At 71.6% G+C, this 56683-nt stretch carries 49 protein-coding genes and 7 pseudogenes (1 of these 56 cut by a window edge); 24 read left to right on the top strand and 32 right to left on the bottom strand.

The features are described 5' to 3' along the window. Positions 1–1354 carry the final stretch of an RICIN domain-containing protein gene (locus tag AOQ53_RS02475; protein ID WP_059414558.1) on the top strand. Its footprint begins 1808 nt before the window's first position, so the window shows 1354 of its 3162 coding nt (coding positions 1809–3162); its start codon lies beyond the left edge, outside the window; its stop codon occupies positions 1352–1354. 54 nt (positions 1355–1408) lie between these two features. On the opposite strand, the gene AOQ53_RS02470 is transcribed toward AOQ53_RS02475, so the two are convergent. Continuing rightward, positions 1409–2854 (bottom strand): glyceraldehyde-3-phosphate dehydrogenase, encoded by a 1446-nt coding sequence (locus tag AOQ53_RS02470; RefSeq protein WP_059414557.1) that lies wholly within the window; start codon positions 2852–2854, stop codon positions 1409–1411. A 190-nt stretch (positions 2855–3044) separates the two neighbouring features. Here AOQ53_RS02470 and AOQ53_RS02465 point away from each other — a divergent pair, with 190 nt between their 5' ends. Continuing rightward, positions 3045–3932, top strand: coding sequence for a hypothetical protein (locus tag AOQ53_RS02465; RefSeq protein ID WP_059414555.1), 888 nt, complete (start codon positions 3045–3047; stop codon positions 3930–3932). A gap of 51 nt (positions 3933–3983) precedes the next feature. Here the strand turns inward: AOQ53_RS02465 and AOQ53_RS45675 are convergent, their stop codons facing one another. Next, entirely contained in the window at positions 3984–4571 is a 588-nt protein-coding gene (locus tag AOQ53_RS45675) for a D-(-)-3-hydroxybutyrate oligomer hydrolase (RefSeq protein ID WP_236711528.1), read from the bottom strand. Positions 4572–4635: 64 nt separating this feature from the next. Between AOQ53_RS45675 and AOQ53_RS45670 the strand changes: the two genes are divergently transcribed. The 4 genes from AOQ53_RS45670 (at position 4636) to AOQ53_RS02445 (ending at position 8713) form a co-directional block, all read left to right on the top strand. Continuing rightward, on the top strand, positions 4636–4842 hold the full coding sequence (locus AOQ53_RS45670) for a hypothetical protein (RefSeq protein WP_059414554.1): 207 nt from the start codon (positions 4636–4638) through the stop codon (positions 4840–4842). 179 nt (positions 4843–5021) lie between these two features. After that, positions 5022–5459: a Fur family transcriptional regulator gene (locus AOQ53_RS02455; RefSeq protein ID WP_059414552.1), complete on the top strand. Its 438-nt coding sequence runs from the start codon at positions 5022–5024 to the stop codon at positions 5457–5459. A 51-nt stretch (positions 5460–5510) separates the two neighbouring features. After that, positions 5511–7736 carry a catalase/peroxidase HPI gene (gene katG, locus AOQ53_RS02450; protein ID WP_059414549.1) on the top strand — a complete coding sequence of 742 codons (2226 nt, stop codon included), beginning with the start codon at positions 5511–5513 and terminating at the stop codon, positions 7734–7736. A 179-nt stretch (positions 7737–7915) separates the two neighbouring features. Next, positions 7916–8713, top strand: a complete 798-nt coding sequence (locus AOQ53_RS02445) for a carbonic anhydrase (RefSeq protein WP_059414548.1) — start codon at positions 7916–7918, stop codon at positions 8711–8713. A gap of 46 nt (positions 8714–8759) precedes the next feature. On the opposite strand, the gene AOQ53_RS02440 is transcribed toward AOQ53_RS02445, so the two are convergent. Both AOQ53_RS02440 and AOQ53_RS02435 read right to left on the bottom strand, forming a co-directional pair. Further along, positions 8760–10169 (bottom strand): hypothetical protein, encoded by a 1410-nt coding sequence (locus AOQ53_RS02440; RefSeq protein ID WP_059414546.1) that lies wholly within the window; start codon positions 10167–10169, stop codon positions 8760–8762. Positions 10170–10296: 127 nt separating this feature from the next. Next, positions 10297–12015: a VanW family protein gene (locus AOQ53_RS02435; RefSeq protein WP_059414544.1), complete on the bottom strand. Its 1719-nt coding sequence runs from the start codon at positions 12013–12015 to the stop codon at positions 10297–10299. A 219-nt stretch (positions 12016–12234) separates the two neighbouring features. On the opposite strand from AOQ53_RS02435, the gene AOQ53_RS02430 reads away from it, so the two are divergent. From AOQ53_RS02430 to AOQ53_RS02420, 3 genes are all read left to right on the top strand, one after another. Further along, positions 12235–13491, top strand: coding sequence for a glycosyltransferase family 4 protein (locus AOQ53_RS02430; protein WP_059414586.1), 1257 nt, complete (start codon positions 12235–12237; stop codon positions 13489–13491). Further along, a complete protein-coding gene (locus AOQ53_RS02425; protein WP_059414542.1) occupies positions 13488–14324 on the top strand; it encodes a transferase in 837 nt (278 codons plus the stop codon). Before AOQ53_RS02430 ends, AOQ53_RS02425 begins: the two co-directional genes overlap by 4 nt. Positions 14325–14485: 161 nt before the next feature. After that, positions 14486–15148 carry a YceI family protein gene (locus tag AOQ53_RS02420; RefSeq protein ID WP_059414540.1) on the top strand — a complete coding sequence of 221 codons (663 nt, stop codon included), beginning with the start codon at positions 14486–14488 and terminating at the stop codon, positions 15146–15148. 26 nt (positions 15149–15174) lie between these two features. Here AOQ53_RS02420 and AOQ53_RS02415 read toward each other — a convergent pair whose 3' ends face one another. From AOQ53_RS02415 to AOQ53_RS02390, 6 genes are all read right to left on the bottom strand, one after another. Next, complete coding sequence (locus AOQ53_RS02415; RefSeq protein ID WP_059414538.1) at positions 15175–15675, bottom strand: molybdenum cofactor biosysynthesis protein; 501 nt, start codon at positions 15673–15675, stop codon at positions 15175–15177. 56 nt (positions 15676–15731) lie between these two features. Further along, positions 15732–16733, bottom strand: a complete 1002-nt coding sequence (locus AOQ53_RS02410) for an MASE1 domain-containing protein (protein WP_408055128.1) — start codon at positions 16731–16733, stop codon at positions 15732–15734. Positions 16734–16793: 60 nt separating this feature from the next. Beyond that, positions 16794–17624, bottom strand: coding sequence for a PP2C family protein-serine/threonine phosphatase (locus tag AOQ53_RS02405; protein WP_059414534.1), 831 nt, complete (start codon positions 17622–17624; stop codon positions 16794–16796). Between the two features lie 122 nt (positions 17625–17746). Next, positions 17747–18550 carry a DUF817 domain-containing protein gene (locus AOQ53_RS02400; RefSeq protein WP_059414532.1) on the bottom strand — a complete coding sequence of 268 codons (804 nt, stop codon included), beginning with the start codon at positions 18548–18550 and terminating at the stop codon, positions 17747–17749. A gap of 27 nt (positions 18551–18577) precedes the next feature. Continuing rightward, positions 18578–19099 carry a hypothetical protein gene (locus AOQ53_RS02395; RefSeq protein WP_236711527.1) on the bottom strand — a complete coding sequence of 174 codons (522 nt, stop codon included), beginning with the start codon at positions 19097–19099 and terminating at the stop codon, positions 18578–18580. 134 nt (positions 19100–19233) lie between these two features. Further along, on the bottom strand, positions 19234–20232 hold the full coding sequence (locus tag AOQ53_RS02390) for an inorganic phosphate transporter (protein ID WP_059414528.1): 999 nt from the start codon (positions 20230–20232) through the stop codon (positions 19234–19236). A 149-nt stretch (positions 20233–20381) separates the two neighbouring features. Between AOQ53_RS02390 and AOQ53_RS02385 the strand changes: the two genes are divergently transcribed. The 5 genes and pseudogenes from AOQ53_RS02385 to AOQ53_RS02365 all read left to right on the top strand — a co-directional run bounded on the left by AOQ53_RS02385 (position 20382) and on the right by AOQ53_RS02365 (position 25542). Then, entirely contained in the window at positions 20382–20975 is a 594-nt protein-coding gene (locus tag AOQ53_RS02385; protein WP_059414526.1) for a DUF998 domain-containing protein, read from the top strand. Between the two features lie 138 nt (positions 20976–21113). Continuing rightward, positions 21114–21620: pseudogene (locus AOQ53_RS02380) on the top strand (kinase); the annotation flags it as partial. Between the two features lie 182 nt (positions 21621–21802). Next, on the top strand, positions 21803–24034 hold the full coding sequence (tap, locus tag AOQ53_RS02375; RefSeq protein ID WP_059414524.1) for a telomere-associated protein Tap: 2232 nt from the start codon (positions 21803–21805) through the stop codon (positions 24032–24034). A gap of 12 nt (positions 24035–24046) precedes the next feature. Next, positions 24047–24601, top strand: coding sequence for a telomere-protecting terminal protein Tpg (gene tpg, locus AOQ53_RS02370; protein ID WP_059414521.1), 555 nt, complete (start codon positions 24047–24049; stop codon positions 24599–24601). A 77-nt stretch (positions 24602–24678) separates the two neighbouring features. Beyond that, on the top strand, positions 24679–25542 hold the full coding sequence (locus AOQ53_RS02365) for an alpha/beta fold hydrolase (RefSeq protein ID WP_059414519.1): 864 nt from the start codon (positions 24679–24681) through the stop codon (positions 25540–25542). A gap of 222 nt (positions 25543–25764) precedes the next feature. Here the strand turns inward: AOQ53_RS02365 and AOQ53_RS02360 are convergent, their stop codons facing one another. After that, positions 25765–26769, bottom strand: a complete 1005-nt coding sequence (locus AOQ53_RS02360) for a phosphotransferase enzyme family protein (RefSeq protein WP_236711533.1) — start codon at positions 26767–26769, stop codon at positions 25765–25767. Positions 26770–26923: 154 nt separating this feature from the next. Between AOQ53_RS02360 and AOQ53_RS44405 the strand changes: the two genes are divergently transcribed. The 3 genes from AOQ53_RS44405 (at position 26924) to AOQ53_RS02355 (ending at position 28115) form a co-directional block, all read left to right on the top strand. Continuing rightward, positions 26924–27082, top strand: coding sequence for a hypothetical protein (locus AOQ53_RS44405; RefSeq protein ID WP_167745668.1), 159 nt, complete (start codon positions 26924–26926; stop codon positions 27080–27082). A gap of 83 nt (positions 27083–27165) precedes the next feature. Further along, the gene (locus tag AOQ53_RS45665; RefSeq protein WP_167745667.1) at positions 27166–27339 is read left to right on the top strand and encodes a hypothetical protein; all 174 of its coding nucleotides are present in this window, start codon (positions 27166–27168) and stop codon (positions 27337–27339) included. Between the two features lie 422 nt (positions 27340–27761). Continuing rightward, positions 27762–28115 carry a hypothetical protein gene (locus tag AOQ53_RS02355; protein WP_059414515.1) on the top strand — a complete coding sequence of 118 codons (354 nt, stop codon included), beginning with the start codon at positions 27762–27764 and terminating at the stop codon, positions 28113–28115. Positions 28116–28149: 34 nt separating this feature from the next. On the opposite strand, the gene AOQ53_RS02350 is transcribed toward AOQ53_RS02355, so the two are convergent. The 7 genes and pseudogenes from AOQ53_RS02350 to AOQ53_RS02320 all read right to left on the bottom strand — a co-directional run bounded on the left by AOQ53_RS02350 (position 28150) and on the right by AOQ53_RS02320 (position 33545). Further along, on the bottom strand, positions 28150–28980 hold the full coding sequence (locus AOQ53_RS02350; protein WP_059414513.1) for an urease accessory protein UreD: 831 nt from the start codon (positions 28978–28980) through the stop codon (positions 28150–28152). 23 nt (positions 28981–29003) lie between these two features. After that, on the bottom strand, positions 29004–29717 hold the full coding sequence (gene ureG / locus AOQ53_RS02345) for an urease accessory protein UreG (RefSeq protein WP_059414511.1): 714 nt from the start codon (positions 29715–29717) through the stop codon (positions 29004–29006). Between the two features lie 41 nt (positions 29718–29758). Continuing rightward, on the bottom strand, positions 29759–30433 hold the full coding sequence (locus AOQ53_RS02340) for an urease accessory protein UreF (protein ID WP_059414509.1): 675 nt from the start codon (positions 30431–30433) through the stop codon (positions 29759–29761). A 94-nt stretch (positions 30434–30527) separates the two neighbouring features. Continuing rightward, a pseudogene (locus AOQ53_RS02335) lies at positions 30528–31769 on the bottom strand (urease subunit alpha); the annotation flags it as partial. 440 nt (positions 31770–32209) lie between these two features. Beyond that, positions 32210–32752, bottom strand: coding sequence for a nucleotide exchange factor GrpE (gene grpE, locus AOQ53_RS02330; RefSeq protein ID WP_059414505.1), 543 nt, complete (start codon positions 32750–32752; stop codon positions 32210–32212). 153 nt (positions 32753–32905) lie between these two features. Beyond that, positions 32906–33118, bottom strand: a pseudogene (locus AOQ53_RS02325) (Hsp70 family protein); the annotation flags it as partial. 70 nt (positions 33119–33188) lie between these two features. Beyond that, the gene (locus AOQ53_RS02320; RefSeq protein ID WP_059414502.1) at positions 33189–33545 is read right to left on the bottom strand and encodes a J domain-containing protein; all 357 of its coding nucleotides are present in this window, start codon (positions 33543–33545) and stop codon (positions 33189–33191) included. Between the two features lie 207 nt (positions 33546–33752). Between AOQ53_RS02320 and AOQ53_RS44395 the strand changes: the two genes are divergently transcribed. Next, positions 33753–33902 carry a hypothetical protein gene (locus AOQ53_RS44395; RefSeq protein ID WP_167745666.1) on the top strand — a complete coding sequence of 50 codons (150 nt, stop codon included), beginning with the start codon at positions 33753–33755 and terminating at the stop codon, positions 33900–33902. A gap of 110 nt (positions 33903–34012) precedes the next feature. Here AOQ53_RS44395 and AOQ53_RS02315 read toward each other — a convergent pair. After that, positions 34013–34333, bottom strand: a pseudogene (locus AOQ53_RS02315) (Hsp20/alpha crystallin family protein); the annotation flags it as partial. Here AOQ53_RS02315 and AOQ53_RS45660 point away from each other — a divergent pair. Next, positions 34302–34460 (top strand): annotated as a pseudogene (locus AOQ53_RS45660) (restriction endonuclease); the annotation flags it as partial. The pseudogenes AOQ53_RS02315 and AOQ53_RS45660 sit on opposite strands and share 32 nt — an antisense overlap. Before the next feature lie 153 nt (positions 34461–34613). On the opposite strand, the gene AOQ53_RS45415 reads toward AOQ53_RS45660, so the two are convergent. The 4 genes from AOQ53_RS45415 to AOQ53_RS02295 all read right to left on the bottom strand — a co-directional run bounded on the left by AOQ53_RS45415 (position 34614) and on the right by AOQ53_RS02295 (position 42712). Continuing rightward, on the bottom strand, positions 34614–36053 hold the full coding sequence (locus AOQ53_RS45415; protein WP_201785051.1) for a polysaccharide deacetylase family protein: 1440 nt from the start codon (positions 36051–36053) through the stop codon (positions 34614–34616). A 197-nt stretch (positions 36054–36250) separates the two neighbouring features. Beyond that, positions 36251–40000, bottom strand: coding sequence for an nSTAND1 domain-containing NTPase (locus AOQ53_RS02305; RefSeq protein WP_059414500.1), 3750 nt, complete (start codon positions 39998–40000; stop codon positions 36251–36253). Positions 40001–40228: 228 nt separating this feature from the next. Continuing rightward, positions 40229–40492, bottom strand: a complete 264-nt coding sequence (locus AOQ53_RS02300) for a hypothetical protein (protein WP_059414498.1) — start codon at positions 40490–40492, stop codon at positions 40229–40231. Positions 40493–41194: 702 nt separating this feature from the next. Next, positions 41195–42712 (bottom strand): hypothetical protein, encoded by a 1518-nt coding sequence (locus AOQ53_RS02295; RefSeq protein ID WP_059414495.1) that lies wholly within the window; start codon positions 42710–42712, stop codon positions 41195–41197. Positions 42713–42862: 150 nt separating this feature from the next. Here AOQ53_RS02295 and AOQ53_RS02290 point away from each other — a divergent pair. Beyond that, a pseudogene (locus AOQ53_RS02290) lies at positions 42863–43275 on the top strand ((R)-mandelonitrile lyase). Between the two features lie 21 nt (positions 43276–43296). Here the strand turns inward: AOQ53_RS02290 and melC2 are convergent. Together melC2 and melC1 are read right to left on the bottom strand one after the other, a co-directional pair. Continuing rightward, positions 43297–44118, bottom strand: coding sequence for a tyrosinase MelC2 (gene melC2, locus AOQ53_RS02285; RefSeq protein ID WP_059414493.1), 822 nt, complete (start codon positions 44116–44118; stop codon positions 43297–43299). A gap of 20 nt (positions 44119–44138) precedes the next feature. Further along, on the bottom strand, positions 44139–44516 hold the full coding sequence (gene melC1 / locus AOQ53_RS02280; RefSeq protein ID WP_059414491.1) for an apotyrosinase chaperone MelC1: 378 nt from the start codon (positions 44514–44516) through the stop codon (positions 44139–44141). A 347-nt stretch (positions 44517–44863) separates the two neighbouring features. On the opposite strand from melC1, the gene AOQ53_RS02275 reads away from it, so the two are divergent. After that, entirely contained in the window at positions 44864–46066 is a 1203-nt protein-coding gene (locus AOQ53_RS02275; protein WP_408055127.1) for an FAD-dependent monooxygenase, read from the top strand. Between the two features lie 88 nt (positions 46067–46154). On the opposite strand, the pseudogene AOQ53_RS39960 reads toward AOQ53_RS02275, so the two are convergent. Next, positions 46155–47308, bottom strand: a pseudogene (locus AOQ53_RS39960) (cholesterol oxidase substrate-binding domain-containing protein). Between the two features lie 138 nt (positions 47309–47446). On the opposite strand from AOQ53_RS39960, the gene AOQ53_RS02270 reads away from it, so the two are divergent. Further along, positions 47447–48430, top strand: coding sequence for an aldo/keto reductase (locus AOQ53_RS02270; protein WP_059414488.1), 984 nt, complete (start codon positions 47447–47449; stop codon positions 48428–48430). A 12-nt stretch (positions 48431–48442) separates the two neighbouring features. Here AOQ53_RS02270 and AOQ53_RS02265 read toward each other — a convergent pair whose 3' ends face one another. Next, positions 48443–48790, bottom strand: a complete 348-nt coding sequence (locus AOQ53_RS02265; protein WP_059414486.1) for a hypothetical protein — start codon at positions 48788–48790, stop codon at positions 48443–48445. Between the two features lie 145 nt (positions 48791–48935). Between AOQ53_RS02265 and AOQ53_RS02260 the strand changes: the two genes are divergently transcribed. Beyond that, entirely contained in the window at positions 48936–49433 is a 498-nt protein-coding gene (locus tag AOQ53_RS02260) for a DUF6328 family protein (protein WP_059414484.1), read from the top strand. 89 nt (positions 49434–49522) lie between these two features. Here the strand turns inward: AOQ53_RS02260 and AOQ53_RS02255 are convergent, their stop codons facing one another. The 3 genes from AOQ53_RS02255 to AOQ53_RS02245 all read right to left on the bottom strand — a co-directional run bounded on the left by AOQ53_RS02255 (position 49523) and on the right by AOQ53_RS02245 (position 52292). Continuing rightward, complete coding sequence (locus AOQ53_RS02255; RefSeq protein WP_059414482.1) at positions 49523–49948, bottom strand: SsgA family sporulation/cell division regulator; 426 nt, start codon at positions 49946–49948, stop codon at positions 49523–49525. A gap of 66 nt (positions 49949–50014) precedes the next feature. Next, on the bottom strand, positions 50015–51055 hold the full coding sequence (locus tag AOQ53_RS02250; RefSeq protein WP_174523218.1) for a hypothetical protein: 1041 nt from the start codon (positions 51053–51055) through the stop codon (positions 50015–50017). A 265-nt stretch (positions 51056–51320) separates the two neighbouring features. Then, on the bottom strand, positions 51321–52292 hold the full coding sequence (locus AOQ53_RS02245; protein WP_059414480.1) for an LLM class F420-dependent oxidoreductase: 972 nt from the start codon (positions 52290–52292) through the stop codon (positions 51321–51323). A gap of 73 nt (positions 52293–52365) precedes the next feature. Between AOQ53_RS02245 and AOQ53_RS02240 the strand changes: the two genes are divergently transcribed. After that, positions 52366–53799 (top strand): serine hydrolase domain-containing protein, encoded by a 1434-nt coding sequence (locus tag AOQ53_RS02240; protein ID WP_059414478.1) that lies wholly within the window; start codon positions 52366–52368, stop codon positions 53797–53799. Here AOQ53_RS02240 and AOQ53_RS02235 read toward each other — a convergent pair. Both AOQ53_RS02235 and AOQ53_RS02230 read right to left on the bottom strand, forming a co-directional pair. Then, entirely contained in the window at positions 53791–55452 is a 1662-nt protein-coding gene (locus AOQ53_RS02235) for a serine/threonine protein kinase (protein WP_078945103.1), read from the bottom strand. The genes AOQ53_RS02240 and AOQ53_RS02235 overlap by 9 nt on opposite strands. Positions 55453–55802: 350 nt before the next feature. Continuing rightward, positions 55803–56683: polyprenyl synthetase family protein (locus tag AOQ53_RS02230; RefSeq protein ID WP_059414474.1), on the bottom strand; the 881-nt coding region annotated here is incomplete at its 5' end.

Raw genomic sequence — 56683 nt, 5'->3', positions numbered from 1 at the left:
CGCCGTCCTGGAGGACGCCGACACACCGGCCGCGCAGTGGATCATGTCGACCACCGGGGACGGCACCTGGACCTTCGTCAACGCCGCCACGGGCCGGCTGCTCGACGTCGTCGGACAGTCGACGGCGGACGGCGCCCGCGTCTCGGCCTCCCTCCCCACCTCCAACGCGAACCAGCGCTGGGCCGTGACCGACGAGACCGTGCTGCGAACCCAGCCGGCCAAGGCGTTCACCGTCCCAGGCCGCGCGCCCGAACTGCCCGGCACCGTGACGCCCGTCTTCCGGGACGGAGCCCGGGGTACCGTCCCCGTGCAGTGGACGCTGCCCTCCGAGGCACGCTGGAGCAAGCCCGGAACGGTAAGGGTGAAGGGCAGGGCGACGGACGCCCTCGGACGGACCGTCCGCGCCGAGGCGGTCGTCACGGTGGACACCATCGCCTCCACCCTCCCGTCCCGCGCCAAGACCTACACCGGCGGACGACCCGACCTGCCCGGCACCGTCACCGGCGTCGGACGGCAAGGCGGAACCGCCGAACTCCCGGTCACCTGGGACCGGGCACCCGACGGCGCGTTCGACGACGCCGGAGTGGTGACCCTGCGCGGCACCGCCCACGTCCCCGGCGGCACCGGGGCGGCGGCGACCGTACGCGTCCAGGTCACCGCACCCCGGCAGAAGAACGCCGCGCCCGACGAGGGCGTGACGGTCGGCGCGACGTACACCGAGAGCGGGTACTCCGCAGAGGGCCTGCGCAACGGCGACACGTCCGAGAAGGCCTGGTCGAACTGGAGGTCCGGCACGAAGAACCCGTCCGACACCATCACCTTCACCCTGCCCGAGGCACGCGATCTGACCCGGGTCGTGGCCCACTTCCACCGCGACGGCACCAACGTCAGCTTCGCGGAGTCCCTCAAGGTGCAGGTCCGCGGGGACGACGGCACCTGGACCGACGCGAGCGAGACCGTGCCCGTCGGCACCGAGGGCACACCCGTCGCCGACGTCCCGGTGCGCGCGTCCGGCCCGGTGACCGGGGTCCGCGTGGTCATGACCGCCCGGCCGGGCGGCTACATCACCCTCGGGGAGATCGAGCTCTTCGCCAGGACACCTGGCGCCTCCTCGGACGCCGCCGCCGCGTCGATCGAGGTGGACGGCGTGGCGATCGGCGGCTTCGACCCGGACCGGACCGGCTACCGGGTGACCACCGACCGCCCGGACCGGGCGAAGGTCACCGCCACGCCACGCGACCCGTACGCGCGCGTGACCGTCCGCGAGGAGACATCACGGGTGGCCGTCGTGACCGTGAGCAGCGAGGACGGCTCGCAGACACGGCAGTACAGGATCGAGCTGACCCGCTCCTGAGGCATGAGAACGCGGGGCGTGCCAGCCGGACACGCCCCGCGTGGTCCCCAGGGCTCAGACCGCCGGAGCCGGGTAGGTCGGGTACTCCACCCCGGACACGTGCTGCACGACACGGATGACCTGGCAGGAGTAGCCGAACTCGTTGTCGTACCAAAGGTAGAGGATGGCGTTGTCGCCCTCGACCTTGGTGGCGCCGGCGTCGACGATCGAGGCGTGGCGCGAGCCGATGAAGTCGCTGGAGACCGCGTCGGGGGCGCTGATGAAGTCGATCTGGCGCTTCAGCGGCGAGGTCAGGGACACCTCGCGCAGGTAGTCGAGAACCTCCTGGCGGGTGGTCTCCCGCGCGAGCTGGAGGTTGAGGATCGCGATGGAGACGTCCGGCACCGGGACCCGGATGGAGCTGCCGGTGATCTTCGCCTTGAGGTCGGGCAGCGCCTTGGCGACGGCGGAGGCGGCGCCCGTCTCGGTGATGACCATGTTGAGCGGCGCGCTGCGGCCCCGGCGTTCGGACTTGTGGTAATTGTCCAGCAGGTTCTGGTCGTTGGTGAACGAGTGGACGGTCTCCACGTGGCCGCGCTGGACCCCGAACTCGTCGTCCATCGCCTTCAGCGGCGGCACGATCGCGTTCGTGGTGCACGAGGCGCAGGACAGGATCTGCTCGTCCGGCTTGATCGTGTCGTGGTTGACGCCGTGCACGATGTTCGGGACGTCGCCCTTGCCGGGCGCGGTCAGCACGACCTTGTCGATGCCGGGGCGCAGGTGCGTGGACAGGCCCTCGCGGTCGCGCCACTTGCCGGTGTTGTCGATGAGGATGGCGTTCTTGATGCCGTACGCTGTGTAGTCGACCTCGGACGGGTCGTTCGCGTAGATGACCTTGATCGCGTTGCCGTTGGCGACGATCGTGCTGTTCGCCTCGTCGACGGTGATCGTGCCCTGGAACTGGCCGTGGATGGAGTCGCGGCGCAGCAGCGAGGCGCGCTTGACGATGTCCTGCTCCCCACCGCCGCGCACGACGATGGCCCGCAGCCGCAGACCGTTGCCCGAACCGGACTTCTCGATCAGCAGCCGGGCCACGAGCCGGCCGATGCGGCCGAATCCGTAGAGGACGACGTCTCGCCCTTCGCGGCGCTCGATCTTGTTGGCTCCGGTGGCACCGGCGACGGCCTCGGCGGTGAACTCCGCGACCGACAGACCGCGGTCGTCCTCGCGGTACGTCGCGGCGAGCATGCCGATGTCGATCTGGGACGGCCCGAGGTCGAGCTCGGCCAGGGTCTGCAGGAACGGCAGCGTCTCGGTGACGGAGAGCTCCGCACCGGCGATCTGCCGGGCGAACCGGTGGGTCTTGAGGAGGCTGACCACCGACTTGTTCACCAGGGAGCGGCTGTGCAGCAGGACGGTCACGTCCCGCTCCCGGTGCAGCTTCCCGATGATCGGGATCATCGACTCCGCGATCTCCTCGCGGTTCTTCCAGTTGGTGAACGAGTCGTCGTTGACAGTCACAGATCCATCTTTCGAGCTAGGCGGCGCTCATATGTTAAACCGTCGATTTCTCGATCATGAACGGGGTGCCTCCGGAGCGTTCCACCGCCGAAAGGCCCCGCCCCACGAGCCCCTCGCCGCCTCGCCTGGGATGATCGGGGCACAGCCTCCACGCGACTCGGAACAGAGCCCCCACGCGAAAGGGACGCTCATGGACTTCGACGCTGTGGCCGACGAGTTGTACGCCCTGCGGCCGGAGGAGTTCACCGCCGCCCGCGCATCGGCCGTGGCCGCCGCCCGCACCGCCGGCGACCGGGAACTCGCCGAGCGGATCGGCACGTTGCGCAAACCCAGCCTCGCCGCCTGGGCCAGCAACCTCCTGGTCCGCAGCCGGCCCGGCGATGTAGAGCCCCTGCTCCGCCTGGGCGAAGGCCTACGGCACGCCCACCACGCCCTGGACCGCACACAACTGCGCGAACTGAGCCGGCAGCAGCACGCGCTTATCCGCGCCCTGTCCGCTCAGGTCAGGCAGCTCGCCGCGGAGGCCGGCCATCCGATCGGCGAAAGCGTGCAGCGCGAGGTCGAGAACACGCTGCACGCCGTCCTGGCCGACCCCGAGGCCGCCCGGGCATGGGCGAGCGGCCGGCTGGCCAAGCCGCTCAGCGCCGCCGTCGGCTTCCCGGCCGTCACGCAGAGCGCCCTCACGGGGAGCGCCACGACACAGCGTGGCACCTCCGTCACGACGGTCCCCTCCCGCCCGGACCGCAAGGCCGGTGAGCAACAGCGGCGACGGCTGGCACAGGCCCGCCGGGACGTCGAGGCCGCCGAGCGGGAGCTGCGGGCGCTCAAGGACGAGGCTGCGGCCGCAGGCCAGGCCGCGGAGGAGGCGAAACAGCAGGTGGACCGCCTCCAGCGGCGCGTCGACGAACTCGCCGAGGAACTGGCACGCACCAGGGAGGAGCACCAGCAGGCCCGCTTCGCCGAGCGGTCGGCCCGGGAACGGGCACGCACGGCTGACCGCCGCGTCCGCGAAGCCGACCGCAAAGCCGCGACGGCCGCCGCCCAGCTCGAACGCCTGACCTCATCGGACGACCGGTAGGCGGGCCGGTTTTCATAGGACGGGGGGTCTCATGGGCACGTTGGCCGGCTCTCAGCCGGGCACCTGGACCGCACCGGAGTGCACGCGGATGCGCTCCCCGGGTGCGGGCGACACCGGGACGGGCGGCACGTCGGCCCGGGTGAGAGCGGGCGCGTGGCCGGGCTCGCCCCCGCGCGGCACGGTCCGTACGACCTGGCTGGGCGGCAGCGGACGGTCCTCGGTGAGCCCGGCCCACGTCAGGTCGAGTGCTGCTGGGAGTAGAAGCCGAGTGGGACGTAGCGGCTGTCGTAGCCGGGCGCGCCCCGGACTGGCCGGGGTGGTCCTGCCCAAGGTGCACACCGCCGCCGACGTAGCGCTCGGGATCGCCTCATCGGCTGGTGCGAACACGAACGCGGCCTGTCCGCCGGCACGACGGACCTCGTCCCGTTGCTGGAGTCGGCCCGCGCCCACGCCTACGACATCGCCGCGGTCCCCCGTGTCGCATACGCCGGCGCCCTCACCGCACCCGGCCGCGACGTGGAACGCGCCGTCGGTTACCGGTGGAGCCCGCAGGGCCCCGAGACCCTGGCGTTCCCGCGTCCTGCTCGATGTCCGTGCCGCCGGAGCGCCGTGCCCGGTGACCGGACTGTAGGCGGACATCACCGACCTGAACGGCCTGCGTGCCTTCGCCGAGCAGAACCGCGCCCTGGGCTACGAGGGAACGATGGCCATCCACCCGGCCCACGTCCCCGTGCTCAACGAGGTCTTCGCCCCCACCCGCGAAGACCTCGACCGCTGCGCACGCCTCGTCGCAGCCTCGGAGTCGGCCCAGCGCGACAGCATCGGCGCCCTCACCTTCGAGGGCCGGCTGGTCGACGAGGTCATGGCCGAAACGGCACGGGCGGTGCTGGCGCGACACGGACACGGCTGACACCATCCCGCCACCGCACCCAAGCCCGATCATCGATGCTGTGACGGAGCTCACAGTGCGCCGGCAAGGGCGCCCCGCCAAGCCGCGCACGCGTCACGCCCGGCCGCACCCGCGCGACACCAAAATTGAACTGTTCGTTTTCTTGAACTGCTCGTGTTTGTGTGGATAGGTTGTCCGCCATGACCGCATCCCGGACCCCGACCACCGCCGAGGAGCTGCGCGGTGCCGGCCTGAGAGTGACGGCCGCCCGCGTCGCACTGCTCGAAGCCGTGCGGGACGGTGACCACCTCGGCGCCGAGGCGATCGCCACCGAGGTACGCGGCCGCGTCGGCCACATCTCCGTCCAAGCCGTGTACGAGGGGCTCCACGCACTCACCGCGGCCGGACTCATACGCCGCCTCGAACCACCCGGCAGCCCGGCCCTGTACGAGGGGCGGGTCGGCGACAACCACCACCACCTCGTGTGCCGGTCCTGCGGGGCCGTCGCCGACGTCGACTGCGCGGTCGGCCACGCCCCCTGCCTGACCGCGTCCGACGACCGCGGCTTCGCCGTCGACGAGGCCGAGGTCATCTACTGGGGCCTGTGCCCCGCCTGCTCCACCGCCCGCAGTACCTGAGCGATGTGATCCACCCGAGCACCGTGTTCCACCCCGTCCGGAAGGATTTCCATGACTGAGAACCACGACGCGATCGTCACCGACCCGAAGCAGGAGGAGACGAGCGGCGGCTGCCCCGTGGCGCACGGCCGCGCCCTGCACCCGACCCAGGGCGGCGGCAACCGTCAGTGGTGGCCGGAGCGCCTCAACCTGAAGATCCTTGCGAAGAACCCCGAGGTGGCCAACCCCCTCGGTGAGGAGTTCGACTACGCCGAGGCGTTCCAGTCCCTCGACCTCGCGGCCGTGAAACAGGACATCGCCGAGGTGCTGAGCACCTCGCAGGACTGGTGGCCCGCCGACTTCGGCCACTACGGCCCCCTGATGATCCGGATGGCCTGGCACAGCGCGGGCACCTACCGCATCAGCGACGGCCGCGGCGGCGCCGGCGCCGGCCAGCAGCGCTTCGCCCCGCTCAACAGCTGGCCGGACAACGGCAACCTGGACAAGGCCCGCCGTCTGCTGTGGCCGGTCAAGAAGAAGTACGGCCAGAGCATCTCCTGGGCCGACCTCATGATCCTCACCGGCAACGTCGCCCTGGAGCAGATGGGCTTCGAGACCTTCGGCTTCGCCGGCGGCCGCGAGGACGTCTGGGAGCCCGAGGAGGACGTCTACTGGGGCCCCGAGACCACCTGGCTCGACGACAAGCGCTACACCGGCGACCGCGAGCTGGAGAACCCGCTCGGCGCTGTCCAGATGGGCCTCATCTACGTCAACCCGGAGGGTCCGAACGGCAACCCGGACCCGATCGCCGCCGCCCGCGACATCCGTGAGACGTTCCGCCGCATGGCGATGAACGACGAGGAGACCGTCGCCCTGATCGCCGGTGGCCACACCTTCGGCAAGACCCACGGCGCGGGCCCGGCCGACCACGTCGGCGACGACCCCGAGGCCGCCTCCATGGAGGAGCAGGGCCTGGGCTGGCGGAGCACCTACGGCACGGGCAAGGGCGGGGACGCCATCACCTCCGGGCTGGAGGTCACCTGGACCTCGACGCCGACCCAGTGGAGCAACGGGTTCTTCAAGAACCTCTTCGAGTTCGAGTACGAGCTCGAGCAGAGCCCGGCCGGCGCCAACCAGTGGGTGGCCAAGGACGCCCCGGAGATCGTCCCGGACGCGCACGACTCCTCGAAGAAGCACCGCCCGAAGATGCTCACCACCGACCTGGCGCTGCGCTTCGACCCGATCTACGAGCCGATCTCCCGCCGGTTCTACGAGAACCCGCAGGAGTTCGCGGACGCCTTCGCCCGCGCCTGGTTCAAGCTGACCCACCGTGACATGGGCCCGAAGTCGCTGTACCTCGGCCCGGAGGTCCCGGAGGAGACCCTGCTGTGGCAGGACCCGCTGCCCGAGGCCGAGGGCGAGGCCATCGACGCCGAGGACATCGCGACCCTCAAGACCAAGCTGCTGGATTCGGGCCTGTCCGTCTCCCAGCTGGTGTCCACCGCGTGGGCGTCCGCTTCCACCTTCCGCGGCAGCGACAAGCGCGGCGGTGCCAACGGCGCCCGTATCCGCCTGGAGCCGCAGCGCGGCTGGGAGGTCAACGAGCCCGACGAGCTGGCCCAGGTCCTGCGGGTCCTGGAAGGCATCCAGCAGGAGTTCAACTCCGGCTCCGGTGCCAAGAAGGTCTCCCTGGCCGACCTGATCGTCCTCGGCGGCTCCGCCGCCGTCGAGAAGGCCGCCAAGGAAGCCGGCTTCCAGGTGGAGGTTCCCTTCGCCGCGGGCCGTGTGGACGCGACGCAGGAGCACACCGACGCCGAGTCCTTCGAGGCGCTCGAGCCGACCGCCGACGGGTTCCGCAACTACCTCGGCAAGGGCAACCGCCTGCCGGCCGAGTTCCTGCTGCTCGACAAGGCGAACCTGCTGACCCTGAGCGCCCCCGAGATGACCGTCCTGGTCGGCGGCCTGCGGGTGCTGGGCGCCAACTACCAGCAGTCCCAGCTCGGCTTGCTCACGAAGACGCCCGGTTCGCTGACCAACGACTTCTTCGTCAACCTGCTCGACCTGGGCACGACGTGGAAGGCGACCTCGGAGGACCAGACGACGTTCGAGGGCCGCGACGCCGCCACGGGCGAGGTCAAGTGGGCCGGCAGCCGCGCCGACCTGGTCTTCGGCTCGAACTCCGAGCTGCGGGCGCTCGCCGAGGTCTACGCGAGCGACGACGCGAAGGAGAAGTTCGTGAACGACTTCGTCGCGGCGTGGGTCAAGGTCATGAACCTGGACCGGTTCGACCTGGTCTGATCACACCCGCCTGACAGGACGCCCCGGGCCGGCCGGCCCGGGGCGTCCCGCGTCTTTCCTGAACGGCCTTCCTGAGGGATCGTCAAAGACCGTTCAAGGTAAGAACATTACTTACCCAACTCTCACCATGAAACGGCAAGGACCGCGGCCAGGCCGGGATCCGGGCGTACGTTCTGGTCGTGAACACTGATTCCGTTGCCCACAGAGGCGCCGGCCGTGAACCGCACCCCTTCGCCGGTCCACGGCCGACCACCGGCGGCACCGTCCGCCGCACACTCCTGCGCACCGCGCTGACCGGGGCCGCAGCTCTCGGCGCGGGCCTCGGCGCCGCCCGGACCGCCACCGCGGCTCCCGGTGCCCCCCACACCCCGGCCCCCGGAACTGAACCACGGCCGAGTACCCCGGCGGAGGCCCTGAGGGAACTGGCCGCGGGCAACCGCCGCTGGCGCGCCTTCCGGGAGCGCCACCCGCACGAGAACCTCGAGATCCGGCGGACGTTGGCCACCGCCCAGCACCCCTTCGCGGTCGTGCTCGGCTGCATCGACTCGCGCGTGCCCCCGGAGCTGGTCTTCGACCAGGGTCTGGGCGACCTGATGACGGTCCGCACCGCCGGCGAGGTCCTGGACGAGGCGGTCCTCGGCAGCGTCGCCTACGGCGTCCTGGAACTCGGCATACCCCTGGTCGTGGTCCTCGGACACCAGTCGTGCGGCGCGGTCCGTGCCGCCGTAGAGGCGGAGCAGTCCGGGACCCGGCTGCCCGCTCACATGCAGTACCTGGTCGATCAGATCAGCCCCGTCATAGACCACGGCAAGGAGGGTGACGCGCGGATCGACGCGACCGTGGACGCCAACGTCCGGCTCGTACGCTCCCGCCTCGCCGCTGAGCCCGAGCTCGCCGCCAGGATCGGCACCGGCCGCCTGGCGATCGTCGGCGCCCGCTACGAACTGACCGACCAGGCGGTCCACCGCCTCGCCTGACATCCCGCCCGGTCCGCTGCACGCGACAGCGGACCGGGCCGCTCTGTCACGCCTGAAGAGGGTTGTACCGAGCCGCCGCCATCAGGTACCAGGCCGTCGCACCCGTGTGCCGGTACGGGTAGTAGCCGAAGCCGAACCCGGTGTCCAGCGGACTGCTCGCGGACACCACCCCGGCCCGCTCCGGCAGCGCCTTGCCGCCGACGGTCTGACCGCCGCCCAGCAGGTCCTGGGCCTGCTCGGTCGACGCGAGCAGCCGCCGGGCGCGCGCCTCGTCACCACGCATCCCACGGTCCCGCAGAGCGAGCGCGAGATGAGCCGTCCCCTCGAACCACACACCGTTGCGGTCGGGTTTGGGCTGTCCCTCCGCGATCGGCGCGTCCTCGTTCGCCACGAGGCTCGCGGAACTGAAGGTGACGCCCTCGTACGACTGCCCCGCGGGCACCGTGCTGTTCGTGCGGCCCGCGTGATCCCGGACCGCGAGCTCCGCCACGGCCCAGTCCAGCGAACGGGCGTACCCACCCCTGCGGGAGCCGAGCGCCAGATGGGTCCAGGTCTGGGTGTCCTCGGGAATCGGGGACTTGTTGACGGTCACCCCGTCGTTGGTGCCGGTGTAGAAGAAGCCCCCGGCCGGCTCCCACATCCGCTTCACGAACGCCTCGGCCCGTCCGCGTCGCTCCAGCCACACCCGGTCACCGGTGAGCCGGGCGAGCCGGCCGAAGAGACACACCAGGTCGGTGTTGTGCTCCGTCGAGGTGAATGGCAGCCTCTGATTCGCCCCGTCGACCCCGAACTTGTAGCCGCCGAGCGGCTCGTCGGTACGGCCCGTCCGCTCGATCCACTCGCCGATCCGCACGGCACCGGTGAGGAAACGACGCGCCCCGGTACGGCGGGCCAGGGCGCTCAGCGCGATGCCCGCCCAGGCCATGTCGCCCACCGCCGTGCCGGTGAAGCCGAACTGCGTACCGACGTTGGCGGTGCCGTCCGCCCGTACGAAGCCGTCGGGCTGCGGCGAGCCGTCGTAGAAGGTGTACGGCCCGGCGTTGTAGGCCTGCCGTAGCCTGCCGTCGTCGAACGCCGGGTCGTGTGTCTGGGCGTAGAGCAGGGCGTCACCCAAGTCCGTTGCCCTGGCCAGGCTTTCCGGCCTCCGGTCCGCGAGGTGGGCCAGGACCGCCAGGGCGTTGTCGTACGTGAACGCGGTGCTGAACAGGCCCGCCTGGTCGGTGTAGCTCTGGGCCAGGCGGACGCTGCCGTGGCCGGGATAGGCGTCCATGGCGGCGGCGAGAAAGGCGCGCCCCCGGGCCGGGGCCGACAGCGACCCGGCACCGCCGGCGGCACCGTCCGCACCGGCAGCCAGGGCCTGCCCGGAGGCTGCCGCGGCGATCCCCGCGGCGCTGATGCCGAGGCCGGCACCGATGAGCGAACGCCGGCTCAGCGCCGGGCCTTGTCTGCCAGTCATGGATCTCCTTTGAGAGCGCTCTCAGCACTGGGCGCTCATTGTGCTGGGGCCCTCGGGGCGGGTCAACGCCCCGGCGGGAAAGGAGACTTCCACGGGCATTTCACGGGCAGCGCGAACGGCGGGTGGATCACTCGCAGACGATCTCGTCACGCGGCGTGTAGTGCGTGCGGAACGGCTCCCGCTTCACTTCCCGGCCGTCGTCGTAGAAGACGCGCTCCACGGTGACGTCGAACCCTTCGAGCGGCGTCTGCGGCACGCACTCCTTGTCGTCGCTCACCTTCTTCTCGGGCTTCTTCACCTCGGTGCGCGGACCCTTGACCGACTTGATCTCGTCGTACTTCCTGGTGCCGAGGAAGGAGACCGTCACGGATGTGTCCGTGGACTCGGCCTGGATGTAGATCGCCTTGCCGGAGTCGTTGGTGAACCGCAGATCCAGGCTGCCCCAGGCGACCGTCGCCTCGCGGCCCTCCGGGTAGCGCTCGATGTAGAAGGAGTGCGCGCCGTGCTCCACGGGCTTGACCCCGGCGAAGAACAACGCGTTGTACACGGTCGTCGCCACGGCCGAGACACCGCCGCCCGACGCCTTCGTGAACTGGTCGTTGAGGATGATGATGCCCTCGACGAAGCCGTTGGCCTCGGTGCGCTCGCCGACGGTCCGGTTGAAGCTCCACGTCTCGTCCGGCCTGACGAGGGAGCCGTTGATGAGTTCCACGGCCCGGCCGACGTTCTTGGTGCGGTACTCCGCCGGCTCGAAGTGGACGGTGAACGAGGACATCTTCTCCGTCAGCCCCAGCTCCGCGGCGTTCTCGCGGGTGATCTCGGGCTGGGTCCGGTGCACGGCCACCTCGCCGCTGCGGTCCGCGCCCGACCTGGTGAGCAGCGGCAGCACCGCCTTGCCCAGCGCTTTGCCGGTGACCTCCTGGCCCACCCTGGCGTCCTCGGCGACCACGGCCTTGTCGCCGTCCGGCCGCAGCCTGGCGTTCCGGGCGGTGGTGGTGACGTCGTCCAGGGGACCGGCCACGGCGGGATCGTCGCGCAGCCCCTCGGCGTCCAGCTCCGGTCTCAGTCTTCCGCCGCCGTCCGGCCGCATCGCCAGGTGCTCGCCCAGCACGGCCTGCCCGACGGTGAACCGCTTGCCGCCCGCGGTGAGCGTGACGGGCGCTGACATGGCCGGCTCGGCGAACGTGCGCACCGCCCGCCGTACCTCGCCGGCCGTGACCTTCGGCCGGGTCTCGCGGGCGGGCAGCGGCGTGACCGAGCGGGTGTCGCCCCGCAGGAAGGAGGAGCGCAGCGTGCCGACCGCGCCGTTCACGTCCAAGGCGTACCCCGTGCGGGGTACGACCTGCTCGACCCGACCGTCGTCGAAGGCGACGGCGCCGTCCCGGACCTTCTGGTCGAGCCCCTTCGCCAGCCCGCCGAGAGCGGCCCGGGCCTTGTCCTCGTCGAGGCGTACGACCGGCTCGATGTCACCGCCCGAGCGGAAGAACCCGCCGATCACACTGACCGGGTCGGCGCCGGTCCGCGCCGCCCGGTCGACGGTCTCCCCGACGTCGAAGGAGAGCCCGGCGCGCCGCGGATCGACCGTGCCCGTACGGTCACCGACCTTCACGGACAGCTCCCGCGCCCCGGCCGCGCCCAGATGCCGCTCCAGCTTCCGCACCGCCTCCGCACGGCTCAGGCCGCCGATCTCCACCCCGCGCACGGTCGTACCGGAGTCGATCTCCCCGCCCGTCAGCATCAGCCCGGCGAGATACAGCCCGCCCACGCCCACGGCCAGCGCGCCGCCGGCCAGGACGAGGGGCGGAAGGGACGTGATGCGTGAGACGGAGGTTATTCGGGGGCGCATGGGTCTCCTGGAGATCGATGACGACGGTGCACCCGATGACGCGACGCAGCTGCGGGCAAACACATCAAGCTATCCACATCCGGGCGGCACAGCGGTATGGCCCAGACCACTTATGTCCGAGATCACGCAGAAACGGGCTGGTCCGGGCCCGCCCCTCCACGCGGTCACGGAGTGATAACGGCGAACAACTGTCCGGTGGTTGGGGTCGTCTACGCCACCATGAAGATCTCTTTCCTGATTCACAACGCCTACGGAATCGGAGGCACGATCACCACCACGTTCAACCTCGCCGGGGCGCTGGCCGAGTGGCACGACGTGGAGATCGTCTCCGCGTTACGTCACCGGGAGCATCCCCATCTCGTCCTGGATCCCCGCGTGCGCCTGCGCGCGCTGGTGGACCTGCGCAAGGAGGCGGACCATCCACTGCACCAGAGACCCGCGAAGGTCTTCCCGGCCGCCGAGTACCGCCACCGCCAGTACAGCGAGCTGACCGACCAGCGGATCGGCGAGTGCCTGGAGGGGCTCGACACCGACGTCGTCATCGGCACCCGGCCCGGCCTCAACGTGCACATCGCGCGGCAGGCCCCGCAGCGCGTCCTGCGCGTCGGCCAGGAGCACCTCACCCTCGACAACCACCCGCCCGGTCTGCGCACCGCACTGCGCCGCGCCTACCGCCGCCTCGACGTGATCACCACCGTCACGGAAGCGGACGCCGCCGCCTACCGGCGCAAGATGTGGCTGCCCGGCGTCCACGTCGAGGCCCTCCCGAACAGCGTCCCCGACCCCGCGCTGCCTCCCGCCGACGGCACCGCCAAGATCGTCATCGCCGCCGGCCGGCTCGTTCCGGTGAAGCGCTACGACCTGCTCATCGAGGGGTTCGCCCAGGTCGCCGCCGCCTTCCCGGACTGGCAGCTGCGCATCTACGGCAAGGGCGAGGAAGAGCCCAGACTGCGGGAACTCATCGAACGACTCCGTCTGTGGAACAACGTGTTCCTGATGGGGGCCGCCACCCCCATGGAGGCCGAATGGGCCAAGGGCTCGATCGGCGCGGCCGCGTCCAACTTCGAGCCGTTCGGCATGACCATCGTCGAGGCGATGCGCTGCGGACTGCCCGTCGTCAGCACCGACTGCCCCTACGGCCCCGGCGAGATCATCCAGGACGGAGCCGACGGCCGGCTGGTGCCGGTCTCAGACGCCGACGCCCTCGCCTCGGCCCTGCTGGAACTCGTCAGCGACGACGACCGACGCCGCCGCATGGGCCGCACCGCCCTGGAGAACGCGCGCCGCTTCGCCCCGGGCCCCGTCGTCGCCCAGGCGGAACGCCTCCTGGAGGAGGCCCTCACGGCCCGGAGCACGGGCCCGCGAACCACCACTCCGCCGGACCGCCGAACCAACAGCGCACTGATCGGCCGGGGCCACGCCGCCCGCGACGCGGCCGTCGGCGCACTGCGCGCGATACGCAAGGGACGCCGATGACCACGCACCTCGACACCCACCTGCGCACCCACTGCACGATCGACCCGGACGGCCGTATCACCTTCCGCCTCCCGCCTGGCCCGGCCTCCCGTCCCCAGCTGCTGCTCCGGCTGCGCCCCAAGAAGGACCGCCCCGAGACGACCCTTCACCTCCTCGACCTGGAGCCCGGCCGGGCCGACGGCCACCTGCACGCCGTACTGGAACCGCATCCGGCCCTCGACGAAGGCCGCTGGGACCTCTACCTGCTGCCGGAACCGGAAGCCGAGCGACAGCGGCTGCGCCCCGGCCTCAGAGACCTGCGGGCCCTCGTCGACGGACACCTCCGAGACCGGCCCTCACCGGTCGCCGTCAGAATCCCGTACGTCACGAAGGACGGCTTCCTCGCCCTCAGGGCATGGCGGCGCACCGCCCATGCGGAGGCCCGCGCCATCGACGTCACGGAACAGGCCATGACGATCGAGGCCCGCCTGCACGGCGCCGAGCTCCTCGAGGACGCCACCGTACGGCTGCGCCTGCGGGGCAGCGACACCGTACGGGAGCTCCGCCCCTGGATCGACGACGACGGCAGAGGCTTCTCGTTCACGGCCGGGCCCGAGGACCTGACGGGTGGCACAGCGGGCCCGGGCCGGATCTGGGACGTCTTCGTCCGGCCCACCGCCGACGCGCCGCCGATCCGGATCGGCAGGCTTCTCGACGACGTGGCGGACCGCAAACACGTCTTCGTCTATCCGGCGCTCACGGCGGGCGGATCCTCCTCGCGCCCCTACTACACCATCGACAACGATCTCGCGATCGAGGTGACTCCGGCCGAATCGCCGATATGCCCGAAATGAAAAAACCGGGACTCCCGGATGGCTATTTCGTCGGCACATCGCGACAGGCATGTGTGGATTCTGTGCAAGGCGGCGGAAATAAGGCCAGAGGCCCGTCCGCAACAGCCGTAAACGCGAAGGGGACTTGCGGCAATAACCAAACTCAAGTACCTAGATAAATCATGAACCTGTTCAACCGCGTGGTGCCGTCCCGCCGGCAGGCGCCGCCAGTCCCCCCACAGCGTCCCGCGGGCGCACCGGCTGCCCCCACCGCCGTGCTGCCCGACCCCGACCTGGTGAATCTCACCGGCGAATGGGTCGTCGACCCTGCTCACAGCAGGATCGGCTTCTCCGTCCGGCATGCCATGGTGACCACCGTGCGCGGTTGTTTCCTGGAGTACGAAAGCCGCCTCTACTTCGACGCGCGCAACCCCGCTCGGTCACGGGCCGACCTCACACTGTTCACCTCCAGCGTCGACACCGGAGTGGAACAACGCGACGCCCATCTGGTCGGCCGTGACTTCCTGGATGCCGCGGCCTATCCGCGTATGCGTTTCACCAGCACCGCGGTGGAACAGGCGGGCGCCGACCTCTATCGCATGTCGGGCGACCTCACCATCAAAGGCATATCGCGGCCGGTCGTACTTGAGCTGACCTACATCGGACACGTCACCGACCCCTTCGGATACGAAAGGGTCGGATTCGACGGCACCACAACCATCAACCGCTCCGACTGGGGCCTGACGTACAACAGCAGACTGGCCGAGGGAGGTGCGATGGTGAGCGAGAAGGTGCGCCTGCAACTCGACATCGCCGCCATCCGCACGGCCCCGACGGCCGGCTGAACACATGCCGGGCGCAGGAGTGCGCCTCACGGCCCGGCGTCATCGGGCCCGGCCACGACGCGGAACGTCGCCGGGCCCAGCGTGATCATCCCGTCGTTCAGCGGCGTGCACCGCACACCGCCCCGCCCACGCAGGGCGCGCTGTGCGCCGGGGCCGATGGTCACGTCCATCCAGGCACAGGGCCGGGCCGGCCGGTTCACGGCGAACAGCACCGGCCCGGTGCCGCAGTCGAGGGCGATCGTCGATCCGACGCAGGAGTCGATGTCGACACCTCTGAGCAGGATGTTGCGGCGGGTGTGCCGGAGGTCGGCGTCCGCCGGGAGGTTCTCCCAGGCCATGAGGGTCACCGCCGCGTTCCGGTGGGCGGGCCGGGCGTAGTAGCGGTCGCCGACCAGTCCCAGGCCGCGGCGTACCTCCACCTGAGGGACGCGCTCGTCGGACGGGCCGGGGGAGGGGCCGTCCGACGGCCGTCCGGCCAGCCGGTGCGCGGGCGACACCAGCAGTTGCAGCACCTCCACCTCGGTCATGGCGTCAACGGTAAGCCTGGGCAATCACCGCCCGGTGGCCCGTCGGAGGCGTACGGTCACTCGTCCTGCCTCCGCCCGAGCCCACCGTCCTCCAGGGAGGCCCGGCCGTCCGCCGGCTCGCCCGCGGTGAGGTGTTCCAGGACCTCGACCAGTTCCTGACACGCGCGCTCCACCGAACGCCGGGTGTTGATCTGCTCGGTGATCACGGCCGACAGGATCAGGGCCGTCAGGGCCATCGCCCCGTTGAACGCCTGGAGCTTGATCATCACCTCCACCCTGGTCAGCCGATCGAACGGCCCGGCCCGGTCGGTCGCCGCCACTGTCGCCGTGATCGACGCGAAGAGGGCGCACAGCATGCTGCCGGCCAGCTGGAAGCGCAGGGCCGCCCAGATCAGCAGGGGATAGATGAGAAAGAGCAGACTGACCGGGCTGTGCGCGGCCAGCGGAACGACACAGCAGATGATCAGCGCCAGGCCCGAGGCCTCCTTCCAGCGCGACAGACGCAGCGGCGGGCGGACGCGGGACAGCAGGAGCAGCACCGGGGTGACGATCAGTACGCCCATCGCGTCCCCGACCCACCAGGCCAGCCACACGGCCCAGAAGCTCGCCCAGTCGAGCTTCCCGGTGACGAGCAGGAGGCCGGCGCCCACCGTCGAGCTGATCAGCATGGCGGTGAACGCGCCCAGGAACACCAGCGCGAGACCGTCCCGCAGCCGCGCCAGATCGGTACGGAAACCGGCCCGGCGCAGCAGCAGGTACCCGACGACGGGTGCGGCCGTGTTGCCCACGAGGACGCCGAACGCCGAGGGGCTCAGGGAGGTGAGGGACAGGATGACGAGGAAGGCGCCCAGGGCGATCCCCGGCCAGCAACGCAGCCCGAAGATCAGCAGGAAGGTGACCGAGACGCCGGTGGGAGGCCAGACGGGGGTGACGACCGAGCCCTCGACGACCAGTTCCCGCAGCAGGCCCAGCTGGCCCGAGACGTAGTAGCAGGCGGCGACAGCCAGCGTCTGCAGAGCGACGACGACCGGCCTACGCAGATCCTGGCTACCCACCACAGCAGCCATGAGACACCGAGGCCGCCGCGACGGCGAGGCGAGAGCGGGGGCCCTGCGGCCCTATGGCTGAGCCCCAGGTCCGTCGAGGCCGACGACCAGCACGGCGGCGTCGTCGTCGTGGCCCACACGCTCGGCACCCTTGATCAGGGCGGCCGCGAGCGCGTCCACGTCCGTGCCCGCCACCGCCGCGATGCCCGCGAGCCGCATCACCTGGTCGAGGCCCTCCTCGAGCGGCAGGGAGGGCCCCTCCACGACACCGTCCGTGAGCAGCACGAACACACCGCCCGTGGTCAGCTCGTGCCGGGTCACCGGATACGGCACCCCTGCCTGGATCCCCAGGGGCGGCCCGCCCTCGTCCGCGGTGACGCCGGACTTCCCGTCGGCCGTGGCCCAGACGCAGGGCAGGTGCCCGGCCCGCGCGCTCTCCAGCACGCCGGCACACGGGTCGAGCCGCATGAAAGTGCAGGTGGCGAACAGATCGGAGCCCAGAGACAGCAGCAGATCGTTGGTCCGGGCCAGGACTTCCCCCGGATCGCTGGTCACCGAGGCCAGGGCCCGCAGCCCCGCCCGCACCTGTCCCATGAAGGCGGCGGCCTCGATGTTGTGGCCCTGGACGTCACCGATGGACAGACCGATACGGCCGTCGCCCAGTGTGAAGGCGTCGTACCAGTCGCCGCCCACGTTGAGCCCCTGGCAGGCGGGCGCGTACCGCACGGCGAGATGCAGCCGGCCGGCGACGGGCAGATCGCGCGGGAGCATGCCGCGCTGAAGCGCGATGGCCAGCTCGACCCGTGACCGCTGCATCTCGGCCTGTGCACGAGCCTGGGCCGTCAGGGCCTCGAGCCTGGTCAGCAGCTCGTCTCCGTCGTCCGTCGTGCCGGTGCGGGACATTGATCACTCCGGCGAGGATGGCCACGGTCGGTGACAACCCTCGAAGGCAAATCACCCAATTTATGTCCATAGGATGATACGTGGCCGGAGGTCTGGCGACGACTCGCGCTCCCCGCGCCCCGTCACCGCACCGCCCGCTCCACCTCACCATCCGAGCGCCGCCCGACCGCCGCGAGGACGAAGGTGACGCTGATCAGCAACGCCCAGGCGCCGAACTTCTGCACCCCCACCGGCTCCCAGCCGTGCTCCTGGTACGGGTAGCGCCAGGCACCGACGAAGGTGGCGAGATTCTCCGCCACCCACAGGAAGAACCCGATCAGGACGAACGACAGCGCGAGCGGCATCCGACGGCGCACACCCCACACCGTGAAGCGCACCGACGTTCCCGCGGTGACGGCCAGCAGTAGTCCCGCCAGCACCCAGCGGGCATCGGGCAGCCAGTGATGACTGAAGAAGTTGACGTAGATGGCCGCGGCCACCACCGCCGTCGCCCGCGGGCGGTAGCGCACCAGCTCCAGATCGAACAGGCGCCAGGCCCGGCACACGTAGCTGCCGACAGCCGCGTACAGAAACCCGCCGTACAGCGGAACACCGGCGAACTTCAGCACGCCCGGCTCCGGGTAGCTCCACGAACCGAGCGACACCTTCACCAGCTCGAAGGCCAGCCCGATGACGTGACAGGCCGCGATGACGGCGACGTCCCGCCCGTTCTCCCAGCCGCGCAGCCAGAACACCAGCGTGAGCAGCACGCCGTAGACCACCAGCAGGTCGTAGCGCGCCACGGGAAGGCCGGGCAGCAGGGCGGACACGGCCACGCCGGACAGCAGCGCGATGGCGAACGCGCACGCCCGGGTCTGCCTCCAGGCGAAGTCGAGCACCTGCCGAACCGGCGCGGTCCAGGGGCCGGGGAAGCTTGTAGGGATCATGGTGCCCTGTAGGACGGGCCCGCGCCTCTACCGGTTGCAGCGCTCTTCCGCAGCGGGCACCCGCCCGCACCGGGCCTCACCGTCCCGGACCAGTCCGTCCCGGGCTCCGGCCACGGCCTTCCGCAGCAACCGGGCAAGACGCTGATCCGCGTCCGGCGCGGCGCACAGCACCCGGAGAGCGTGTTCGAGGTGCCGCCGCCCCGGCCCACGCCACCACAACAGATCGGCGACACGGCCAGGCAGCCCGCTCGCGCCGACGTGAGCAAGTCTCTCGCCCCGTCGACGGCAGGCACGGTCGTGCCGCGCCAGACGCCGGGAAGCGGGACGCAGCACGCGCGCCTCGTCCACGACCGTGCCGACGAGCCGCGGCGCATACGCCCGTTCTGCGGGACAGGCGCCGGCGAGCTCGGCGGCCAGCGGCCACAGGGCATGCCGGGTGGCGTCACCGACGCTGTCGTTGACCACGCGGGCCAGAGCCGCGAGCGCCGGATGCGTACCGGCCGGGCTGTCCGTGAACCCGCCGCCGGCCAGCAAGGCGGCGCCCTCCATCAGACAGGCACCGTCGGCTGGGTGCAGATGCGCGAAACGCCCAGGTGTCGGAAGCCCGCCCGGAGGTCCCGCAGGGGACCGGCGGGAGGGCGGATGCGGCGGAAAAGCGATCATGTGAGGCCTCCGGGCCCGGATCACAGACCGGTGACGGCGTGCAGAACGAGGTAGATCGCGGCGGCGGGAATCCCGGCGCCGAAGAACGTGAGCACCCAGGCGGTGACGATCGTGCGGGCCACTTGCCAGCGTACGGCCGAGGCGCGCCGGGTGGCACCGGCACCCAGGATGGCCGCGGTGATCGTCTGTGTGGTGGAGATCGGCGCCTTCACCAGGAACGCGGTGGTGTAGAGGACGGCCGCGGCAGCGGTCTCGGCGGCGAACCCGCGCGGCGGGTCGAGGTGGACGATGCGCCGGCCGAGGGTGGTGATGATGCGGCGCCCGCCGCTGTAGGTGCCGGCCGCCATGGCGGCCGCCACGGCGGCGATCACCCACACCGGAACCGAGAAGTCGTCCTGCCAGCCCGCCGTGACCAGGGCGAGCACGATGACGCCCATGGTCTTCTGCGCGTCCTGCAAGCCGTGCCCCAGCCCCATCGCGGCGGCGGAGACGGTCTGCGCCATACGGAACCGGCGCATGGTCCGCCGGGGCGTCGAACGACGGAACAGCCACAGGATGGACACGTGCAGGACGTAACCGAGAGCCACACCGACCAGCGGGGAGAGCAGCATCGGCAGGACGACCTTGTCCACGATCCCTGACCAGTGGACGGTGGCGGACGCGGCGAGCGCGGCACCGACCAGCCCGCCGATCAGTGCGTGCGAGGACGAGGTCGGCAGCCCCCGCCACCAGGTGAAGACGTTCCACCCGATGGCCCCGATGAGCGCGCACATGACCAGCAGCAGACCCGAGTCGTCCTCGGGCGCGGCGATGATGCCGCTGCCGACGGTCTGGGCGACCTCGGTCCCGAGGAAGGCGCCGCAGAAGTTCATCACCGCGGCCATGGTCAGCGCCGCGCGCGGCGTCAGGGCCCTGGTGGAGATCGAGGTGGCGATCGCGTTCGCGGCGTCGTGGAAGCCGTTGGTGAAGTCGAACGTCAGCCCCACGATGATGATCAGCACCACCAGAGTGAGCTCCATGACCGATCACCTTTCCGCGGGCAGAGCGCCGGACCGCCACAGGCGCCGTCGGCGCACGGATCCATCGTGCCGCGAAACCTTCGGACGGACCCGCCCGAAGTGGCGGTAGTGGGACGGGAAGAGCGGGTGATCCGCTTTACGGTGTCCTGATGCGATCTGTTCCCAAATGGGTCCTGCTGTCGTCGGCGTGCGCTCCTGCCGTGCTGATCACGGGCTGGATGGTGGCGGCGGTACTGCAAGGCCCCGCCTACGACCCGGCCGCTCAGACCATCAGCGTCCTGGCGGCCCCCGGAGGTTCCGGCTACTGGGTGATGACAGGCGCGTTCATCGCCCTGGGCGCCTGCCACCTGCTCACCGCCTGGGGGCTGCGCCCGGCCGCGGCCCCCGGCCGGGTGGCACTGGCGGCCGGGGGAGTGTCCGCCCTGGTGGTGGCCGTGGTCCCGGCGCCGAGCAACGGCGGCTCCCTGAGCCACGGCTCGGTCACCGCCGTCGGCTTCACCGTCCTGGCGGCATGGCCGGTCCTGGCCATCCGGACCGGCGGCAGCGTCCCATGGGCTCTGCGGCCCTTACCCTCCCTGGGAGCCACCGCGGTGATGGCCGTGGGCGCGGCATGGTTCCTGCTCGAGCTGCATCTGCACGGCGTCGCCGGTGTGGCCGAACGCGCGGTCACGACTCTCCAGTCGGTCTGGCCGTTCGTGGTAGCCCTCTCCTGTCTGCGCCACTCGTGTGCGAGGTGCCGCTGAGGTGCCGAGAGCAGGCCGGGGTGACGGACTCGATCGCTCCGCAAGTGTCCCGGGCCGTCGCCTCGGGAGCGCCGCGCGTGCGGCCGGCGGAGATGCGGAACGACGATGTCACTGGCCGTCGATAGGGTGACCGCCGTGATGGTGGGCAGCGAAGGAACCCGGCTGGTCGTCCTGCGCGGTAACAGCGCCTCGGGCAAGTCGTCCGTCGCGGCCGGCCTGCGCGAGACGTACGGCCGCGGTCTGGCCCTGGTAGCCCAGGACAACCTCCGCCGCGTCGTGCTGCGCGAACACGACGTGCCCGGTGCCGCGAACATCGGCCTGATCGACACCGTGGCGCGCTACGCCCTGGACGCCGGGTTCCATGTCGTCGTCGAAGGCATCCTCTACGCCGACCGCTACGGCGACATGCTCGGCCGGCTGCGCGCCGACCACCGCGGCGCGACCCGCCACTACTACCTGGACGTACCGTTCGACGAAACCCTCGCCCGGCACGCCACCAAGCCGATCGCCGACGAAGTGAACGAGACGCAACTGCGCGACTGGTACCGGCCGCTCGACCTGTTGCCCGACGGAGTCGAGACGGTCATCGGCGCCGACAGCACCCTCTCGGCGACCATCGAGCGCCTCATGCACGACACCGGACTGTGTCGTCAGGCGCGGCAGCGCAGTATCTCCAGTGGGGGTCGGCGAAGAAGTCCGCCCAGTAGTCCGCCCAGTAGTCCGCCCCCGGGGTACGCCGCGGACAACACCCATAAGAACGCCGTACGTACGCGCTTGGTACGCGAAACCTACGCTCCACGGTAGGGTGGCGGATCAGGAGGTGCCCTGTGTCCGAGCTGTTCGACGCGGTCGACGCCCTGGTCGCGTCCCGCTCCCCGCTGCCGCCCCCGGCGGAACGCAAGCGGCTGCGCCAGGCCCACGGCCTGACGCTGGACGAGGTGGCCGCCGCACTGCAAGTGCGGCGCGCGACGGTCAGCGGCTGGGAGGCCGGCAAGACCGAACCGCGCCCCCCGGAGCGCGACGCGTACGCCCGCCTCCTGAAGCAGCTCGCCCAGCTCTACCCTGCCACCGACGCCGCGGCCCCTCCGAAGGACACCCCGGTTCCCGGGACCCCTGCCACCCCCACCCCTGCGCCCGCCGCACCGGCGCCATCCGCAGCTACGGACCAGACCCCGGAGCCTCCTCCCGGGAGCGCCGCGCCGCAGCCCACCGGTCCTGCCGCCGTGCCGCGTCCGGCGGCCAGGGCCACGACCAGGCAGTCGTCGACGTCACGCCGCCCCGGCACCAAGAAGGCGGCCCCGGCGAACCCCCCGACGACCGACGCCGACCCGCGGTTCGCGAACGGCCCGCTGCTCGTCATCGACGCCGACGACGGCTCCCAGGTGACCGGCTACGGCATCGGCGGCCTGGTGCTCGACGTGCCCGCCAAGTCGCTCTCCGCGCTGGTGGAGTGGACGCTGAAGGAGGCTCAGCTCGGGGCCGGCAGGTTGCACGGCTCCGGCAAGGACGCCGATCCGCTGCTCGTGCTCACCGAGGCCGCGTGCGAGCGGTACGGGCTCCCGGTGGAGCTGTCGGACGCCGAGCGGCTCGCCGGACGCCTCCCGGACGGCCACAAGATCCTCAGGCAGCTGGACCGGGCCGAGTGGCAGCTGACCAAGCGGGGCCTCGGGCCGTGGGCGCGGATCTACCGCCCCGCCCAGGGCCGTCAGCGCCAGTGCGTGCAGCTGTGCATCCCCTCGTGGAACGCGCTCGACGCCCGCACCTGGGGCCATGCCGCGCAGCTCGAACCGGCGGAACTCGCCCATGTGCTGGGCACCTACGCGGCCCGCGTGATGACACCGCGCGGCTCGACGGCCGTCACCGGCCTGGAGCTGATGACCGCCCTCAATCCGCCGACCCGGGCGAGCGAGGCGGACGAGACGGGGAAGCGGCACAGGGAACACCGGCCAGGCTCGCTGGGCGAGCACCCGATCGACTGCGCACCGTGCGAGGCCCCGGACGGGCATCCACTGCTCGCCGGTCTGCCCCGCTTCCACCAGCGGGGCCCGGACGAGATGCTGTTCGAGGAGGCGTACGACTGGGCGCGCGAGCTCACCGACGCCGAGTGCATGCGGCGGTACCTGGTCGGCATCGACGTCAACCTCGCCTTCGGCGCTGCCGCCAACGGAGCCGTCGTCGGTCTGGCGACGCCGCCCGTGCACGTCACCGACCCCGTCTTCGACCCGACGCTGCCCGGGTCATGGCTCGTCGACCTCTCCCACGTCGACCTCTCCCACGTCCTGGTCGGCAAGCAGTGGCGCCGGCTCCAGGGCGCGCTGCTGCCCAGCCCGTTCACGCCGACCGGCGAGCGCCCGCAGGGGCCGGCCTGGTACGCGACTCCGACGGTGGCGTACGCGGTGGAGCTCGGCTACGACGTCGCCCCTACCGAGGCCTGGGTGAGGGAGGACAGGGGCAGGTTCCTGGACGGCTGGTACAAGCGGCTGCGCAACGCGTACGTCGACACCATGGCGGACCTGGGCGTGGGTGAGAAGCTGCGCACCCCCGAGTTCCTGAAGGCGATGGACGGCTACCGGCAGCGCGATCCCGAGATGGCGATCGTCCTGGACGCGATCAAGTCCACGGTGAAGGGCGGCATCGGCAAGCTGCGCGAACGGGCGCGTGGCGGCGGCTGGAAGCCCGGGCAGCCCTGGCCCGCCCTCTCCCGCCCGACGTGGCGGCCCGACATCCGAGCCGCCGTCATCTCCCGGGCCCGGATCAACATGCACCGCAAGATGCTCAACCTGGCCGCGGCAACCGGCCAGTACCCGGTGGCGGTCCTGTCGGACTGTGCCGTCTACGCCGCCGACGGTCCCAGCCCGCTCCACGTCCTGCCGTACGACGCCGACGACAAGACCGTGCCCGGCAGCTTCCGGCTCGGAGTGTCGCCGGGGATGGTCAAGCACGAGGGCACCCAGACCACCCTGTGGGCCGAAGCAGTGCGGGAGAAACACGGACAGGTCCTCAACCTCGCCCGCTACATCAAGACCGGTGAGGTCACGGCCAAGGACGACGGAGAGTAGGGGAGCCAGCCGATGGACACGGTCGGGGACGGTCTCGACGCCGCACTGTGGAAGGCGTTCACACGCCCCATCCCCAAGAGCGCGGGCGCGCAGATGCGCTATCTGGTCAGGCAGCTCAAGGGCACCAGGCCGGTGGCCGAGTTGCTCGGCATCACTCAGCGCACCGTCGAACGGTATGTGAAGGACCAGATCAAAAAGCCCCGTGCCGACCTCGCGCAGCGCATGGAGCGCGAGGTCACAGCGCGGTGGCAGCCCCAGATCCGGGCCAGGGCCAGACAGACGGCGGCCACCACCGACGGCATCGTCATCGACACGCGCGCCCGGTTCGGCTACACCGCCGCCCCCGGCACCACCGACGACGCCCGGCTGCGCCATCTCACCGTCGCTCTGCCCCCGCAGTACGCCGCCCGCCTCTTCGAGGTCAAGGAAGCCGGCGGCACGGAACAGCAACTTCGGAACATCGCGGCCGAGGCACTGGGCGAGGTGTACTTCCGCGACAACGGCCGCCGCGCCCACGGCCTCGAAGTCGAGTTCACCGACGTGGAGCACATCGAGTTCGGCCTCTGACCGTCGACGACCTTCGCGCTCCCGGAGATCTTTGATCCGGTGCTCGACATGGTGTGTGCCGCCTACAGTGAAACCCGATGACACTCCTACATGTCCATGACTATGGGGGCGATGGCCCTCAACTGGTTCTGCTGCACGGCTTCTCACGGTCGCTCACCGACTGGGACGCCGCCGCCACCCTCCTCACCGCCGGGCACCGCGTCCTCTCCGTCGACCTCCCCGGCCACGGTCGCTCTCCCGATGTCTTCCCCTGGACCATGCCCACCGTGGTGCGGCACATCGCGGACACGCTCGACGCGCATGGCGTGCCGGAGGCCGTTCTGGTGGGCCATTCCCTCGGCGGAATGGTCGCGGTCGAGTACGCCCGGGCGAACCCGAACCGTGCCCGTGCCGCGGTGAATCTCGACGGCTTCTGGTGGGGACGCGAGTACCCCGGCGCCGGCCGGGTGGGTGAGGCGCTGCTGGAGTCGTCCGGGGCCATCGCGCCCCCCGAGTACATCGAAGAGAAGGTGGCCAACGACTCTGCCCGGCTCGGGATTCCCGCCGACCGAGCGGAAGCCGCTGCCCGCGCGGCCGCACGCCCCTTGCCCGACGGCAGGTGGCAGACGCTTCCGGAACGGGCGACGGCGCTGGAGATCCGGGACGAACTCCACAAGCTCGGCGCGCTCGGTGTCACCGCATGGCTGGAGGGGGCCGACTGCCCGCTGCTGCTGGTACAGGCCGGCCGACGGCTACCGCCGGTCCCCGGCATGGAGTGGTTCGACGATTTCAGCACGCGGTTCGGACAAGAGGTCTCCGACGAACTGGCCGCTCTCTCCCGCGTCCGGCCGACGATCACCGTCAACCGGATTGACGCCACCCACGCCATGAACCTGGAGGCTCCGGAAGCGGTGGCGACGCTGGTCGCCGACTTCGTTCGAGGACTGCTTCAACCGTCATAACAGCAGCCGTTGAACCCCTCTAGGCCCTGTCGTCACATTCCCGTCGTCCGCCCGAAGGGGGCCCCGCGGCGTCAGGTGCGTGCTCTCGGTGTGCCGGGCGCAGGCCCTCGTACTGGTTGTACGTGGGCCTGCGCCCGGTGCGGCGAGTGGGGGTCCCCTGCTCGAAAAGCTTGGGGGGGCGTGCATGGCGTCGCGGGGCAGGCGGGAATGTGACGACAGGGCCTAGCGGATCCCTCGGCCCACTTCCTGGCCGATGCCGATCACGAGTTGCCGATGGGCGCGGGCCATGTCGGTCAGGTCGTCGCGCAGCCCGGACAGCCAACCCGGTTCCTGCCGGGCGGGTTCGCCCAGGGCGCGGGTGATGCGCACGAGAGAAGCCGCGGCGTGCAGGCCGGCGAACAGCGGCAGGCGGCCCAGGTCCTCGTCGTCGAGCGGGCGCACGCTGCGATAGCCGTCGAGGAAGGCGTCGAACCGCGCCCGGTGCCCGGCTGCGGGCCGACCGGTGTCGCCGGTCAGGTCGCGCACTGCAAAGGCGATATCGGCGGCATACCAGGAGAGGGCGGCCTCGTCGAAGTCGTAGGCGGTCGGGCCGTCCTCTTCCCAGGCCATGTTGTCCAGCTCGAAGTCACCGTGCACCACGCCCCAGCGGTCCTCGCAACGCGGCAACTCGCTCATCACGTCGGCGATCCGCGTCGTCGCCTCGACCAACTCGGCGTCATCGGCGAACAGTTCACCGATATCCGGAAGTTCGCCGAACGATGTGGGCAGCCCGGCACCAAGTCCGGCGGCATCACGGTGCAAACGGGCCAGTGCCCGCCCCCAGTCCCGCGCTTGCGGTTCGGTGAGTTCGCCGACGTCGACCTGGGCACCGGGTGCCGGTTCCACCACCATGGCGTGCATGGCACCGAGACCGGTCGCCACGGTCATGGTCAGCGCCCCTGACTCGGCGGCGACCGGCCGCACCACGGCCGAGCCGCCGTCGCTGAGCCGTGCCATCAGCTCAGCCACCACGGCCAGGGACTCCGGTCCGCGGCAAGAGCCGGGCACGAACCGCAGATATCGCCGTCGCCCGTTGTCCGGGAGCACACATACATGTGAGGCACTGGAGCGCCACCACCTGGCGGAGCCGGCCGGGTAACCCCACTGCGCGGCGACCTGGTCGGCGATCGGGCTGTCCCATGCTGCGGACACGGTCCGCTTCAGTCGATCGATCTCAGTCAAGGGCATCATCGCGAGTCAGCTTTGATCACGCAGCCGGCAGCCACAAGCCGATTTCCACTCACGGACACCGTGCTGGTCGGCGTAGACGAACGCATATGGAGGTGAGTCCGCAGTCCGCACGGCGTGGTTCTGGCAGATGCCGACTGGTTCTCTTGAGGCCATGAGCGACGAGATGATCCGTGACAGGGCGACGGGCAAGACCGGCCGTCGGGTTGCGCGGTTGCTTCAGGAGCGGGGCGTGTCGGTCCGCGCGGCGTCCCGTTCCGGTGCGCCGTCGTTCGGCTGGACGCACCGCGGGGCCCCGCACGGGCGGGTGTGACGGGGACGTACCTCGTGCTCCCCGACCTCGGCAGCCGGGCTCACTGCCGAGCGGCCCCTCGAACACGCGGGTCCGACCGGACTGTGTTGCGGCCGCGCTGGTTCGTCCAGAACTTCAGCGAGCACTTGCTCTACGACCCGGTGCTGAGCGGCGAGGTACGGCTGCCGGCCGGGGGCGGCGAGGAGGCGTTCACCGACATACGACCTGCAACTCCGCATACCCGCACACCGGACATCGACCAGGGGAGAAGTACGTGAGAGGACTGCAAGGCAAGAGGTTGGTCATCGCCGGGGGTGCCACCGGCATCGGCGCCGCCACGGCCGAGCGGCTTGCCGCCGAGGGCACCGAGGTCGTCATCGGCGACGTCAATCTCGAGCCGGCGTGGCCCGATCGCCCTCGTCCACGGCATCCCCCGCGGCGGCGAACACGGCTGGACCGGCAGCCCGGCCCGTACACCCCTCACCTGCTGCCCGCGCCTTCATGCCATCCGAAATGTACGCCGCAGGCGAACATCTGGGCATGTGCCCGAATAGGAACCGTATTCCGGCGGCCGCAGACCGAGGTGTAACACGGCGGTGCTCGCACGGCGCAGAAGTAGGCAGAAACGGGCCAGTCCGAGGCTGAATCTCACTGCCTTTGCGGCCTTGTCGACATCGCACGCGCGAGATTGGAATTTTTCGTGAACGGTACCGACCCGGTTTCCGGATACCAGGCCTACGACCAGCCCCAGGGCCCTGGCCGCCCCGAGCGCAACCAGGCCACCACGCGGCGGGTAGCGCTTGTCACCTGCACGATCGCCGACGTCGCGGCCGGACTGCTGGGTCTGTGGATCGTGCTCTACCTGCTCGACGCGAACCAGGCGAATCCCTTCGTCGAGTTCGTCCACGGAATGGCGGACTGGCTGTCCGGATGGGCACAGGACATTTTCACGATGGACACAGAGGGGCTACGCGTTGTCCTAAATTACGGCCTCCCGGCGGTCATCTATTTGCTGATCGGCCACGGAATCGCAGCCCGGCTCAACCGGGCCTGATGGCATTACTCCGCAAGACCAGCCAGTCCCTGTCCTACAACCCCCCTCTACGGCACGGGTTCGTGCTGAGCGCCCGTCGCAGTGCCTCGTCGAGGAGACGTCGTAGCCGGGTAGCGGTGTCCGCCACCGCGGTGGCCAGGAGCGCCGGGCCGGCCAGGGGGACCAGCACGCCCTGGGCTGGAGTACCGGCGTCGCCGAGGAGGACCGGTGGGAGGGCCGCCGGGGTGAGGGACGGGTCGACGACGAGGAGTTGTCCGCAGGCGCGGTGCGAGCCCATGACGGCCGGGCCGTCCCAGGCGGGGTGGGGGCCGCCGAAGGAGGTGTGCTGGTCGAGAAGGGGGCGGTCGGCGCGGAGCACGGTGAGACGGGTGGTCAGGTTTCCGCTGGGCTCACCGGTGCGGCCGAGGATCTGTTCGTCCCTCAGGACGAGGCGGGCGGTGGGGGAGAGGCCGACGGTGCAGGTCTGGCGGAGGTTGCTGCCGGCGGTGCTGATCAGGGGCTGCGGCAGCCAGTGCAGGGTGGCGTCGTCGCCGACCGTCAGGTGGATGTCGTAGGTGGCGGTGTCGTCGGTGGGGCCGCGCAGCGCGATGGTGGAGGCGGCTCCGGTGATCTGGAGGCGAGCGTACGGTCCGATGTCGGCATGGAGGGCGAGCCGGTCGCCTCCGAGGGGGCCGCTCATGGCGCCGATGACGTCGAAACGTGCCAGGCCGCCGCGTGGGCGGAGCCGTTGGAGGTGAAAGGGCCCGTCGCTGCTCAGCAGCGGAAGGGTGGTGGTGCGGCCGTTGTGGCAGGCCCGTAGCCGGGCGGTTGCCGCGACGGCGCAGGCGTCCGGGAGGCGCGCGAGGTCTTCGGTGAGCGTGCTCATGTCTCCTGCCGGGACGTAGGGGATCAGCGCGTGGCGGTGGCGGGCTCGGGCCGCTCGGTCCCGTGATGCCAGCAAGTGAGGCGTTCCAGTACCCAGTCGGCGACCGGCCGGACGCCGTCGTCGCCGGTGAGGGAGGTGAAGATCACGGGCAGGTCGCCGCGCCGCCGGCCCGCGTCGGACGCCATGGTGGCGAGATCGGCGCCGACGTGCGGGGCAAGGTCGGTCTTGTTGACGACCAGGAGGTCGGCGGTGGTGATGCCGGGGCCGCCCTTGCGGGGGATGTCGTCGCCGCTGGAGACGTCGATGACGAAGATCTGCGTGTCGACGAGGCCCTTGGAGAAGGTGGCGGTGAGGTTGTCGCCGCCGGACTCGACGAGGATCAGATCCAGGGGGCCGAGGCGGTCCTCGAGCTCTTCCACGGCCTCCAGGTTCGCCGAGCTGTCGTCGCGGATCGCCGTGTGCGGGCAGGCCCCGGTCTCCACGGCGGTGATCCGCTCAGGGGGCAGGACGGCCTCGCGGAGCAGGAACTCGGCGTCCTCACGGGTGTAGATGTCGTTGGTGACGACTGCGAGGGAATACCGGTCGCGCAGGGTGAGGCAGAGGGCGGCGACCGTGGCGGTCTTGCCGGAGCCGACCGGACCGCCGAGGCCGATCCTGAGAGCGCGGCGGCTGCCGTCAGGGCGGTGGGCGTCGGCGGAGACGGCGCCGGGACCGTCGTGGGTGTGGTCGAGGTGCATGGGCGTGCGCTCCTTCTGGTGTGCGGAGTCCGGACTTCGCGTCAGGACGCGAAAAGACGCATCGGCCAGGCGGCGTGCTGCTCGGCGGTGATGTCGAGCAGCGGCGACGACGCGGCCGGCAGGATGCCGGCTCCCTCGTCGGCGACACGGGCGGCGGCGTCGGTGGCCTGGTGGGCCACGGCGTCGACGTCGTCGCAGAGACGGGCCAGGACCGCGGTGGCATCGAACGGGTCGAGGCCGAGCAGCCGCACGGCGGCGGTGGCGGGGCCCGCGACATTGCTGAAGGCCGCGACATGCGCGGCGTCCGACGCGGTGAGGCCGGCCGCGTGGGCGGCGGCCCCGAGCACGACGGGCTGGTGGGCGCCGCCCGGCAGATCACGGGCGAGCCGCTCCAGCGCCTCGCACGGCCACGCCGCGCGGGCCGCGCGCAGCAGCTGCCGGCCCAGCTTGCGGGCCGTGGCCCGCAACGCCGGGGCGGGCGTACGAGCGTCGGCGGCCTCGTCCAGGACGAGTGGATCGTGTCCGGCGGCGGCCGCGGCCGCCAGTGCGGCGGCGGTGAGACCCGCGCTGTGCAGGCGGCCACGGCAGAACGCGTAGAGGGTGACGGGATCGTGGACGGCGCGGGCTGCGACGGCGGCCTCGACGCCGCCGGAATGCGCATGGTCTCCTGCCGGGAAACGGCCGTCGGCGAGGACGAGGAGTGCGGTACGGCTCATGGGCGCGTGGCCATGCCTTTCGAAGGCGTGGCGGAAGGACGGGACGGGCGGCGTCCGGCCTGCCGGGCCGCCCCTCCCGTCGTCCGCCGCACGGTCAGAGGATGAAGTAGCGCTGGGCCATGGGAAGTTCCGACGCGTAGTGCGTGGGAGCGGGCCGCTGGGTGCACAGCCCCTCGTCGTCCTGCGCCTGTTCCTACTTCTGCCGGCGCGGTTCGGTGATGCAGGTGTCCTCGATGAACACCTCGTAGGTGTCCGGGTCGACCCGGATGTCCGGGGTGGCGCCGTTGAGGACCATGTCCTGTTTGAACACCTGACGGGTGTCCTTGATCTCGTACAGGGACTTGTTGATGCCGAGTTCCCGCGCGGTGACCGTGGCCTGCGGGCTCACGAAGTTGACCGAGTTGGCGCCCGGCGCGTTCCCGGTGGCACCCCACATGGGTCGGGGCAGGACGGGCTGCGGCGTCGGAATGGACGCGTTGGCGTCACCGACCTGCGCGTAGGCGATCTGCCCGCCCTTGAGGACGAGGTGCGGCTTCACGCCGAAGAACTTCGGCTCCCACAGCACCAAGTCCGCCAGTTTGCCGGGTTGCACGGAGCCGATCAGGTCGTCCGCGCCGTGGGCGATGGCAGGGTTGATCGTGTACTTGGCGACGTAACGGCGGGCGCGGAAGTTGTCCGCCTCGCGCCGCTGCTGTTCCTGCTCCGCGGTGGTGCCTTCGCGCAGCCGGCCGTAGCGGGTCTTCATGACGTGGGCGGTCTGCCAGGTCCGCATGATCATCTCGCCGATGCGGCCCATTGGCTGCGCGTCGGACGACATGATCGAGATGGCGCCCATGTCGTGCAGCAGATCCTCGGCCGCCATCGTCGAGGGCCGCACCCGGGACTCGGCGAAGGCCCGGTCGGCGTCCAGCTCCGGGTTGAGGTGGTGGCAGACCATCATCATGTCGATGTGCTCCTTGACGGTGTTGACCGTCAGGGGGCGCGTCGGGTTGGTGGACGCGGGCAGGACGTTCTCCTCCCCGCACAGGGTGATCATGTCGGGGGCGTGGCCGCCACCGGCCCCCTCGATGTGGAAGATGTGCAGGGGACGGCCCTTGAACGCGGCCTTGGTGCTCTCCACGAAGCCCGCCTCGTTCAGCGAGTCCGCGTGCAGGGCGAGTTGCACGCCGTTGGTGACGAGGCCGTCCGTGCGGTCGTCGTCCTCTGGGCTGTTCCTGCCCTCGCACACCTTCAGGCAGGTGTCGATGACCGCGGGGGTGGCGCCCCAGTCCTCATGGATCTTGAAGCCGATCACCCCGGCCTTCACCTGGTCGAGCATCGACTCGCGGGCGGCGGAGCGAACACGTCGGCGAGTACGGCGGAAATCGGAGTTCGGATCGCGAATCGGCGACTTCGGGCCAACAGGGCCCGCCGCCCTCGGGGGGCGCGATACGCGAACGTTTCTGCGCCGAGGCAGTGGGGCCCACGGCCCGGAGGCGCACGCGCGGCCGGGGGGAAGCCGCCCCGTTCGTATGGGCACATACCGCCCCGCTCCCGCCAATACCCGTTCGGAAAAGGGGGGCAGCTACGCAGAGGTTCGTTGCCTTCAGTGGCCGGTTCAGGGGCAGGCGGCGTCCCCGGTGCCGAGGCGGCAGCCCTCTCGGCACCGGGGGCGCCGTATCACTCCTCGTCGCGCAAAGCCGGGCCGCCAAGGCCGTCAGCGGCTCGGTCTCGGTGTGCCCCAGGGCCGTGAGGCGGGCGACCGCGGCGTCCAGACGGGTGAGGGCCTGAGCCCGGTCAGCTTCGCGCGATGGGGAAGGGCGGCGCACCGCCGTCGGTGGAAGGCCGCACGCCTCGGTCGCCCCCGTGCGCGTTCCTCGCGGGCGGAGCCGGCCCCGCGACCTCCACGTGGGCCGGGCGCAGCAGGTGGTCGCCGAGGCGGTAGCCGGTCCGGAGGACGGCCGAGCAGACCAAGTGGTCGCTGTCGGGGGAGGCGTGGTGCGCCAGGGCGTCGTGGCAGACGGGATCGAACGGGTCGCCCACCTCGCCGAACGACGTGACGCCCAGCGAGCCGAACTGCTCCCTCAGGCTGTCGGCGATGTCCTCCAGACCGGGCGTGAGCGGCTCGTGCGCGCACGCCCGGTCCACTGCGTCCAGCACAGGCAGCAGCGCCCGGAGCACGTTGGCCACCGCTATCTCGCGTACGGCCAGGCGATCCCGCCGGACCCGTTTGCGGTAGTTGTCGTACTCGGCCTTCACCCGCTGAAGATCGGCGGTCCGCTCCTCCACCAGGCGCCGCAGCTCCGCCAATTCGGTCGCCTGCGGCCCGCTCCCGGTCATCGTCAGCCGGCCTCCCGCTTGTCATCGTCGACGATCTCGGCGTCCACCACGTCATCCTCGGACGAACCGCCGGCCGTACCGTCGGCGGCGGCACCAGTGTCACCCGCGGGCTGCTCGGCCCGCGACTTTTGATACGGCGCCGTGCCGATCCGCGACCTCGTCGGGGTTGACGCCCTTGTGCGGCTCCTTGCCCGTCAGGGCCTTCACCAGCTCGGTCATGGCCGGCATGCGCGTCGAACCGCCCACCAGCACCACGTGGTCGATGTCGGACACCTTGATCCAGGCGTCCTTGATCGCGTTGTGGAACGGGGCCTTGCACCGTTCGAACAGGTCTGCCGTCAGCTGCTCGAACTGCGCGCGGGCCAGCGACCGACCGTCCATCTGGTCCTCCCTCCCCGCCTCGCTGAGTTTCGCGTGCTGTGCGGGGGCTCGGGCCTCATCGGAACGTGCGCTCCCACCGGACGGGACCGGCGCGCAGCGCCGGCTCGGGGCGTGCGGTGCCGAGCAACACGACGTGGCGCCGCGCAGGTCGTACGGGCGGGGCCGAGGCGAGCCGGCGGTCGTACGCCGGCTCGCGGGACTGGTCGTAGGCCGCGCGCAGGACCGGGTCGCGCAGGGTCTCGTAGGCCTCCCGCACCTCGCCGAACCGCGCGGCGGTGACCGCGTCGACTCGCGTGTCGGGGCGCAGTTCGCGCACCCGGGCGCGGAAGGCGGAGGTGATCAGCTCGGCCGTCGCCGAGGGCTCCACCCCCAACACCGCATACAAGTCCACTCTCTGGTCCCGCGTCGGCATGCCGACACCTCCTCGCCTCTGCGAGCTGCGCTTTCACCCCTACTTGCTCATAGTCCTGAAATAAAACTTGAGTCGATCCTTGTCAAGCGTGCGGAGGAGTTGCCGAGCGCCGACTCGGAACACATGGTGTGATCTGCGGCATTGCCAATGAAAGCGACAAGCGTCCACCCTGAGCCACGCAACGGACGTCAAGGGAAGCGGCTCGTCATGGGCGATCATGTGCACGTGCGACTCAGCCAGGGGCTGAGCGTCTCCGAAGCAGGAGAACTGATCGAGCACTCCCGCTGCCGCTGCGGGGCCACCTGGACCAAGATGTTCGACGCCGACGGCGGCAAGCCGGAAGAGCCGTCCCGGTAGTCGCGCACGAACCTGCCCACCGGCCCCTCGGGGACGAGTCAGCGGACCCAGCGGGGACGGCGCAGGGCCCCGGGCCGCAGCCCGGGGTCCTGGACAGCCCGGCTGATCCGTCAGCCGAGTTCCTTGCGGTCGCCGCCGCCGCTGATGGCGATCTTGCGGGGCTTGGCCTGCTCGGCGACCGGAATCCGCAGCTTCAGTACGCCCGCGTCGTAGGGGGCTTCGATCCTCTCGGTGTCGAGAGTATCGCCGAGGAACAGCTGTCGGCTGAACGTCCCCGCAGGCCGCTCGGTGATCACCGTGTCGGTGTCGTCGCCGTACGTCGGCTTGCGTTCGGCCTTCACCGTCAGGACGTTGCGCTCGGCATCGAGGTCGATGGAATCCGGGTTCACGCCCGGCATGGAGACCAACGGCAGGATCACGCGGCCCGGCCGTACCTTCGCCCGTCAGCAGCGGCTGCACCTCGTCGACCGCCGGCTGCTCGGTTCCTGGGCGTCGGGCTCGCGGCCGCTGTGGGAACTGCTTCCCGCGCTCCCGGCGCCCCGTCGGCCGTCCTCGCTGGCATCTTCCACTCCCGCACTCCCTGCGTCCGAAGCGGCCTGCCCTGCGGCAGCAGAGGCCGGGGACTGGCCCTGGGCATCGGTGCCCCCGGGGGAGGGGACGTCGGCCTGCGCTTTCACGTCTGGCCTGGCGCGGGCATGACCGGCCCCCGCGTCACAGTGTGGCGCGCAAGTGGCTGACGGTGACGAAGTGGTAACCGCGGGCGGTGAGGGTGCGCAGGATCTCGGGGACCGCTGCGACGGAGGTGGCGTGGATGTCGTGCAGCAGGACGACGTCGTTGGGCTGGGCCTTGGTGATGACGGTCCGGGCGACCTTGGCGGGGTCGCGGTACTTCCAGTCCTCGGTGTCGACGTCCCACAGCACCGGGGAGAGGGGGGTGGCGGCCCGGACCTGAGTGTTGACGGCACCGTAGGGCGGGCGGAAGAGGGTGGGGGTCTTGCCGGTGGCGGCCTTGATGGCGGCGCTGGTGCGGTCGAGCTGGGAGGCGACCTGCCGGGAGCTGAGCCGGGTGAGGTCGGGGTGGTTCCAGGAGTGGTTGCCGATCTCGTGGCCGGCCTTCGCCTCGGCGCGGACGAGGTCGGGGTGGGCGGCGACGTTCTGGCCGACGGTGAAGAAGGTGACGCGGGCCTTGTACCGGGCTAGGTGCGTCAACAGGGCCGAAGCCTCGGGAACGGCGGGTCCGTCGTCGAAGGTCAGGGCGATGCACTTGACCTTCTTGCAGTCGGTGTCGTCGTCACCGGAGGCGGTGTGGGTGGGGACGGCCGGGGCGGGGACGTGCGGCGCGCCCAAGTCGAGTGAACGGCTGGGGCTCACGGTCTGCCGCTGTGCGCGCCGGCCGAACGCGGACAGCCAAGGGGTGATCGTCTTCTTGGGGATGGTCACCACAAAGGCACCGGCGGCCGGAACGCCCACCTCGCCGTGGTCGAAGCTCACCCGCAGTCCGCCGTCGGCGGTGAAGGCCATGTCGTCCAGGGTGGTGTCGCGGGTGTCCGGGTCGGAGAACGTGTCGTCCAGGCCGGCGGCATCCACGCCCTCCCGGTCCTTGAGCTGATCCTTCAGGGCGGCGACGAAGGCGTCCCGGGAGCCGCCGGCGACGAGTCCGAGTGCCGTGCGGTAGGCGCCGGCCTTGCCGTCGTACCAGTAGGTGCTGGCGGACCGTCCGTCCGCCGCAGCACTCTGGTCCTGGGTGGTGAGGCGGACGCCGAGCACGTCGCCGGAGGCGACCAGGAACTGGTGGCTGATGTTGATCTCGCGGCCGTCCCCGCCGCCCGAGTCGTCCCCGCACGCCCCCGAGCGGAAGGTTGCCAGGCGCCGCTCCACGTACTTCTTCATCGCGGACGTCATCGCCTCCGCGCCCGGCACGTCCGGGTAGCTGGTCGCGAACGGGCAGGAGCGGTTCTCGCTGTTGTCGTTGACGATCTCCATGCCCTTGATCTTCGACGGGTCGACCGTCCGGACCGGGGACGGCGTCGAGCCGGGCCGCGCGCCGGCGGATGCCGTGACCGGGGGCTCGGACGTCCCGTGCGCACAGGCTGCCGTGAGGGTGAGCGAGCCGAGCAGCAGGAGGGAAGGGAGCAGGGTGTGAGAGCGCATGTGACCAGAACCTGGGGAGAGAGAGGACCTTCCGGGCGTCGCGGGACCGGACGCCGGCCGACCGCCGCGTACGAGGACGCCGACTGCCGTTGTGCTCTCTGATCGTTCTGGTCAGGGCCGTTTTTCAGCGAGCCCCGGGGTCACTGTGAACAATTTCAGGACCGGCCCCGGCAGCGCTCTGTCACTTTCGTCCGTGTTCAGTGCGCTGCCGGGCAGATCTGCCGGTACGGCGCGTCGGGGACGTACCGCTGCCACTGCGCCCGGCTCAGTCCGCCGCCGGCACGGTCGCAGACGGCGCGGACGGCCGCGTCGGGGGCGATGGGGTGGCGTTGCAGCACCACGTTCGGGCCGGTTGCGTAGACCGTGCCGTCGTCCCGGGTGAAGGCGAGCGAGCGGATCTCGTCCCCGGACGTGGGCAGGTCGCCGCCGAGGAGCCGCTGGCCGGCGGTGTCCCAGAGCCGGAGGGTTCCGTAGGCTCCCCCCACGGCGAGGGTGCGGCCGTCGGAGGAGAAGGCCAGTGCGCCCACGGCCTCGGTCCGGCTGCTCGGGGCCGTGTCCGCGGTGCCGGTCAGGACACCCGTGGTGTGCCGCAGGTCGCCGTCCCAGAGGGTCACGTGCCCGGTGGTGTCGCCGACGGCGAGCCGGGTGCCGTCGGGGCTGAAGGCGAGCGCGGTGACCTCCCGGCCGTCGGCGAGCGCCCACCCGGTGACCTTGCCGGAGGGGACGTCGGCGTACTGGTCGGCGGAGCCGACGAGTAGCCGTCCGTCCGGCCGCACGGCCACGCCCTGCCCGAAGAAGCCGCGCAGGGCTCGGGAGGTGCGGCGGGTCCGGGTGTCCCAGACCTCCGCCGCCTCGCCGTCGCCCGCGGAGCGCACGGCCAGCAGCGTGCGCCCGTCGACGCCCAGGGCGAGCGCGGACACGGGGCGGTCGGCCGCTCCGGAGGTGGTGAAGCTCGTACGGACCGTGTGGTCCCGTACGTCCCACACGGTGAAGCGCAGCCGCAGGGAGCCGCCCGAGGAGGTGGTGTCGGCGACGGCGAGAGTCCGGCCGTCCGGGCTGAAGGCCAGCTGCGGGGTTTCGTCACCGGCGCTCGGCAGCGGGCCGAGCGTGCGCCGGGCGAGGACGGCGCCGGTGCCGGTGGAGCGCAGTTCGAGGCGGTAGCCGTGCCCGGACCGGGTGGCGGTGGCGAGGGTGGTGCCGTCCGGGGCGAGGAGCGTGGCGTCGGCCGATGTGCTCTGCCAGGGGGCGGCGAGGCGGTCGGTCAGGTCGAAGGTGTGGACGGTGGCGCGGTCGAGGTAGCGCAGGATGCGGCGGCCGTGGTCCGGGGCCCACGTCAGCCCTGTGACCTCCGCGCCGGCCAGCGGTCGGCGGAAGACCTGCCCGCCCCCCGACGCCAGCTGCCATACGGCGATCTCCTGGTCGTCGGTGGTGGCGAGGAACTCCCCGTCGGGCGAGAGGTCCGCCTGGGCGAACCCGGTCGTGCCGCCGCTGGCGAAGTCGGCGACGACCTGCCCGCTGCCGACGTCCCAGACGGTGGCCGCTGTCCCGTGGACCGAGGCCAGCCGCCTGCCGTCCGCACTGAGGCGCAGCAGCCGGTCCCCGCCGTCGGCTCCCGAGCCGGTGCCGCACACGGTCTTGTCCGCCTTCTGCCAGGCGCCGGGCAGCTGCCTGCCGCGCACGGTGTCCCACACCTGGGGCGGGCCCTCGGCAGGGCACAGAGCGGCCAGACGCCCGCCCCGGCCGAGGGCCGCCGTGGTGATACTGCGGGAGACACCGGTGGTGAAGAGGACCTTGCCGTTCTCCGTCCGGCGGACCTGCACCTCGCCGGGCCCGTCGAACGGCTGGATGAGGAATGCGTCTCCGTCGGGCGCGGTCGCCCCGAGCTCCGCATCGCCCAGATCGGCGGCGGACCTCTTCTCGGGGAGGTTCCACAGGGTGTCGCTGTCCGCCCCGGTCAGGACGAGGAACCGACCGTCCGGGCCGACACCGGACGCCTCCGCGCCGCTCGGCAGGTGGTAGATGGCGGTACGGCGGTGCTCGGCCACGTTCCAGGCGATGACGCGGCCGCCGTCGGCCCTGAGCAGGGTGCGGCCCTGGTCGGTGAGGAAGCGCCGGACGTTCTGACCGGTCTGCGGGTCGGTGAAGGCATCCCGTTCCGGCTGGGCGAGCGCGCCCAGCAAGGCCGAGCGGGACTCGGTGAGCGGGGCGATCCGCCACGCGGCGGCGCCGAGCAGGGAGGCGGTACGGGGGTCGGTGGCGCGCAGGCTCTCGGCGACGGTGGCCAGACGGCGGGCGGCGGCCTTGGCGGCCTCCTCCTCTCTCACGCGGTCGCGCTGCCAGGCGACGAGTCCCGCGGTCAGCGCGAGCACGAGGAACACGCAGAGACCGACGGCGAGGGCCCGTGTGCGGCGGGCGGCGCGCGTCCCGGCGTCCCGCTCGGCGTCACGGGCGGCTGCCGAGGCGGTCAGGAAGGCCCGCTCCAGCCGGGTGAGGTCGTCGTTCTCCTCTTTCTCCTGCTGTCTGCCGAATTTCTGCCGCTGCCTGCCGAACAGTTCCTCGGCGCGGTCCAGCCGCGACCCCCGGAACAGCGCACCGGGGTCACGGTCCAGCTCCTCCCAGGCCCGGGCGGCCTCGCCGAGGACGCGCTGGGCGCGCAGCCGGTCCCTGCTCTCCTCGATCCAGCCGGCGAGGCGTGGCCACCCGGTGATCAGGGCCTCGTGGGCGAGTTCGACGGTGTCGCCGTCCAGGGTGACCAGGCGGGCGGCGGCCAGTCGTTCCAGGACGTCGAGCGTGCACGGTGCCAGCTCGGACCGTGACGCCGGGCGGCGCGTGTCGGCCGTACGGTCCCCCGGGGCGATCAGCCGCAGCAGGATGCGCCGGGCCGTACGGGTCTGGCCCTCGTCCAGGTCGCCGTAGACCTGCTCGGCGGTGGCGGCGATCGCCCCGCGCACGCCACCCGCCTCCTCGTACGCGGCGAGCGTCAGCGTGCGGCCCCGGCGACGGCGCCAGGTCTCCAGCAGGGCGTGCGAGAGCATCGGCAGCGCGCCCGGGTGGTCGCCGACCTCCTCGATGATCCGCGTGGTCAGCACGCGCTCCACGTTGAGCCCCGCCGTGGTGGCCGGGCCGGTGACAACCTCCCGCAGCTCGTCCCCGCTCATCGGCCCGACCAGCAGGTTCGCGTGACTGACCGCCTCCGCCAACTCCCGGTGCTCGGCACAGTGGCCGTAGAAGTCGCCGCGCACCGCGACCACCACCCGCAGACGGCTCTCCGGCTCACGCGCGCCGAGCAACAGGCCCAGGAACCGGTCCCGCTCCTCGCGGTCGTGGCAGAGGGTGAACAGCTCCTCGAACTGGTCGACGATCACCCAGGTGTCCAGCTCACCGTCCTGGGGAACGAGCGCCTGCCCATGTGTGTGGGCGGGGCGCTCGCCGGGGGTGAGGACCCGGACCACCGCCGGGCGGTCGGCACCCGTGCCCTCCCGCAGCAGCGGGATGAGGCCGGCCCTCAGCAGCGAGGACTTGCCGCTGCCGGAGGGCCCGAACACCGCCGCGAACCGGTGCGCGCGGGCCAAGCGCAACAGTTCGCGGGCCAGTGCCTCCCGGCCGAAGAACAGATCGCTGTCAGCCGGTTCGAAGCGGGCCAGCCCACGGTACGGAGCCCGCTCGTCGGCCGCGGGAGCGCGGAGCTCGGCGTCCGCCTCCCGCCAGCGGGCCTCCCACTCGTCCGGGTCGGCGTCGAGCGCCTCCGCGTAGGCGCGCGCCACCGCCAGAGTCGGCAGCTGATCGCCGGCCGCGGCCTGCGACAGCGCGGTCGTGGAGTACCCGGCCCGCTCGGCCATCTCCCGGTACGGCGGTTTCCCGGCCTTCTCCCTCAGCAACCGCAGGTCGTGCGCGAGACGCTGCACCGGACCGGCGCTGGGATCCACCGGCTTCTCGCGTCGACCCACCTGGTGACACCTTTCGACCCTCGAACAAGAAAACGGAGCTCAACCTACGTTTTCACCCGTCGGCAGGCAATCCCGGTCCACCACGCGGGAGCCGCACTCAGGGCACCGCCGGGGATGCCTCCGGACGGTGCGCAGGCGTTGCGGATCGTGCCGGTGCAGGTGTTGCCGCGGTGTCGACGAGGGCTGCCCTCAGGGAGACGGCGCCCGGCTCCCTGGGGTTGGTAATGGTCAGGTAAGGATTGCCGGTCGCCGCGCTGTGCACGGAGCGGTGACCGGCTTCCAGATCCGCCCGCCGTCGTACGACGCCTTCACCGTGAGCGACTTCAGGTGACCCTTGGCCGCCGCCGAACCCTGCGGGGACAGCGGGACGGTGATCCGGGCGCCCGCCTTGGCGGTGCCGGTCAGGCTCAGCTTCGGACGGAATCGGACGACGGAGAGCGGCCAGGCGACAGCCCGGGCCCCGGGCGTGTTCGCCGAGGCGAACGTCCACATGCCCTCGACGTGGTCACTGATCTTGTAGCCCTTGCTGCGGTCGGCGGTGATCGACAGCTTGTAGCGCGCCGTCCCGGCCCGCGGGTTCGCCTAGGTGTTCGGACAGGTGTCCTCGGTGAAGTCGCCTATGACCTCGCTGCCGTACCGAGTACCCGATGCCGCCACGCCCCTTGCCCGGCCGCACCTCGACCACCCGGCCGTTGCGGTCCAGGCCGACGGTGTCACCGGTCAGCAGCGTCACCCTCGCGGCGGCTCGGCCGGGCCGCCCGGGGACACAGTGGGGACGCCAGCCGGTCTGACCGGTGCGGCGGAGGTGACCGTCGCGGTCGGGGTGTGGCCGGCCAGGGCGAGCACGGCGGCGATGCCGAGAGCCGTTCCGCCATGTCCGTGCGGTCTCCTTCTCGTCCGCTGGTGCTTGTGCTGCGAAGCAAAGCCCGGTTCCCCGTGGTCGGTGCTTGGTCCGTACGACGCCGCGTACGCGAGTGGAAAGGCGGCCCCGAGTCACCGGAGGGGGGCGTGGGTGACCGGGGCCGCCTGCTGGAGGGCCGGCGGCGTGGGAGCGCGACCGGCCGACACCGACTCTTCAGGGCCGGGGAGTTGTTAAGTAGGCCCTGACCAGCACTGAAAAATGCGGGGCGGTTGATGAACTCATCGGTGGCACCCACCGAGATGTACGTCCGCGCCACCTTGCGGGCGGGGCGCTCACTGCCGGCGCAGCAGGTCCGATATGACGGCAGGAGGCAGGGACGGGTTGGCTGCTGCTGCTTCCACTACTTGCCAGTCCGGGTCGGTGAGCAGCTCGACGAGGACCGGTGGCGGGACTGCTGGGTGGGCGGCGGCTACGGGTCTGGCCTGTTCGTCCGTCAGGCAGACGAGCAGCGCCGAGGCCGTGGCGCTGCGATGCCGGGCAACCTCGCGGAACATCTTCCGCACGGCCGGTTTGTGCTGGACCAGGTCCTCCAGGAGCGCCGGGGACGCGTCCGGGTTGGTCGCTACTTTGGCCAGGACATGGACGCCGTGCCGGTCGACCATGGCGCGCAACTGCGCCTCGGTGAGGCCAGGGTGCGGGGCGAGGGCCTTGACCACCTTCGCGTCGGGGTCGTTGGCCAGCCGGTTGCGTATCTCGGGCGGCAGATCGCGGCGTTGCGCCACGAGCATTCGGGCGGCCGCCTCCGGGGACGTGGCCAGCTCCTCGACCTCGGCGGGAGACGAGGCGGCAATACGGGGCAGCAGGGTGGAGCCGATCTTGGCAGTTCGGGCCAGGTGGGTCAGGACGTCGAGCGGTACGCGTGGGTGGTGTGCGAGCCTGCGGCGCACATCGGGGTCGCGGTCGCCGGCCAGCGCACGGATCACGGCATCGTCGATCGCGGGATTTCCGGCAAGGTCGGCGCGGATGCCCGCAGTGGGGTCCGAGGCGAGCTGTGCGCACGCCAGGCGGGGCAGGTCCTGGCGGGTGGCGAGCGCCCAGCGCAACAGCGTCGACGGATGGTCCACGAAGCCGACGACGGCTTCGACGGGGGTGGCCGGGTTGCGGAGTGCCGCTTCCCGCACGTCGTGGACGGTGGACTCGTGGGTGCCGTCACAGGAGGCGCCCGGTGGCAGATCGCAGTCGAGCCGCGGACACTGCGGATCGTGAACGAAGGGGGGCTCCTGGCGGTCACAGACCAGACAGCGTCGTGCCGCGGGCAGCCCTTCCCCGGTCACCAACGCTGCCAGTACGGCCGGAGGTGTCGCCTCGTTGCCCGCCACCGCGCGGCGGACCTCGGCGTGCGGATGGGCCGCGAGCCTCGCGGCCACGTCCGAGGTGGTCCACAACGCGAGCTCGGCGACGACACGTACGTCCGGGGCCACCGCGAGCGTGTCCACCACGTCGGACGGGAGGCCGGGGCAGGCTGCCAGCTTCTCCCGGTGTTCAAGGACGGGGTCCACCGCGAGGAGACGCGACCACTCCGGTCGGCCGACGCCTTGGTCGAGCAGGGCGAGGGCGGCATCCGGCCAGACGGAGGGGTCGATGTCGGCGGCGGTCAGCCGACCCTCGTACGCGAGATGCACCGCACTTCCCTCGACGCGCTCGGCCAACGCGACCGCCTGCGCGCGGCTGAGGTCCGCGCGATAGGCGAGGTCTGTGGCGATGTCGTCGTCCGCCATGGATATCAGTCGGTCGACCAGCTCGGACGACAGGGCCGGGTTGGCGGCGAGCCCGCACAGGATGGGATGCACAGAGGCATCCTGCCCGGAGCGTGAACGACGAGTTCGGCATTTTTGATGCCGACGAGCTGCTGCCGGGACACCCGGACACGTGCTGAGCGTGGTATCTGGCGGGGCGAAGGGGCTGTCTTCCCCGGCACGGGCCGGACAGCCCCTTCAATCGTGGAACACATCACGGAAACCCCCACCGTCAAGGCCCCGGCCGAGCGCTTCACCGGCGAGGTCTGCCTGAACCCGATCGAGGCGCCCTCCGACCCGGCCGACCTGGCTCCGCGCTGGTGCGCTTCACCCCCGGTGCCCGGACGAACTGGCAGTCCCACGCCAAGGGCCAGGTCCTGTACGTCACCGACGGCGTCGGCCTGGTCGGCACCCGCGACGGCGAGGTGGTGCGGATCACCACCGGTGAGACCGTCAAGTGCCCGGCCGGCGAGGAGCACTGGCACGGCGCGACCGGCACCACCCCCATGGCTCACATCGCCATGGTCGTCGGCGACGAGAGCGGGGACGGCACCGCCTGGCTGGAGCCCGTCACCGACGACCAGTACACCGCCGCCCTGGCCACCATCGGCCACTGACAGCCCACAACTCCCTGGGCGTCAGGCGTCGAACGTGTAGTGCGCCGTGTGGTCCAGCAGATCCGCCGGGCTCGTGTCGTGCCAGGGCCTCATCGTCTCGCGCAGGTCGATCACGTCCGGCGTGCCCGCGGCCGGCAGGTAGCCGGAGCCGGGGTGCCGCCGCTGCCACTCGGCCCACAGTTTGTCGATGTATGCGTGGTGCAGCCAGAACACCGGGTCGTTGGGGGATACCCCGGTGGCCATCTGCCCGCCGACCCACACGTGGACGCGGTTGTGCAGGTTGACGCCCCGCCACCCTTCGAGGTGATTGCGGAAACCGTCCGAGGCGCTGTTCCAGGGCGCCATGTCGTACGTGGATATCGACAGTACCGACTCGACCTCGGCCGGCGTCGGCAGCTGACGCCCCCCGGCACCGAGGGAGCGCCGCAGAAACGTACGGCCGTCGACCCGCACATTGATCGGCCAGTTCCCCGAGGACGCGGAGAACGGCCCGTCCGTCACCCGGCCGTCCCGTTCGCGCCCGGTGCCCCCGAGGAAGTCGGGCGCCCACAGCGAGGCGCGCGGCGAACGGTCGACGCTCCAGTCCCAGTACGGCAGCGCCACCGACGCGTCCACCGACTGCAACGCCCGCTCGAACTCCAGGAGGAATCTTCGGTGCCAGGGCAGGAAGGACGGTGAGCGGTGCCCCGTCCGCTCGCCGTCATCGGTGTCGGAGACGATGAACGCGTTGTGCGTCGTGACGAATTCGTCGTAGCGGCCGCTGCGCTTCAACTCCAGGAGCGCGGCGACGAAACGCCGCTTCTCGTCGGCGGTCAGGGCGGACTGGTTCTTGCGGACGGTCATGTGCGGGTGCTCCAGATGCCTTACGCGAGGGGTCGGTTGGCGGGGAAGGGCAGCAGGGGCGCGCCCTGGAGCTCGTCCACGGCGGCGCGGGCGGCGGCGCGCGGGGTGGGCACCGGGTCGTAGTGGCTGACGACGCTGATCCACGTGCCGTCGGCGTTGCGCATCACGTGCAGTTCCACGCCGTCGACGAACACCGCGTATCCCGCGCCGTGGTGGTGGTGACCGGCTCCGGCGGCCGGGCGGCCCTGTATCCGGCGGCCCTTGTAGACCTCGTCGAAGGTCCCGCGGGAGTCGTGGTGCCCGGCGGCCGTGGCCGGGGTGCTTGCCGACCATGTCCCCGCGGCCGTGGCGACGACGGCCGCGGCGCTGAGCGCACGGCGACGGCTGAGTTCCGGCATACGGATCTCCTGAGTTCGTTCGGCTGATGACCGCACATGCCTATCGGCCCGTCCGGTACCGGGAGAAATCCATGCGAGCCGGTTGGCTGCGAATCGGGCAATTCCCCTTATGTCGTGCAAGGTTGAACGAAGATGATCTTGTCACGAGGGGATACGCGGGCGGGTGCGGAGGAGGAAGTTCCGCCCACTACGGGCGCCGTGGCGAATGTTTCTCCCCCTGCGCCCCCCTGTCCGTGGTGCGCGTCACCCCGAGAAACTGACGCGATTCCGCGGTCCGGCCGATGATGGTTTTGTCCTGCTACTCTGCGTCCTCAAATGAAAGCGCTCGGTAATCATCAGGGGTGTGCGTGAAGGTCGCCTGTGTCGGCGGCGGGCCCGCCGGTCTGTATCTCTCGGTCCTGCTGAAGCGGCAGGACCCGTCCCTCGACATCACCGTCCACGAACGCGACCCGGAGGGCTCGACCTACGGCTGGGGCGTGACGTACTGGCGCGGACTGTACGACCGACTCCACGAGGAGGACCCCGAGTCGGCGCGCGCCCTCGACCGCGACTCCGTCCGCTGGCGTGACGGCATCGCCCACGTCCGGGATCTGACGGTCAGACACAGCGGCGAGCAGGGGCACGGCATCGGCCGCCACCGGCTGCTGGAGATCCTCACCGCCCGGGCCCGCGAGCTCGGCGTGCGCCTGGAGCATGAGCGCGAGATCACCGCCGACGACCTGCCCGACGCCGACCTGGTCGTGGCGGCCGACGGTGTCCGCAGCGCCCTGCGCACCCGCCACGCCGCACACTTCGGCACGGAGGTCACGGCCGGGCGCAACCCGTACGTCTGGCTCGGCACCACCAAGGTCTTCGACGCCTTCACCTTCGCCTTCGTCGAGACCGATCACGGCTGGATCTGGTGCTACGGCTACGGATACGGCCCCGACCGCAGCACCTGCGTCATCGAGTGCGCGCCCGAGACCTGGACCGGACTCGGACTGGACCGGGCGAGCGAGGACGGCGGGCGGGCGCTGCTGGAGAAGCTCTTCGCCGGAGTCCTGGACGGTCACCCCCTGCTCGGCCGCAGCGGCGGCACTCCCTGGCAGACCTTCCGCACCCTCACGAACCGCACCTGGTACCGCGACAACCTCGTCCTGCTCGGCGACGCCGCCCACACCACGCACTACTCCGTCGGCGCCGGCACCACCCTCGCCCTGGAGGACGCGATCGCCCTGGCCGCCGCACTGCGTGAGCACTCCGAACTCCCGCAGGCCCTCGCCCGCTACGAACGGGAACGCAAGGCGGCCCTCCTGCCCGTGCAGAGCGCGGCCCGCTACAGCGCCCAGTGGTACGAGAACCTCCCGCGCTATGTGCGACTGCCACCGGAGCGGATGTTCGCCCTGCTCGGCCAGCGGCACTCACCTCTGCTGCCGCACGTCCCGGCGCAGCTGTACTACCGGCTCGACCGGGCGGCCGGGCAACTGGAGCCGCTGCGCCGGTTCAAGCGCTGGCTGGGCCCGAAGGTCGCCCGGACCGTGCACGCACGGGCGCTGGCCGCCCGCGAATAGGCGCCCGCGCGGACATTCCGCGGGAGGCGCGGGCGAGCACCGCCGACGCCGTGGTGGACCGCTGCGCGCCCGGTCGTGCCGGCGTACCTCACTCCTCGGCGCCCTGCCCGGACAGCCGGTCCAAGAAGGCGTTGCCGTGGACGCGGTGCGGGCCCGGCCGATCCAGCACCGCGTCCGCCTTGGCCCACTTCTCAGGACCGGCCGCGGACGGCACCACCGAGCCCAGTACCTCCTCGTCGCTCCACACCCCGTCGTCCGTGTACGCCCACCCCTTGGACCACTCGACCCGGGTCAGGACGGACCCGCCCTCGTACCGCGCAGCAGGAACCGTTCGATCTCGCGCAGGAACCCCTCCGCGTCCGGCGTGCCCGGCAGCGTGGGACGTCCAGCCACACGGCCGTGTCCCGCTCGGGGTGGTCCTCGCGCGGCCGGAGCGCGCACAGCAGCGGCGGACGGGCCCCGGCCACCCCGGCGTCGCCCGGGTCGTCCAGTCCGGTCACCCGGATCTCCACCGACCCGTTGACCGGGAAGCTGTCCCGGGCCGCGTACGCCGTCAGCCGCTCCCGGCGGAACGCGGCGAACTCGGAGACGCAGATTGCTCAGCCAGCCGTACGTGTGCCCCGGCAGGCGTCGCCCGCCCCGCGCGGGAACGGCGGTGCCGTGCGCGTCGATCGCCAGGGCGCCGCCCAGCGTGAGGACGCCCGGAGCGGGGGCTGCCGTGACACCGAGGCCGTGCTCCTCCAGGAAGGTGAGCAGGGCCTCCACGGTCAGCCGGTGCCGGCGCGCACGACGGCCGGCGAGTCCAGGGCGAGGCCGGTGAGGTGGGGCGCGGTGTCGACGAGCAGGACGGGCGCACCGGACGGCGTCCCCTCCGTCACCGTCAGGGGCGACCAGCCGTGCGAGGCGCCCCGGGCGCCCAACGGCCACCCGTGCCGCCAGCTCAGTTGACGACGTCGACCACCTGGGCGGGGCTTCCCGGCGCACAGGCCCGCAACCACCCTCGCGGAAACGGCCGGCGCGCTGGTGCCGCAGCCCGTCGGCGGTGATCTCGCCGACCCGGTTCCGGTACGCCGAGCGGTACAGCGCGACGTCCGAGGGGAAGTCCGGCAACTCCGCCGCTGCGGCGGCCGGATCCGCCGGCGGCCCCGGCACCGCGGCCGGCGCGGCCGCGGTGAGGAGGAAACCCCGGTGGGACCAACGCGCCTCGTCCGGCGGTAAGTTGCTCCATGAACCAGTTGTCACGTCAAACCACGCCACGGCCCGTTGACACGTGACGCGTTCCTGTCGACTCGATTCACTCGTGTGAGTGAACCTGGCAGGGTCGGCGGCCCGGAGACAGATGGTCCGCGCGCGGCCGTGGCGGATGACAGACTGACGCCCATGGACGAGCGCACATTCGACAGGTCGGGTCAGCACGCTTCGGTCGTCGGTCTCGGCACGTGGCAGCTGGGTGCCGACTGGGGGGACGTCGACGACAAGGAAGCCCTCGCGGTACTGGAGGCGGCGGCCGAGGCCGGGGTGACCTTCTTCGACACCGCCGACGTGTACGGCGACGGCCGCAGCGAGCAGACCATCGCCGCGTTCCTCAGCGGCAGGCCGGACCTGCACGTCCTGGTCGCCACCAAGATGGGCCGCCGGGCCGACCAGATCCCCGAGAACTACGTGCTCGACAACTTCCGCGCCTGGAACGACCGCTCCCGGCGCAACCTCGGCGTCGACCGTATCGACCTGGTGCAGCTGCACTGCCCGCCGACGCCCGTCTACTCCACGGACGAGGTGTTCGACGCCCTCGACACCCTGGTCGAGGAGGAGCGGATCGCCGCGTACGGCGTCAGCGTCGAGACCTGCGCGGAGGCGCTGACCGCGATCGCCCGGCCGAACGTGGCGAGCGTGCAGATCATCCTCAACCCGTTCCGCATGAAGCCCCTGCGCGAGGTGCTCCCGGCCGCCCGCGAGGCGGGCGTCGGCATCATCGCCCGCGTCCCGCTGGCCTCCGGCCTGCTGTCGGGCAAGTACACGCGGGACACGGTCTTCCCCGAGAACGACCACCGCACCTACAACCGGCACGGCGAGTCCTTCGACGTGGGCGAGACCTTCTCCGGTGTCGACTACCTCACCGGTGTCGAGGCGGCCGCCGAGTTCGCCGCGCTCGCCCCCGGAGGCTGCACTCCGGCCCAGCTGGCCCTGCGCTGGATCATCGACCAGCCCGGCGTCACGACCGTGATCCCCGGCGCCCGCTCACCCGAGCAGGCCCGCGCCAACGCGGCCGCCGCCCGCCTGCCGGAGCTGTCCGGCGAGACGCTGACGGCGATCCGCGACCTCTACGACCGGAGGATCAGGGACCAGGTCGAATCCCGCTGGTAGGCAAGGCCCCCGTCACGGCACCAGGAGCAGCTGCCTCTCCTGCTCCTGGTCGCCGGAGGCGGCACCGTCGTCGCGGGCCGTGAAGGCCCGGGTGAGCGTGTCGCTCGCCCGCCGCACCGCCTCCGGGGTGCCCTGCACGGTGACGGTCACCGGGGCGGACAGGCGCTCGGCGCCCGCCCCGCCGCTGCCGGCGGGACTCGCGTCCGTGCCGCCGTCGAAGGTCGCCATGTGCACCGTCGCGTTCTCGTCGGCGGGAAGCTCGTCCGGCGCCCCGAACGTGCCTTCCAGGGCCCGGACGACCGCTCGTGCGTCGTCGGCGCCCCCGCCGCTGAGCGTGACGGTGAGCTGCGTACCGGACATGCGTCCACGACCTCCTCGGGCTGTGCGTCAGTCGCCGTCCGTGTAACCGCCCGCTGATCGGTCAAACCGCCTGCGGGCCGGGAGGGCGGCCGCTTACGGGGAACACGCGTGAGAGAAGCAGTCACGTCTCACCCGGGGAGGAACAGTGGCGGACACGGCAGAGGGCGCGCCGAGGCGCCGGGGGCGCAACGAGACGGAGGAGGAGAGAGCGGACCGGATGTGGCAGGAGCTCATCCAGGAGGTCCGCGTGGCTCAGATGGGCGTGCAGATCCTGTTCGGCTTTCTGCTCACCGTGGTGTTCACCGAGAAGTACGACGACCTGACCGACACGGACCAGACGATCTACCTCATGACGGTCGTCCTCGGCGCGTGCGCGACCGGGGCGCTCATCGGGCCGGTGTCCCTGCACCGCCTCGTCTCCGGGCGGCGCGTCAAACCCCAGGCGGTGCGGCTGGCCTCCCGGCTGACACTGCTCGGCCTGGTGCTGCTGCTCGCCACGACGACCGCCTCACTGCTGCTGATACTCCGCGTGGCGACGCACGACGACTTCGTGCCCTACCTCGTCGCCGGCGTGGTCGGCTGGTACCTGCTGTGCTGGTTCGTCCTGCCTCTGTGGGTCAGGCACCGCCACACGTCGCAGTGACGGCCTGCCGTGGTGCCCGCCTGGCCGCCCACACCGTGGGCGGCCAGGCGGACAGCACAGCAGGTTCCTCAGCGGGAAACGCCCCCGGGTCAGCCCCCGGCGATGACGTCCGCCAGGAAGTCGTCGACGTGGACCTCCTCGCGGCCCGGCGGGACCATCTCGTGGGTCTCCCGCAGGAACGCCGCGAACGCCGGGGCCCACGCGAACACCACCGCGTGGTGGCGGCCGCCGTCGGGGCGGGCGTCACCGAGGAACTCCATGCGCAGCTCCTGCCACATGCCCTGCGACTCGGGACGCATCCGCACGTCCCCCACCCCGACCGGACGCCGCAGCCCCTCGCCGAGCATCTCGCGGTCCAGCTGCCAGCGGGCGAGGACACGGCCGTCGTGGCTGAAGACCACGGTGACGGCGAACGGGTCCGCGGCGTCGTAGCTCAGGTGGGCGAGCACGGAGAAACGGTCCGTGTCACCCGCCTGGAGCTGCACCACCAGGGTCTTGTGCACGAAGGAGTTCACGAGAGGGCCTCCGGGAAGAACCAACCGACGTAGAGCCCTCTAGTACCCCCCATACGCACAAGATGCTCAGCCCTCCGGGTGATTCCCGCGGGCACCGCGCAGGGACTCGATGCACACGGCCACGGCCCGCTGGAGCTCCTCCAGACGCTGGACCATGTCGTCCTCGTAGAACTCCCCGGCGTCGTCGAAGGTCAGCTCCTCGAACACCTTGGTCGCCTTCTGGAGGCTGCTGTAGAACTTCGTGCGCCGCTCCCGCACCCGCAGTCCCGGGTCGGTCTCGACGGTCTCGACGACGAGGGACTTCATGGTGTCGTACGCCTCGGCAGCCCACTCGCCGGCGTCCTCGCCCTCGTCCAGCTCGTCGAGGAGCGACAGGTGCCGCTCGGCCTCCTGACGAAGGTCGGCCGGCGCGTCCACCGTCTGCCCGGCGGGCGTCTTGATCTGCCCCGACTCGGCGATCTGGCGCACGTATCCGATCCGCTCGGCCGCCCTGCTCTCGCCGGCGACGGCCTTCTTCAGCTCATCCGTGCGTACGACGTCACGGGCCAGCTCGGACTGGAGGTCGGGGTCCTCCCGGACCCGGTCCAGCAGGGCCTGGCGTGCCGCGCGGGCGGTGGCGGGGTCGGCGAGGATCGCGGCGCGCAGAGCGGTGGGGTTCTCCGCGACCTCCAGCGCTTTCGTGGGCCGGATGCCCTCCGCCTCGGCGGCCTCGGCGATGGCGGTGCCCCGCTCGGAGGTGGCGCCGGAGCGGGAGACGTAGTAACTCAGCCACACGTCGGCGTCCGGAAGTTCTACCTCCTGCCCCGGCGTCAGGGCCTCGAAGTGCGGGACCAGCCCGTCGTCGGCCGCCCGGTCCCACGCCTTGTAGTAGCGCATGACCCGCTCGGGGGAGCACCCGGCGAGCTCCGCGAACTCCTTCGCCGACACCTTCGGCGTCTCGTCCGAGCCCTGCCCGCCGGGTCGCACACTGCGCGCCACCTTCAGCCCGAAGGCCCACCCTCCGGTCCGGGCGTACGCCCCGAACTCCCGCGCGTCCCGCGCGATCGGGTCGCAGACGGGCGCCGACGGCGCGGGGGGCGTCTCGGGCGGAGTGAGGGCGACGGTCACGGACGACTCTCCTGGGGGGCGGGGCGGATCGGACTGCACGCTGTGCGGACGGCAGCCTATCGGCACCCGCCGGCCTCGCCGGTCACCGTCTGCGCAGTCCCGGGAGGCCGTACAACGGGTCTCCCCGCCGAGCGCGCGTGCGCGGGAGGCGCGGCATGGTGCGACACGAGGCCCGGGCCACGAACACGTGATCCGTGAGAAGGGGCCCTCCGGAGCGGAGGGCCAAACTGGCGGAACAGATCGTCGGGGCCCTGGCGGATTGACCTCAGCCGAACGCGTCGCGCAGGGCGGGCAGCAGGGTCTTCTCCGACCAGTCCAGATACGCCGGCTGCGAATCGCCACCGATCTGGACCAGGGCGATCTCGGTGAAACCGGCCTCGGCGTACGGGCGGACGGCCTCGACGAACGCGTCCGGGTCGTCGCCGCACGGGATGGAGTCGGCGACGTCGTCGGGCGTGACGAACTGGGTCGCCGCCTCGAAGGAATCCGGATGCGGCAGCTCCGAGTTGACCTTCCAGCCACTGCCGAACCAGCGGAACTGGGAGTGGGCGCGCTTGACGGCCGTATCGCGGTCGGGGTCGTAGCAGACCGGCAACTGGCCCACGCGGGGCTTGCCCTCGCCGCCGTGCCGGTCGAACGCCTCCAGCAGCCCCGCCTTGGGCTCCGTGGCGATCACCAGATCGCCCAGCCGGCCCGCGAGCTCGCACGACTTCTCCCCGGAGACGGCGATGCCGATGGGCGGCGCCACTTCCGGCAGGTCCCACAGCCGGGCCGACTCCACGTCGAAGTGCGTGCCGCGATGGTTGACGTGACCGCCCTTGAAGAGGGCGCGGATGATATCCACGGCCTCCTCGAACATCTCGTGCCGTACGTCGACGGACGGCCAGCCGCCGCCCACCACGTGCTCGTTGAGGTTCTCGCCGGAGCCGAGTCCCAGCCGGAACCGGCCCTCGGACAGCAGCTGGACCGTCGCCGCCTTCTGCGCCACCACCGCCGGGTGGTAGCGGAACGTCGGGCAGGTCACGTACGTCATCAGCGGGATACGTGACGTGGCCTGGGCGGCCGCACCCAGCACCGCCCACGCGTAGGGCGAGTGCCCCTGTGAGCGCAGCCAGGGGAAGTAGTGGTCGGAGGTCACCGAGAAGTCGAAGCCCGCCTCCTCGGCCCGCACCACATGGTCGACGAGCTCTCGGGGGCCGGCCTGTTCAGTCATCATCGTGTATCCGATTTGCACCATAACCGCCGGGTCCCCTGACAACGGGCGTGAAAACTGCTCGATCAAGGTCCCCCGGCGGGGGCAGTATGCCCGCATGAATGCCTTCGCCCTGCCCGCGAGCAGCCCCGCCGCCCAGGGCGTCGACGCGTCCGGCGTCCACGCCTTCCTCGACGCCCTCGAAGCGGCCCCCGGGATCGAGCCGCACAGCCTGATGATCATGCGGCAGGGCCGGCTGGTCGTCTCCGGCTGGTGGTCGCCGTACACCCCCGACCGTCCCCACCTGCTGTATTCGCTCAGCAAGAGCTTCACCGGGACAGCCGCCGCCCTGGCCGAGGCCGAGGGGCTGCTCGACTTCGACGCGCCGGTGATCTCGTACTTCCCGGAGTTGGAGGCCGAGATCACCGACCCGCGAAGCCGGGCCATGCTCGTGCGGCACGTGGCGTCCATGTCGAGCGGCCACGAGCGGGAGACCGTCGACGAGGTCTACGGACTGGACAAGGAGGAGCCCGTACGCGGGTTCCTGCTGCTGCCGCCGGACCGCGACCCGGGCACCGTCTTCGCCTACAACCAGCCGACCACCTACACCCTCGCCGCGATCGTCCAGCGGGTGACCGGGCAGCCGCTCACCGCTTATCTGCGCCCGCGGCTGCTGGATCCACTGGGCATCGGCGAGGTGTTCTGGCAGCGGGACCGCGCCGGCCGCGAGATCGGCTACAGCGGTCTGCACGCCACCACCGACGCCGTCGCCCGGCTCGGCGAGCTCTATCTGCGCGACGGGGTCTGGGAGGGCGAGCGGCTGCTGCCCGAAGGATGGGTGGCCCGGGCCACGCGCCCGCGGATACCGACCGCCGGAGCCATGGGAGACCTGGAGCGGCAGGACTGGGACCGGGGTTACGGCTACCAGTTCTGGATGTCGCGGCACGGCTACCGGGGCGACGGCGCGTACGGCCAGTTCTGCCTGGTGCTGCCCGAGCACGACGCGGTGGTCGCGGCGACCGCGGCGACCGAACGGATGCAGGACTATCTGAACCTCGTCTGGCAGCACCTGCTGCCCGCCTTCGGGCCCGAGCCGCTGCCCGGCCGGGACGCCGCCGACGGGGCCCTGCGGGAGCGCCTCGCCGGGCTGGCGCTGCCGCCCGCCCCGGGCAGGCCGGCGCCGCCGGAACGGACGGAGGAATGGGCGGCCGCCGAGTTCGGGTCCTCCGAAGGGGACGGTCCGGCTCTGTCGGCCGGGCTCGTACCGGGCGCGGACGGCTGGACGCTCACGCTCACCGAGGGCGAGGACCGGCTGGACCTGCGGATCGGAGCGGAGAGCTGGACGGTGGCGGAGAAACCGCTCCCGACCGCGGTGAGCGGCGGCTGGACGAGCTCCGGCACGTTGGCCGTGGAGGTCGTGTTCCTGGAGACCCCGCACCGCCTGGCGCTGACCTGCTCCCTCGCGGACCGTACGCTCACCGCGGGCTGGCGCACGCAGCCCTTCGACCCCAGGCCGCTCACCCGCCTGCGCGCCCCGCGCGGCTCAGTCTGAGCCCGGCCGGAACGTCTTCAGGAAGGTCCGCAACGCCTCCTGGTTCGCCTTGTCCTCCCAGTCGTCGTCCGGGGTCGTCCAGCGCAGCGAGAAGCTCCGGCCCTCGCCCAGCAGGAAGCCCCGGCCGAAGGTGTGCACCCGGGTGCCGTCGACGTCCGCCGTCCACTCCATGTCGGCGGCCTCGCGTCCCTGGTACGTCGTCGCGCGGATCTCGCCGATGCGCCGGTAGTCGCCGGACCGCTCCAGGTTGGGTTCGACTTCGTCACGCCACACGGCCACGGGATCCGGGCCCACGCGTTTGCTGTAGGTGACGGCCAGCGTGCGGTCGTCACCGTCGTCACCGAAGGTCACGCGGTACCGCAGATCTCCCTGGCGATCGGTGTCCACGCGCTCCCAGCCCGCGGGGAGCGCGACGGAGAAGCCCTCCGGCGCACGGTAGGTCCGGAAGCCGGGCGGCAGGGCCGCGGCCGGGGCGGACGGCGTGGGCGTAGGGGTGGGGGTGGGCTTGGGGTCGGGGGACGACGGAGAGGGCGTGGGGGAGGGGGAGCCGGTCCGGCCGGGTGGCTCGGACGGCTCGGGGCTGCTGCCACCGGTGCCCTCGCCCGGCGTGGCGGCGGAGGCCGGTGGCCGGGCCGGGGACTCCGCCGCGTCGCTGCCCGAGTCGCCGCCGGGCAGCCCCTGGGTCGCGGCGAGCACGGCGACCGCGACGGTGACCACGGCCAGGGTGGTGCCGGCGACCATGGTCCGTCTGCTCCATGCCGGCCCCCCCGGCCGCATCGCGGCGTACGCGCCGCGCAGCCGCGGCACGGGCACCGCCCCCATGGCCGCTTCCGGGTCCTCGCTGAGCGCGCGGGTCAGCGCCTCCCGGACCACCGGGCGGGTCAGCCGTTCTCGCGCGTCCTTGCGGAGCAGCCCTTGCACGACCTGGGTGAGCGGCCCGGCGCGCACCGGCGTGCGCAGCGGCAGCCGGTCCACGCCCTTCAGGGTGTTCTCCGGCCGGCCCCGGTCCCGGAAGGGCGGGCGGCCCTCGACCATCGTGTAGAGGATCGCGCCGAGCGCCCACAGATCGGCCGCGGGCCCGATGCGCTGGTCGCGGGCCTGTTCCGGGGAGGCGAACGCGGGTGCCGTGAGCCGGGGCGCGAGGGTCGCGCCGACCAGGCCGTAGCCGGTGACGACGACCGAATGGTCCTCGCGTACGAACACCTGGCCGGGGCTGAGCTCGCCGTGCGTGACGCCCTCGGCGTGCGCGGCGTCCAGCACGTCGAGCAGCTCCAGGCCGATACGGGCGGCCCGCACGTAGTTGAACGTGCCCTGCTCCGAAAGGAGTTCGCCGAGCGGAGTGCCGTCGATCCACTCGTTGACGGACCACAGGGTGCCCGCCTCCTCGATGGCGTCGACGACCGTGGCGATCCGGCCGGGGCACAGCAGCGCCATGCGTTCGGACGTGCGCAGCAGGCGGCCGGCGACCCGGCGCTCGGTCTCGTACGTGTCGTCCGGGAGCCCGATCTGCGTGACGAGACACGGGCGGGGGACCTCGCCGGCGCCGATGTCCTCGGCGTACCAGCAGATGCGGTTGGTCTCACGCTGGATGATCTCGAGCAGCCGGTACCGGCCGGCCACCAACTGGTGTGTGGAGACGTGCGCCCTGCCCATGGCCATCCCTCGCTGGAAACTGGCTCTCACCTTTTCCAGAAGTACGGGGCGTGCACCGTGCTGCGTTCAACCGGATCGCAACTCCGCGTTCATTCTTGTCTTTTATTCAAGAGTGGGGATCAAGTGTGCGAGAGAAAAAGGTCTTTCGCGGGCTCGGGAGCGGCCCACCTCGGTCGCCCGGGGCCGCGGAGGTTGTCGCCGCGGGTGCGGAGAATTCGTCTCCGCGGCCCGCGGATTCCTCAATCCCGGGCTGGCCTGCTGGTAACCGGCGGTAAATGCGAGGGTGTCCACCGGCTGAACTCGGCACCCCTCCGATGAATTCGCTGACGGATTCTCGGAGCGCGGTCGGCTCAGACGTCGCGCCGTACCAGGAAACCGAGCAGTGACCGCAGTTCACCGAGGGCCCTCGCCTCCAGCGGCACCCCGGTGAGCGCCGTCTCGACGGCGGCGAGGTGACGCCGGGCCTCCGTCATGGCCGCCGCCCGGGCGCCCGCCCGCTCGATCAGCTCCGCCGCCGCACCGGGATCGTCGGCCTTCTCCAGGAGCGCGGCGAGCCGGGCGCCACTCGGGGAGCCGAGCGCGACCAGCACCGGGAACGTCTTCTTCCGCTCCCGCAGATCACCGTGGACCGGCTTGCCGGTGACCTGCGGATCGCCCCAGATGCCCAGCACGTCGTCGACGATCTGGAAGGCGATCCCGAGGTGCCGGCCCACCCGGTCGAGCGCGGCGGCCGTCTCGGGAGCGGCGCCGCCGAGCACGGCACCCAGCGCGGCGGCGCAGCCCAGCAGCGAGCCCGTCTTGTGCTCCGCCATCGTCCGGTACTCGTCCGGCCGGGCCCGTTCCGGTCCTGTCCAGGGGCGCTCGGCGAACAGCAGGTCGTCCGCCTGCCCGCGCACCAGGTCGCCCAGCGCGACGGACAGCGTCCGCACGGCCGTGGCACCGCCGGGCCGCTCGGCGAGCGTCTCGACGGCCAGCGCGAACAGGGCGTCGCCCGCGAGGATCGCGGGGCCCGTGCCGTAGGCCTTCCACACGGCCGGGCGACGGCGCCGGTCCGCGTCGCCGTCCATGATGTCGTCGTGCAGCAGGGAGAAGGCGTGCACCAGCTCCACCGCGACGGCCGCTGCCACCCCGTCCTGCCCGGACGCACCGGCCGCCTCGGCGCCGAGCACCGAGAGCGCCTGCCGTACGCCCTTGCCGCCCGAGGCGACGGCCGGGGCACCGCCCACCTCAC

The organism is Streptomyces azureus, from assembly GCF_001270025.1.
In the GTDB taxonomy this organism is placed as follows: domain Bacteria; phylum Actinomycetota; class Actinomycetes; order Streptomycetales; family Streptomycetaceae; genus Streptomyces; species Streptomyces azureus.
Note: the sequence above shows the minus strand (reverse complement) of the source record. Positions and strands in the feature narration are given on the sequence as shown.

What these genes read in the sequence shown, in the direction of transcription:
- AOQ53_RS02465 (WP_059414555.1), top strand. Translation starts at nt 3,045, where the DNA reads ATGGACTTCGACGCTGTGGCCGACGAGTTGTACGCCCTGCGGCCGGAG.
- AOQ53_RS45675 (WP_236711528.1), bottom strand. Translation starts at nt 4,571, where the DNA reads ATGTCCGCCTACAGTCCGGTCACCGGGCACGGCGCTCCGGCGGCACGG.
- AOQ53_RS45670 (WP_059414554.1), top strand. Translation starts at nt 4,636, where the DNA reads ATGGCCATCCACCCGGCCCACGTCCCCGTGCTCAACGAGGTCTTCGCC.
- AOQ53_RS02455 (WP_059414552.1), top strand. Translation starts at nt 5,022, where the DNA reads ATGACCGCATCCCGGACCCCGACCACCGCCGAGGAGCTGCGCGGTGCC.
- katG (WP_059414549.1), top strand. Translation starts at nt 5,511, where the DNA reads ATGACTGAGAACCACGACGCGATCGTCACCGACCCGAAGCAGGAGGAG.
- AOQ53_RS02440 (WP_059414546.1), bottom strand. Translation starts at nt 10,169, where the DNA reads ATGACTGGCAGACAAGGCCCGGCGCTGAGCCGGCGTTCGCTCATCGGT.
- AOQ53_RS02435 (WP_059414544.1), bottom strand. Translation starts at nt 12,015, where the DNA reads ATGCGCCCCCGAATAACCTCCGTCTCACGCATCACGTCCCTTCCGCCC.
- AOQ53_RS02430 (WP_059414586.1), top strand. Translation starts at nt 12,235, where the DNA reads ATGAAGATCTCTTTCCTGATTCACAACGCCTACGGAATCGGAGGCACG.
- AOQ53_RS02425 (WP_059414542.1), top strand. Translation starts at nt 13,488, where the DNA reads ATGACCACGCACCTCGACACCCACCTGCGCACCCACTGCACGATCGAC.
- AOQ53_RS02420 (WP_059414540.1), top strand. Translation starts at nt 14,486, where the DNA reads ATGAACCTGTTCAACCGCGTGGTGCCGTCCCGCCGGCAGGCGCCGCCA.
- AOQ53_RS02415 (WP_059414538.1), bottom strand. Translation starts at nt 15,675, where the DNA reads ATGACCGAGGTGGAGGTGCTGCAACTGCTGGTGTCGCCCGCGCACCGG.
- AOQ53_RS02405 (WP_059414534.1), bottom strand. Translation starts at nt 17,624, where the DNA reads ATGTCCCGCACCGGCACGACGGACGACGGAGACGAGCTGCTGACCAGG.
- AOQ53_RS02400 (WP_059414532.1), bottom strand. Translation starts at nt 18,550, where the DNA reads ATGATCCCTACAAGCTTCCCCGGCCCCTGGACCGCGCCGGTTCGGCAG.
- AOQ53_RS02395 (WP_236711527.1), bottom strand. Translation starts at nt 19,099, where the DNA reads ATGGAGGGCGCCGCCTTGCTGGCCGGCGGCGGGTTCACGGACAGCCCG.
- AOQ53_RS02390 (WP_059414528.1), bottom strand. Translation starts at nt 20,232, where the DNA reads ATGGAGCTCACTCTGGTGGTGCTGATCATCATCGTGGGGCTGACGTTC.
- AOQ53_RS02385 (WP_059414526.1), top strand. Translation starts at nt 20,382, where the DNA reads ATGCGATCTGTTCCCAAATGGGTCCTGCTGTCGTCGGCGTGCGCTCCT.
- tpg (WP_059414521.1), top strand. Translation starts at nt 24,047, where the DNA reads ATGGACACGGTCGGGGACGGTCTCGACGCCGCACTGTGGAAGGCGTTC.
- AOQ53_RS02365 (WP_059414519.1), top strand. Translation starts at nt 24,679, where the DNA reads ATGACACTCCTACATGTCCATGACTATGGGGGCGATGGCCCTCAACTG.
- AOQ53_RS02360 (WP_236711533.1), bottom strand. Translation starts at nt 26,769, where the DNA reads ATGCCCTTGACTGAGATCGATCGACTGAAGCGGACCGTGTCCGCAGCA.
- AOQ53_RS44405 (WP_167745668.1), top strand. Translation starts at nt 26,924, where the DNA reads ATGAGCGACGAGATGATCCGTGACAGGGCGACGGGCAAGACCGGCCGT.
- AOQ53_RS02350 (WP_059414513.1), bottom strand. Translation starts at nt 28,980, where the DNA reads ATGAGCACGCTCACCGAAGACCTCGCGCGCCTCCCGGACGCCTGCGCC.
- ureG (WP_059414511.1), bottom strand. Translation starts at nt 29,717, where the DNA reads ATGCACCTCGACCACACCCACGACGGTCCCGGCGCCGTCTCCGCCGAC.
- AOQ53_RS02340 (WP_059414509.1), bottom strand. Translation starts at nt 30,433, where the DNA reads ATGAGCCGTACCGCACTCCTCGTCCTCGCCGACGGCCGTTTCCCGGCA.
- grpE (WP_059414505.1), bottom strand. Translation starts at nt 32,752, where the DNA reads ATGACCGGGAGCGGGCCGCAGGCGACCGAATTGGCGGAGCTGCGGCGC.
- AOQ53_RS02320 (WP_059414502.1), bottom strand. Translation starts at nt 33,545, where the DNA reads ATGCCGACGCGGGACCAGAGAGTGGACTTGTATGCGGTGTTGGGGGTG.
- AOQ53_RS44395 (WP_167745666.1), top strand. Translation starts at nt 33,753, where the DNA reads ATGGGCGATCATGTGCACGTGCGACTCAGCCAGGGGCTGAGCGTCTCC.
- AOQ53_RS45415 (WP_201785051.1), bottom strand. Translation starts at nt 36,053, where the DNA reads ATGCGCTCTCACACCCTGCTCCCTTCCCTCCTGCTGCTCGGCTCGCTC.
- AOQ53_RS02300 (WP_059414498.1), bottom strand. Translation starts at nt 40,492, where the DNA reads ATGTGGACGTTCGCCTCGGCGAACACGCCCGGGGCCCGGGCTGTCGCC.
- melC2 (WP_059414493.1), bottom strand. Translation starts at nt 44,118, where the DNA reads ATGACCGTCCGCAAGAACCAGTCCGCCCTGACCGCCGACGAGAAGCGG.
- melC1 (WP_059414491.1), bottom strand. Translation starts at nt 44,516, where the DNA reads ATGCCGGAACTCAGCCGTCGCCGTGCGCTCAGCGCCGCGGCCGTCGTC.
- AOQ53_RS02270 (WP_059414488.1), top strand. Translation starts at nt 47,447, where the DNA reads ATGGACGAGCGCACATTCGACAGGTCGGGTCAGCACGCTTCGGTCGTC.
- AOQ53_RS02265 (WP_059414486.1), bottom strand. Translation starts at nt 48,790, where the DNA reads ATGTCCGGTACGCAGCTCACCGTCACGCTCAGCGGCGGGGGCGCCGAC.
- AOQ53_RS02245 (WP_059414480.1), bottom strand. Translation starts at nt 52,292, where the DNA reads ATGGTGCAAATCGGATACACGATGATGACTGAACAGGCCGGCCCCCGA.
- AOQ53_RS02240 (WP_059414478.1), top strand. Translation starts at nt 52,366, where the DNA reads ATGAATGCCTTCGCCCTGCCCGCGAGCAGCCCCGCCGCCCAGGGCGTC.
- AOQ53_RS02235 (WP_078945103.1), bottom strand. Translation starts at nt 55,452, where the DNA reads ATGGGCAGGGCGCACGTCTCCACACACCAGTTGGTGGCCGGCCGGTAC.